The 57,671-nt window shown below is 58.6% G+C and carries 45 protein-coding genes, 6 pseudogenes and 1 riboswitch (2 of these 52 running past the window's edge); of the genes and pseudogenes, 20 read left to right on the top strand and 31 right to left on the bottom strand.

Features of this window, described 5'->3' with window-relative positions; translation table 11 throughout:
• The 10 genes from EN850_RS30460 to EN850_RS30415 form a co-directional block, all read right to left on the bottom strand.
• Positions 1-794, bottom strand: the 5' portion of a protein-coding gene (locus tag EN850_RS30460) for a LacI family DNA-binding transcriptional regulator (protein ID WP_024505889.1). It extends 268 nt beyond the left edge of the window; 794 of the gene's 1,062 nt are visible here — the first part of the coding sequence; its start codon is at positions 792-794; its stop codon lies off the left edge, out of view.
• A 272-nt stretch (positions 795-1,066) separates the two neighbouring features.
• The gene (locus tag EN850_RS30455; protein WP_126063813.1) at positions 1,067-2,353 is read right to left on the bottom strand and encodes a dicarboxylate/amino acid:cation symporter; all 1,287 of its coding nucleotides are present in this window, start codon (positions 2,351-2,353) and stop codon (positions 1,067-1,069) included.
• A gap of 377 nt (positions 2,354-2,730) precedes the next feature.
• A complete protein-coding gene (locus EN850_RS30450; protein WP_024505871.1) occupies positions 2,731-3,492 on the bottom strand; it encodes a sulfotransferase in 762 nt (253 codons plus the stop codon).
• Positions 3,493-3,781: 289 nt separating this feature from the next.
• Entirely contained in the window at positions 3,782-4,570 is a 789-nt protein-coding gene (locus EN850_RS30445) for an ABC transporter permease (protein ID WP_029356621.1), read from the bottom strand.
• 3 nt (positions 4,571-4,573) lie between these two features.
• Positions 4,574-5,488, bottom strand: coding sequence for a nodulation factor ABC transporter ATP-binding protein NodI (gene nodI / locus EN850_RS30440; protein WP_024505873.1), 915 nt, complete (start codon positions 5,486-5,488; stop codon positions 4,574-4,576).
• A 260-nt stretch (positions 5,489-5,748) separates the two neighbouring features.
• Entirely contained in the window at positions 5,749-7,074 is a 1,326-nt protein-coding gene (gene nodC, locus EN850_RS30435; RefSeq protein WP_032899868.1) for a chitooligosaccharide synthase NodC, read from the bottom strand.
• A 15-nt stretch (positions 7,075-7,089) separates the two neighbouring features.
• The gene (gene nodB / locus EN850_RS30430) at positions 7,090-7,749 is read right to left on the bottom strand and encodes a chitooligosaccharide deacetylase NodB (protein ID WP_126057632.1); all 660 of its coding nucleotides are present in this window, start codon (positions 7,747-7,749) and stop codon (positions 7,090-7,092) included.
• Positions 7,746-8,336, bottom strand: coding sequence for a NodA family N-acyltransferase (locus tag EN850_RS30425; protein ID WP_024505875.1), 591 nt, complete (start codon positions 8,334-8,336; stop codon positions 7,746-7,748). Before EN850_RS30425 ends, nodB begins: the two co-directional genes overlap by 4 nt.
• 853 nt (positions 8,337-9,189) lie before the next feature.
• A complete protein-coding gene (locus EN850_RS30420; protein ID WP_136092799.1) occupies positions 9,190-10,398 on the bottom strand; it encodes a beta-ketoacyl-[acyl-carrier-protein] synthase family protein in 1,209 nt (402 codons plus the stop codon).
• Positions 10,399-10,680: an acyl carrier protein gene (locus tag EN850_RS30415; protein WP_126057635.1), complete on the bottom strand. Its 282-nt coding sequence runs from the start codon at positions 10,678-10,680 to the stop codon at positions 10,399-10,401. It lies immediately after the preceding gene.
• Between the two features lie 426 nt (positions 10,681-11,106).
• On the opposite strand from EN850_RS30415, the pseudogene EN850_RS37410 reads away from it, so the two are divergent.
• Positions 11,107-11,232: pseudogene (locus tag EN850_RS37410) on the top strand (LysR family transcriptional regulator); the annotation flags it as partial.
• Positions 11,233-11,336: 104 nt separating this feature from the next.
• Here EN850_RS37410 and EN850_RS30410 read toward each other — a convergent pair.
• Positions 11,337-11,483: pseudogene (locus tag EN850_RS30410) on the bottom strand (multicopper oxidase domain-containing protein); the annotation flags it as partial.
• A gap of 993 nt (positions 11,484-12,476) precedes the next feature.
• On the opposite strand from EN850_RS30410, the gene EN850_RS36570 reads away from it, so the two are divergent.
• Positions 12,477-12,746 (top strand): hypothetical protein, encoded by a 270-nt coding sequence (locus EN850_RS36570; protein WP_024504272.1) that lies wholly within the window; start codon positions 12,477-12,479, stop codon positions 12,744-12,746.
• 594 nt (positions 12,747-13,340) lie between these two features.
• Here the strand turns inward: EN850_RS36570 and EN850_RS30400 are convergent.
• Complete coding sequence (locus EN850_RS30400; RefSeq protein WP_127322137.1) at positions 13,341-14,294, bottom strand: TauD/TfdA family dioxygenase; 954 nt, start codon at positions 14,292-14,294, stop codon at positions 13,341-13,343.
• On the opposite strand from EN850_RS30400, the pseudogene EN850_RS37405 reads away from it, so the two are divergent.
• The 3 genes and pseudogenes from EN850_RS37405 to EN850_RS30385 form a co-directional block, all read left to right on the top strand.
• Positions 14,209-14,394, top strand: a pseudogene (locus EN850_RS37405) (pyridoxal-phosphate dependent enzyme); the annotation flags it as partial. The gene EN850_RS30400 and the pseudogene EN850_RS37405 sit on opposite strands and share 86 nt — an antisense overlap.
• A 275-nt stretch (positions 14,395-14,669) precedes the next feature.
• Positions 14,670-14,832, top strand: a pseudogene (locus tag EN850_RS30390) (thioredoxin domain-containing protein); the annotation flags it as partial.
• Between the two features lie 41 nt (positions 14,833-14,873).
• Positions 14,874-16,328 (top strand): glutamate synthase subunit beta, encoded by a 1,455-nt coding sequence (locus EN850_RS30385; RefSeq protein WP_024504270.1) that lies wholly within the window; start codon positions 14,874-14,876, stop codon positions 16,326-16,328.
• 69 nt (positions 16,329-16,397) lie between these two features.
• On the opposite strand, the pseudogene EN850_RS37400 reads toward EN850_RS30385, so the two are convergent.
• Both EN850_RS37400 and EN850_RS37915 read right to left on the bottom strand, forming a co-directional pair.
• Positions 16,398-16,592 (bottom strand): annotated as a pseudogene (locus EN850_RS37400) (DUF459 domain-containing protein); the annotation flags it as partial.
• 1,201 nt (positions 16,593-17,793) lie between these two features.
• Positions 17,794-18,102 (bottom strand): helix-turn-helix domain-containing protein, encoded by a 309-nt coding sequence (locus tag EN850_RS37915; RefSeq protein ID WP_236473435.1) that lies wholly within the window; start codon positions 18,100-18,102, stop codon positions 17,794-17,796.
• Between the two features lie 364 nt (positions 18,103-18,466).
• Between EN850_RS37915 and EN850_RS37395 the strand changes: the two genes are divergently transcribed.
• Positions 18,467-18,709 (top strand): hypothetical protein, encoded by a 243-nt coding sequence (locus tag EN850_RS37395; RefSeq protein ID WP_224571023.1) that lies wholly within the window; start codon positions 18,467-18,469, stop codon positions 18,707-18,709.
• 82 nt (positions 18,710-18,791) lie between these two features.
• Here EN850_RS37395 and EN850_RS37390 read toward each other — a convergent pair whose 3' ends face one another.
• A complete protein-coding gene (locus EN850_RS37390; RefSeq protein ID WP_245511838.1) occupies positions 18,792-19,175 on the bottom strand; it encodes a hypothetical protein in 384 nt (127 codons plus the stop codon).
• Positions 19,176-19,761: 586 nt separating this feature from the next.
• On the opposite strand from EN850_RS37390, the pseudogene EN850_RS30365 reads away from it, so the two are divergent.
• Both EN850_RS30365 and EN850_RS30360 read left to right on the top strand, forming a co-directional pair.
• Positions 19,762-19,983, top strand: a pseudogene (locus EN850_RS30365) (insulinase family protein); the annotation flags it as partial.
• A 57-nt stretch (positions 19,984-20,040) separates the two neighbouring features.
• Positions 20,041-21,099, top strand: a complete 1,059-nt coding sequence (locus EN850_RS30360) for a class I SAM-dependent methyltransferase (RefSeq protein WP_127873394.1) — start codon at positions 20,041-20,043, stop codon at positions 21,097-21,099.
• A gap of 611 nt (positions 21,100-21,710) precedes the next feature.
• Here the strand turns inward: EN850_RS30360 and EN850_RS30355 are convergent.
• The 3 genes from EN850_RS30355 to EN850_RS30345 are packed head-to-tail and all read right to left on the bottom strand — an operon-like array spanning position 21,711 to position 26,169.
• Positions 21,711-22,766, bottom strand: coding sequence for a hypothetical protein (locus EN850_RS30355; protein ID WP_063169411.1), 1,056 nt, complete (start codon positions 22,764-22,766; stop codon positions 21,711-21,713).
• Positions 22,763-24,829, bottom strand: coding sequence for a hypothetical protein (locus tag EN850_RS30350; RefSeq protein WP_127873393.1), 2,067 nt, complete (start codon positions 24,827-24,829; stop codon positions 22,763-22,765). The genes EN850_RS30355 and EN850_RS30350 overlap by 4 nt, the downstream gene beginning before the upstream one ends.
• Positions 24,830-24,831: 2 nt before the next feature.
• Entirely contained in the window at positions 24,832-26,169 is a 1,338-nt protein-coding gene (locus tag EN850_RS30345; RefSeq protein ID WP_127873392.1) for a metallophosphoesterase, read from the bottom strand.
• Positions 26,170-26,660: 491 nt separating this feature from the next.
• Here EN850_RS30345 and EN850_RS30340 point away from each other — a divergent pair, with 491 nt between their 5' ends.
• The 7 genes from EN850_RS30340 (at position 26,661) to EN850_RS30305 (ending at position 32,644) form a co-directional block, all read left to right on the top strand.
• A complete protein-coding gene (locus EN850_RS30340; RefSeq protein ID WP_082826710.1) occupies positions 26,661-26,924 on the top strand; it encodes a hypothetical protein in 264 nt (87 codons plus the stop codon).
• Positions 26,925-27,241: 317 nt separating this feature from the next.
• A riboswitch (TPP riboswitch) is annotated at positions 27,242-27,358 on the top strand.
• Between the two features lie 103 nt (positions 27,359-27,461).
• The gene (gene thiC / locus EN850_RS30330) at positions 27,462-29,297 is read left to right on the top strand and encodes a phosphomethylpyrimidine synthase ThiC (protein WP_063169414.1); all 1,836 of its coding nucleotides are present in this window, start codon (positions 27,462-27,464) and stop codon (positions 29,295-29,297) included.
• Entirely contained in the window at positions 29,294-30,295 is a 1,002-nt protein-coding gene (gene thiO, locus EN850_RS30325; RefSeq protein WP_127873395.1) for a glycine oxidase ThiO, read from the top strand. The genes thiC and thiO overlap by 4 nt, the downstream gene beginning before the upstream one ends.
• A complete protein-coding gene (gene thiS / locus EN850_RS30320) occupies positions 30,264-30,461 on the top strand; it encodes a sulfur carrier protein ThiS (protein ID WP_024504260.1) in 198 nt (65 codons plus the stop codon). Before thiO ends, thiS begins: the two co-directional genes overlap by 32 nt.
• 1 nt (position 30,462) lies before the next feature.
• Positions 30,463-31,236: a thiazole synthase gene (locus tag EN850_RS30315; protein ID WP_024504259.1), complete on the top strand. Its 774-nt coding sequence runs from the start codon at positions 30,463-30,465 to the stop codon at positions 31,234-31,236.
• Positions 31,233-31,838 (top strand): thiamine phosphate synthase, encoded by a 606-nt coding sequence (locus tag EN850_RS30310; RefSeq protein ID WP_127873391.1) that lies wholly within the window; start codon positions 31,233-31,235, stop codon positions 31,836-31,838. The genes EN850_RS30315 and EN850_RS30310 overlap by 4 nt, the downstream gene beginning before the upstream one ends.
• A complete protein-coding gene (locus EN850_RS30305; protein WP_127808891.1) occupies positions 31,829-32,644 on the top strand; it encodes a hydroxymethylpyrimidine/phosphomethylpyrimidine kinase in 816 nt (271 codons plus the stop codon). The genes EN850_RS30310 and EN850_RS30305 overlap by 10 nt, the downstream gene beginning before the upstream one ends.
• Before the next feature lie 905 nt (positions 32,645-33,549).
• On the opposite strand, the gene EN850_RS30300 is transcribed toward EN850_RS30305, so the two are convergent.
• The 7 genes from EN850_RS30300 to EN850_RS30270 form a co-directional block, all read right to left on the bottom strand.
• Positions 33,550-34,116, bottom strand: a complete 567-nt coding sequence (locus EN850_RS30300; RefSeq protein ID WP_063169418.1) for a hypothetical protein — start codon at positions 34,114-34,116, stop codon at positions 33,550-33,552.
• A gap of 24 nt (positions 34,117-34,140) precedes the next feature.
• Positions 34,141-36,114 carry a DUF3732 domain-containing protein gene (locus tag EN850_RS30295; protein ID WP_127873390.1) on the bottom strand — a complete coding sequence of 658 codons (1,974 nt, stop codon included), beginning with the start codon at positions 36,112-36,114 and terminating at the stop codon, positions 34,141-34,143.
• A complete protein-coding gene (locus tag EN850_RS30290; RefSeq protein WP_063169420.1) occupies positions 36,115-36,627 on the bottom strand; it encodes a three component ABC system middle component in 513 nt (170 codons plus the stop codon).
• Positions 36,624-37,790 (bottom strand): ABC-three component system protein, encoded by a 1,167-nt coding sequence (locus tag EN850_RS30285; protein WP_063169421.1) that lies wholly within the window; start codon positions 37,788-37,790, stop codon positions 36,624-36,626. Before EN850_RS30285 ends, EN850_RS30290 begins: the two co-directional genes overlap by 4 nt.
• 323 nt (positions 37,791-38,113) lie before the next feature.
• A complete protein-coding gene (locus EN850_RS30280) occupies positions 38,114-41,587 on the bottom strand; it encodes an AAA family ATPase (protein ID WP_127873389.1) in 3,474 nt (1,157 codons plus the stop codon).
• Positions 41,584-42,843 (bottom strand): DNA repair exonuclease, encoded by a 1,260-nt coding sequence (locus tag EN850_RS30275; protein WP_063169423.1) that lies wholly within the window; start codon positions 42,841-42,843, stop codon positions 41,584-41,586. Before EN850_RS30275 ends, EN850_RS30280 begins: the two co-directional genes overlap by 4 nt.
• A gap of 71 nt (positions 42,844-42,914) precedes the next feature.
• Complete coding sequence (locus EN850_RS30270) at positions 42,915-48,500, bottom strand: DUF3320 domain-containing protein (protein ID WP_063169424.1); 5,586 nt, start codon at positions 48,498-48,500, stop codon at positions 42,915-42,917.
• Positions 48,501-49,133: 633 nt separating this feature from the next.
• Here EN850_RS30270 and EN850_RS30265 point away from each other — a divergent pair.
• Positions 49,134-49,547: a MucR family transcriptional regulator gene (locus tag EN850_RS30265; RefSeq protein ID WP_082826711.1), complete on the top strand. Its 414-nt coding sequence runs from the start codon at positions 49,134-49,136 to the stop codon at positions 49,545-49,547.
• Between the two features lie 34 nt (positions 49,548-49,581).
• On the top strand, positions 49,582-50,412 hold the full coding sequence (locus EN850_RS30260) for a thermonuclease family protein (RefSeq protein WP_127224212.1): 831 nt from the start codon (positions 49,582-49,584) through the stop codon (positions 50,410-50,412).
• Between the two features lie 13 nt (positions 50,413-50,425).
• Here the strand turns inward: EN850_RS30260 and EN850_RS30255 are convergent, their stop codons facing one another.
• The 6 genes from EN850_RS30255 to EN850_RS30230 all read right to left on the bottom strand — a co-directional run bounded on the left by EN850_RS30255 (position 50,426) and on the right by EN850_RS30230 (position 56,872).
• Entirely contained in the window at positions 50,426-51,571 is a 1,146-nt protein-coding gene (locus EN850_RS30255; protein WP_095770037.1) for a DUF4236 domain-containing protein, read from the bottom strand.
• Between the two features lie 50 nt (positions 51,572-51,621).
• Positions 51,622-52,671, bottom strand: coding sequence for a hypothetical protein (locus tag EN850_RS30250; RefSeq protein WP_127382439.1), 1,050 nt, complete (start codon positions 52,669-52,671; stop codon positions 51,622-51,624).
• Positions 52,668-53,984 carry a hypothetical protein gene (locus tag EN850_RS30245; protein WP_127382440.1) on the bottom strand — a complete coding sequence of 439 codons (1,317 nt, stop codon included), beginning with the start codon at positions 53,982-53,984 and terminating at the stop codon, positions 52,668-52,670. The genes EN850_RS30250 and EN850_RS30245 overlap by 4 nt, the downstream gene beginning before the upstream one ends.
• Positions 53,984-54,802 (bottom strand): hypothetical protein, encoded by an 819-nt coding sequence (locus tag EN850_RS30240; protein ID WP_063169429.1) that lies wholly within the window; start codon positions 54,800-54,802, stop codon positions 53,984-53,986. Before EN850_RS30240 ends, EN850_RS30245 begins: the two co-directional genes overlap by 1 nt.
• The gene (locus tag EN850_RS30235) at positions 54,795-56,234 is read right to left on the bottom strand and encodes a hypothetical protein (RefSeq protein WP_063169430.1); all 1,440 of its coding nucleotides are present in this window, start codon (positions 56,232-56,234) and stop codon (positions 54,795-54,797) included. Before EN850_RS30235 ends, EN850_RS30240 begins: the two co-directional genes overlap by 8 nt.
• Positions 56,235-56,431: 197 nt before the next feature.
• Entirely contained in the window at positions 56,432-56,872 is a 441-nt protein-coding gene (locus EN850_RS30230; RefSeq protein WP_126066778.1) for a hypothetical protein, read from the bottom strand.
• 129 nt (positions 56,873-57,001) lie between these two features.
• Between EN850_RS30230 and EN850_RS37910 the strand changes: the two genes are divergently transcribed.
• The 3 genes in view from EN850_RS37910 to EN850_RS30215 are tightly spaced (at most 52 nt apart) and all read left to right on the top strand, a layout consistent with a single transcriptional unit that may run on beyond the window.
• Positions 57,002-57,136: a YHYH domain-containing protein gene (locus EN850_RS37910; RefSeq protein WP_199489651.1), complete on the top strand. Its 135-nt coding sequence runs from the start codon at positions 57,002-57,004 to the stop codon at positions 57,134-57,136.
• 28 nt (positions 57,137-57,164) lie between these two features.
• Complete coding sequence (locus tag EN850_RS30220; RefSeq protein ID WP_082826591.1) at positions 57,165-57,404, top strand: hypothetical protein; 240 nt, start codon at positions 57,165-57,167, stop codon at positions 57,402-57,404.
• A gap of 52 nt (positions 57,405-57,456) precedes the next feature.
• Positions 57,457-57,671, top strand: the 5' portion of a protein-coding gene (locus tag EN850_RS30215; RefSeq protein WP_063169433.1) for a DUF6804 family protein. Its footprint extends 70 nt past the window's final position; the window shows 215 of its 285 coding nt (coding positions 1-215); it begins with the start codon at positions 57,457-57,459; its stop codon lies beyond the right edge, outside the window.

Raw genomic sequence — 57,671 nt, 5'->3', positions numbered from 1 at the left:
TAGAAGCCGACGAGCTCTGGTTCCCGCTGCATAAGATCCAGCAATTTTTCGTAAGTGAGCTGCCGTTCATCAAGGTTCACGAGCGGATCAAGCACCTCGAATTTGGGCGCGTTCTCACGAAAATAGGCACGAAAGGCCGTTTCCCGCGTCGCATGCGCCTGGAAGCGATGGCTTCCGACAAACACCGCCACCTTGCCGGGCCGTTTTGCGGCCTTGGAAAACACCCAAGCGGCAGTCCGTCCGACCTTGCTGTTGTTGAGGCCGATGTAGCCCTCGCGCACGCCATCGGCGAAGTCGGATAACAGCGAAAATACCGGGATACCTTTCGCCTTGAGCTCCTCGACTGATGCTGTGATTTTCGGGTGATCGGCCGCCACCATGGCGATCGCCTGGCAGCGGCTTCCAAGGTCCTTAAGAAGCGGGAGCAGGTCACGCGGCAAATGTGACTGCGCGAACTCGATGATCGGAAGGCCGTGGAAGGATTTAGCCATACTGACCGACTCTTCAATATTGCGAGCGAAATCTTGGTAAAAATCGTGGGCAGGTTTTCTCAAGATGAAGCCCAGCTTGTAGTGCGGCAGGTGCTGCTGCAAGCGCTGTTTGATGAGACCGGCAGCATGATAGCCGATCGCGTGCGCGGCCGCATGGACCCGCTGGGCGGTCTCCTCTCGCACCGGAAGGCGGACGTTCAGAACCCGATCGACTGTTGCTACGCTGACTCCGGCTTCGCGGGCGAGATCGGCAATTGTGACGCGCTTTCCCCTAGCGATTCTGATCGGCCGGTCCTCCGTCATCCGGTGCGATCCCGCGACGGCTTGGGGCGGCAAGCTGAAATAGTTACCACACCCCACGGTTGATAACGCATTCGACGAACAGCGCTCCATGCGGACCCAGATGAGTTTCCGTGAACCGTTCGTTTGCTTAGGGGCTTCATGGTGTTGTATTACTCTCCGCGTTAGTACACTATTTCCAGCGCTCTTTGGAGGCCGGCAATTCGACTGCTGTGAAGGCCGTGACTTACACGTCGCGCTATTGCTTGCTTGCGGGGAGCCCGTTTGATGTAACCCTAACCGCGGAAAGCGGCTTCCATCCGGGACTGGTCCAATTCGCCTTCCCAGCGAGCGACAACGAGCGATGCCACCGCATTACCGACTAAATTCGTCAGCGCGCGGCATTCCGACATGAAGCGGTCCACGCCAAGAATTAGAGCCATTCCGGCAACGGGAACACTCGGCACGACAGACAGAGTAGCGGCCAATGTGATGAAGCCGGCGCCGGTGACGCCTGCCGCACCCTTCGAGGAAAGCATCGCAATTAGCAGCAGGAGGATCTGATCGGCAATTGACAAATCTGTGTTCGTCGCCTGCGCGATGAAGAGGGCGGCGATCGTCATGTAGATATTGGTGCCGTCCAGATTGAATGAGTATCCAGTAGGGATGACGAGACTTACGACCGAACGCGCGGCGCCGGCCTTCTCCATCTTCTCCATGAGCGAGGGCAGCGCGGCCTCCGAGGAGGACGTTGCCAGGACAAGCAGCAGCTCGTCCTTGATGTAGCGGACAAGAGAAAAGATCGAGAAGCCGTTGCAGCGGCAGACCACGCCGAGAACCCCGAACACGAAGAGGAAGGCGGTCAGATAGAACGTCGCGACCAGTATCGCGAGGTTGGCCACCGAACCGATTCCGTATTTGCCGATCGTAAAGGCCATAGCGCCGAAGGCGCCGATGGGTGCAGCCTTCATGAGAATGCCGACGAGCTTAAAAATGGGGGCGGTGAGCGCCTGGAGAAAGGTAACGACCGGCCTGCTCGTCTCTCCGGTCATCGCCAGAGCAATGCCGAACAAGACCGAGAAGAACAAGACTTGCAGGATGTCGCCTTCCGCGAAGGCACTGGCAATCGTTGACGGGATGATGTTCATCAGGAAGCTGGTCACGGACTGCTCGTGAGCCGTGGCCACATAGCCCTTAACGGCTTCGACATCGAGCGAGGCCGGATCGATGTTGAGGCCGGCGCCAGGCTGAACGATATTCGCGACAATCAGCCCGACAACGAGTGCAAGCGTCGAGAAGGTAAGGAAATAAACCATCGCCTTGGCGGCAACTCGGCCGACCTTCTGCAGATCGCTCATGCCGGCAATGCCGGTCGCAATTGTCAGGAAGATGACAGGTGCGATAATCATCTTGATGACTTTGATGAAGGCATCGCCGAGCGGCTTCAGGCTTTGGCCGGTTTCCGGATAGAGGTAGCCAATTGCGGCTCCAAGGACCATGGCGGCAAGTACCTGCACGTAGGTCCGGGCAAAATGGCGCTTGCGGGGCGCTGCGATCGCGCGGGGGACTCTTGGAACCAACATCGTTTCTCTCTCCCTGACCGGATCGGGGTGGGGGCTCCTCCTTCTCCCATGCTGCGCTCCGGTCGAGCGCTGCTGTCATCTCGGAGCAAGCGCCGTGCCAACTGGACGCCTGTCCCGTCCAGCGAGATTGGTGCAGTTGCGCACTGGAACCCTCCACCTTGCCGGAATTCTGCACTCGAGGCTCGCCAAAGATCGCGTCTGAGGAAGTGCTTCATCAGAGAGGGAATTGACCAGGTCGCCTTGCGCCCGTGCCCTTTGATGTTCGCCGCAGATCGACTGCCGGTTGCCTTGGTGACTTTGGTTTGTCAGTTTTGGAACGGAATGCGCGCAAACTGCAGGATATCCTACACGCCCATCAGAGCACGCGGTACAAGCGATTAAGCGTAGGAGCGCATTGAATCTCCGAGGTCAAAAAATCTTGAATAAGGTCCGCGTGCGAAGTGAATCCGCAACTCGTCAAAGTTCTCCACCGTTTGATCAAGCGGTCGCGTTTCCTGGCGCTGCAAGATGGCGTTATCTGATGGCTCAAGCGCTGGAACGCCCAGGAAATCCCAAACCGCTCCCAAGCATTGGGCAGGTTCGTGAAGTAGGCTCTCGTATTCCATTACAAGCAGGTTGGTCGACGTGAAGGAGTCCATAACGCGAGCGTGAAAGTCGTCGGCGGCTTTGAAATAAGCCTCACAGTCGGCGATTGACAACCTGACGCTCGGTGGCCGAGCGGTATCGTTGTCCGAGCTGAACTTCAGCCACTGACCGCTTTCCCTGGCCTGCACAAAGGATCGGAGCGATTCCAATACGTTTCGGCGAACAACGAGGATGACCTTGAGTGCTGGCCAACGAGCTAATTCCGCAAAGAATGCTGGACGCTCGCGAAACTGAGGTTCATTGATCTTGCAGCCAAGATGCGTCACATTCTTGTAGTCGCGCATAGGGCAGCGCACATAGGCAAGCTCAAGAAGCTCGCGATCCGTGCCTAGCAGGCGATCCGTGCTGGGCCAATTGGGATCATATTCGTTTAGCAACTCACCGTTACTCAGAACGGTCGGATGCTCGTTTAGCAATTCTTCTAAATAGTGTGTTCCGGTCCTTGGCATAGCAAGGATCACAAAAGGCTCAGGAGTTGGTTCGTTGTGGGTCATTGCATGTGTATCCAACTAAATAATGGCCGCGACGGTCTGGGGACGCGCACAAGAAGCTTGGCTGCTATCGCTTGAACGCTCCGGGTGGGTCCGCGCGCCTCACCACCCAGCCTGTACTCCGAGGTGTGGTCGCGAAGATGGGCGCGTGCCTGCAGCGGCTGGGTGGCGCCCGGCTTCGGCGTTGTTGTACCACTCGCGATTCCTGGCACACGCATGCCTCCGGGCCGCTGGGGGCAGTTTGCAATCCGGCATTGCGGACCTCCTTCTCGTTGATGGGCGTAGGTAAGCGTCAACGCATTAGTCGTCGATGAAACAGTCCAGCCGACAGAAAAAAAGGCAATACAGCGAACATGCAAAGTGCGCCTATATGCAGCCCTACATTGTCGCCCAGGCGGCCGAGCATCACCGGACGGATTAGATCGATAGAATTCGCCAGCGGCGAGAAGGCCGCAATCTGCTGAAACACTCCTGGCAATTGGCCGACTGGAAAAACCGCGCCCGAAAGGAACAGCATGGGTGTGATGACAAGCGTCTGATAGAAAATAAAATAGTGATAACTGGGCGCGAGCGCGATGACGAGCATGGCCAGGCTCGCAAAGGCGAACCCGGTGAGAGCGATGACCGGCAGCACGTAGAGAACCGACGTCCACGCGGCATAACCTAGCGCGGCGGCAACAATCGCAATTGTCGTACCGGCCAGAAAGGCCTTTGTGGCTGCCCAGGTCAATTCACCGAGAACGATGTCGCCGAGGGTAAGTTGTGTGTGCAGGATTGCTTCCCAAGTGCCCTGATCGCGCATTCGACCGAAAACCGCGTAAATTGTTTCGAAGGTTGATGCTGTCATCGCGCTCGTCGCAACCATGCCGGCTGCCAGAAAGGCGATGTAGGATGCACCTTCGATGCGGCCTACCAACAGTCCAAGGCCAGTGCCGAGCCCGAAAAGGTAAATCATCGGATCAGCAAGGGTGCCGAGCATTGAAGCAAATGCCACCTTCTTCCATGCCAGATGATTGCGGCGCCACACCGCGATCCAGTTCCAGGCGTTGGCGGGTAGAGCGGCCGCAAAACGTTCACCCATTGCTCACTTCTCCATCTCACGTCCGGTTAACCTCAAGAAAACGTCCTCCAGACTGGGTGGACGCTCTAGAATACGCAGACCCGCTCGACCGCGAAGCTGGATGCGCACATCCTCCGGCTCAGGCGCATAGCAAAAGAGCGTCTCGCCGCTTACCTCGACACGCTGAACGTACGGTCTGATCAGCGAAATCAGCTCCTGTGGATTGCCGCCGAAGATCTCGATCACGTTGCACCCAATGTACTCGTCGATCAGCGCATGAGGACTGCCCTCGGCGATCTTGCGTCCCCGCTCGAGAACACACAGCCGATCACAAAGCCGCTCAGCCTCTTCCATGAAATGGGTGGTCAAAATGATCGTTTTTCCGCTCGCCAGCAGGAAACGAAGTCGCTCCCAGATCAGATGGCGGGCATGCGGGTCGAGGCCGGTCGTGGGCTCATCCATCACAAGCAACTGGGGGTCGTTGATCAGAGCACGTGCCAGCGTCAGGCGCCGCTTCATCCCGCCGGATAGCAGGCCGACACGTGAATCCGCCTTGCTCTCAAGGCGAGCGAACTCGAGGAGCCGTGGGATGACGGCGTTGATCTCTCTTGTACTCATGCCGAAGTAGCGCCCGAACACCAACAGGTTCTCGCGTACCGTAAATTCCAGGTCGAGATTGTCGAACTGCGGGACCACGCCTATGCCCTTGCGGGCCAAGCGGCTGCGTGCCGGCACTGGTAGACCGAGGACTGTTATATCACCCGCGTCAGGCCGGGTCATACCGAGGAGCATACGCGCAATCGTGCTCTTGCCTGCGCCGTTCGGCCCCAGCAGACCGAAGCACTCTCCCGATGCAACGGTGAAGGACAGCCCGTCCACAACGAGCTTGTTTCCGAATAATTTGGTTACGCCGGTAAGGTCGATTGCTACATTGGACATGCGTCTATCTCAAGCGGAATGAGTCCGATTGGCCACCGGCAGCTTACTTGCGAATTCTGGTTCAGAGCAGGCCACCGCCTTGAGATGGCACCTTTGGAAAGTCGCGGCCGGAGCGACGCGTGTATCGCTTCCGCCAAAGAATAACGTCAAGATGCCACGTGTCGCTTCCAGATAGTTCCCGTTCTGACCATAGGTAACTCGAAAGCTTCACCCCGTGTCGACTGACACAACTTACTCGGTCACTCGGCGCTGCAAGGCCGTCAGACTTCACCAGCTGTGAGCGAAAGATCTGCAGTATGAAGTGACTCCGCAATTCCAGAATTGCCCGCAGCATTTGCTCCGGCAAGCGGCATCGCGCTTGTGATTTCCTTTGTGCTCCTGTTGGGCAGGGGAACACTTTTACGCGACAGCCAATCGCTATTGCTCAATGTACACAGGGCGTAAGCCTTCAAGGGGATCAACAGGAATATCCTGATTAACGCGTGCATTGAATAGCCGATGAATCGAAGCTGCCGAGTGCGGAAAGATAACACCGTAGATCTGATTATGGTCATCGTGACAATAGCCAGCACCGTCCACCAATTTACTGTATGTGAAAATAGTAGCTCACCGAGCGCCGTTACTACCGCGATGCCGAGCAACAATGGGCCGAGATTCTCTCCCATCACATCCAAAGTTAGATAGCGATCCAGGCCACGCAGTAGACCTCGCGCAAGCATCGTGTCCCGGAAGGTGCTTCGTGCCCAGCGGAGTTGTTGGCGCAAATAAGGTCCCATCTTGTCCGGAACGACTGTCGCCGCGACGGCACCTGGAACGTACTCGGTTCGAAAGCCTGCTTTCAGCATGAGGATCGTAAGATGACGGTCTTCACCGAAGTCGCTTGGTTTCCCCCTGAACAGCTGCGTCTCGTATTGATCCAGCAGAGAAAGGAGACAAGACCGGCGGTACATTGCACATGGGCCGCAGCAGCACATGACCGCACCAAAGCGACCTTGCGCCGCGCGCTCCTCATTGCAAGCCAGCCAGTATTCCATATCGATCAATCGGGTCAACCAAGTGTCGCTGCGGTTGTATGCCGTCAGCTGGCCCATGGCCGCTCCGACCATGGAATCCCGCATTTTTACTGCAAGCTTTGTGATGACGTCGGACGCAAGTGTCGTGTCAGAGTCGACGCTGAGCACGAAATCTCCAGATGAGCGGCGGATGGCGGCGATCTGCGCCTTGCGTTTGCCAACATTCTCGCGGAGCAGAATGAAATTGAATCTCGGGTCGCCCTCGTAGGCGTGATGTACCGGGATGACGGCATTACGATTTCCAGAACCGTCGTCAACCAGATAGACCTGAAATGTTCCGGCGTAATCTTGATTTGCAATGGAAGCTAAACACGCCGCGAGTGTGCGCGGGTCCTCATTGTAGCAGGGGATAATGACATCCACGCTCGGCCAACGGTCGGATCCGAACAAGCTTTCCGACGGCGGCGTAACATTTTCCGGTTGGGAGTAGACCGCTTGCATGCCTCTGTAAACAGTCGAGAGCACCGCATAAGACGAAACGGCAACAGTACTGGCTGTGGTGAGAAGGTCCATAGGATCTCTGTTTGTTCAGGGGTGTTGAGGAAGTGATCGGATTACAAATCCGCGGCCGTGCAATTCTGGAATTAGGCGTGACAACGCTGTCACCGTCTGGTCGCGCAGACTGGCTTGATTGCCTGGTTGCAATTCGTCGGGAGCGCACCCGTCGTGCAACAGCACGATTGCGCCCGGCCGGATATCGGCGAGCACTCTGTCGACGATGGCGTCAACGCCGGGGCGAGACCAGTCGCGTGGATCAATGGACCAATGGACGGGCGCCAATGCCGCACCCGCTGATGCAGCGATTACTTCTTCGGTCCAGATGCCATACGGTGCACGAAAGTACCGAACCATGGCCTGCGGGCAAGCCATCCCTATGACTCTGTTTGCCTCAACTATCTGGCAGTCGACTTCGACGGACCCGCATTTGGCCAGGTCCGGATGAGTCATCGTGTGGTTGGCTATACCGTGCCCGTCTGTAATAATTCGGCGAACGAGTTCCGGCTCGTCGGCCGCGTAGGCCCCAACAACGAAGAAGGTCGCCGTCACCTGATGTTGCGCCAGCACATTGAGTATCTGCGGTGTGAAAAATGAATTGGGACCATCGTCAAACGTCAGATAGACGCTGCGCTCTGCAGTGCCATCGGCATTGTCACTCTGCCCTTCGCATATGTAGTCCAGAGGCTTCATAGTTCCGGACCGTTCCGGTCGATCAGGGTACCGGACGGCCACTCGTCCATCGAGCGTCCGATCGGCGAAACCAACACGAGTACGTCTTCCAGGCGCGTGGGCGGCAGGTCGGGATGCACATCTGGACGGGTCGATCGTACGCGAACGCCCGACACAATGTTCGCGAGGCCGGCTCTGCAGAATCTTTCGACATGGTTTCGCAGCGCGTGCCGAACCGTGCCGAAAGCGAATGGAACACCCAACTGATGGAGCACTGGGTACGCCACGCGCATCGAAAAACCGATTCCGAGCCCTTCAAGATCCGGACGAACCGCGTACAGGCCCAATTCAGCGACGATCAAGTCGACCTCGCCAACTTTGATGAAGCGCCGCAGCATGCCGATGTGAGCCGCTACCCCATGCGCGTCGTAGCCGATTGCGCGGAATTCCGGCCTCGCGCCGGCCCAACTGCGGCCGCCTTCGAATGGCTCCGCGTTGAAGGCGCCAGTCCGTCCATAGGTCTTTCGAAAAAAGTCGGAGAGTTCGACATGGTCGGCCAGTTGCAGCTCATTTTCCCAGCACAACTTCCAATCGACATTCGGGCGCATGGAAGACCTCACCTTGGAGCTGTCTGGTTGAGATAAATGTCCAAGCATTGGTTAAATAATTGGCATCGCACCAACGGGGCGTAACTTGTGGAGACCGCCGAAAGACCAAGCCGTAATGCAGATGCGACTGACTTTGTGCGCCCCGCACACCAGATGATGCTCCTCGGATCCAACGCAACCATGGGAACTACCTATCTTTCCAACTTGAAGCGCCTCTATGGGACCTGCAGCAAAAACGGTAAAATCCTTTGTTTAGATGAAAGGTATCCACGCTTTGGATAACTGGGCGAATGCGTTCCATATGGCTGGTCAATTATCGTCGTCACGCTCGAGGCACTTCTGACGAAGCGCAAAGCTCACGCCCGCGGCACGCGCGGCCGTTGCCGGGCCGCGCGATTATCTCCGTAAGAGCCGAGCGGAGCTCAGACACGACGATTGATCAGAATCTGATTCGCGGGTTCAGTATCTCTTTCGTGTATCCAGCTCTGGGCTGTCCTTTGGCGGGAGTTAGGTTCGCCCAGGTTCTGAGCCTGGGGCGTCGGCCCGTTCGCCGCACAGGCTCCTTCGCACACCGTCGAGGCCGAGAAAGAGGGGGCCACACAGCTCCCCCTGTACTTTCCACCACCCGACACCAGCGCTCACCCAGGGCGCCGGCCTTGCTCACCTCAACGGATAGCGCACTCGCGCCGCTTCACGATTAAAAGAATTCTACAAGCAGATGCCTGTTTGATCGTGAGACGTCCGCTGCCAATTCCCGCATCGCAGAGGCAGCCAATAGCGCTCGCTTCACATAGTGGTCCGGCAAGCAGCTAGATACGACAGGTGACCTCAAATGAGGCGTCTTGCATGGCTTCTACACCTGCCTGAATGCCAGAACTGCGTTCGTACCGCCCATGGCGAAGGCGTTGCTCATGGCGACGCGCACCTTGCGCTCGCGCGGCACATTGGGTGTGATGTCGAGGTCGCAAGCGGGATCTGGCTCGCGATAGTTGGCGGTCGGCGGCACGACGTCCTCTTGGATTGCCATCACGCAGGCGATCATTTCAAGCGCGCTCGCTGCGCCGAGGCAATGCGCGTGCGTGGACTTGGTGGAAGAGATGGACATCGAATAAGCGTGGTTTCCAAACACACGCTTGATCGCCGCCGTTTCAGTCTGATCATTGCTTTTGGTACCGGTGCCGTGCGCGTTGAGGTAGTCGACGTCCTCGGCATTCAGCCCGGCATCGGCAAGGCAGGCGCGCATCGCCGACGCTGGCCCCTCGACAGATGGCGCGGCAATGTGGAAGGCATCGGCGGAAAGGCCGACGCCGGCGATCTCGGCAAGAATTGTGGCACTACGCCTCGTGGCATGCTCGTAGCTTTCCAGCACGGCCATGCCCGCACCCTCGCCCAGCACCAGGCCCTTCCTATCGGCGGAGAAGGGCCGGCAGGTATCGGGTGAAAGCACGCGCATTGCTTCCCATGCTTTCAGCACGCCCCATGCGAAGGGTGCGTCGCTGCCTCCGGAAACCATTACGTCGGCCCGGCCCAGCTTGATCTGGTCCACCGCCGAGGCGATCGCATGGTTGGCCGAGGCACATGCGGAGGTCACCCCGAAGACCGGCCCGCGCAAGCCGAGGCTCAAGCTCACCTGGCCGGCGGCGGCGCTTGGCATCGTTTTGGGTACAGCGAGGATGCCAACTCGCCTCGCGCCGTCCAAAAGGAGGGCCCGGTAAGTTTCCTCCATCACATCCCAGCCCAAGCCGCCGACGCCCACTGTCGCGCCGAAGCGATGGGCATTCCTCTCGTCGCAGGAAAGTCCGGCCTGCCGCATGGCTTCGCGCGCTGCAAGCACGGCGAGCAAGCTGAAGCGGGCCATGGAGACGAACTGCTTGCGATTGATGTCGTGCTGGGGCAGCGCCTTGATCTCAGCGCCGGTCATGCCCTCCAGGTCATGAAGCTCGGAATTGGCGATCGGGCCGATGGCGGAGCGGCCTTCGCGCATCTCTTTCCACATAGAGGCGGCGTCGGTGCCCAGTCCGCACAGGCCGCCCACTCCGGTGATAACGACGCGCCTGTGCATTCAAGCCTCCTTCGCAAGCAAGCCGCGGACGGCTTCCACGACGTCGCCGACATTCTTGAGATTGGACCAGGCATCGGCCGTGTTCATGTCGATCTTGATGCCGTAGGCCTGCTCCACATCCCAGAGGACGTCCGCCAAACCCAGCGAATCAAACCCGAGCGCGTCCAGTTCCGTGGCGATTGTTATCTCGCCGACGAATGACGTAGGCATTCCCTCACCGCTCTCCGACTCGGCGCGTTTCTTGATCAGGGCAATGACGTCCGTTGCGAATTGATCGGCCATTCTGTTTCCTGTCTTTCTTTCCCGCGTTTCGACCTGGACGCGGCTCAGTTCCTGAGGCGCGCCGCGTCGCGAAAGCCATCACGCTTGGGCAACTGACAAAGCCCAATGCTCATAAAGCCGGATCAGGTCCGGCCGGTGTGTGGCGTAGGTGCAGTATGACGATGTGAGCCGCTACACCGTGCGCGTCTCCCAGTCTGTCCATAGGCTCGGAAGAAGTCGGACCCGGTCAGTTGCAACTCCCTTTCCCAGCACTCCACTGCCCGGTAGAGCGCATGAAAAATCTCCTTTCGGGCGGTTTCTTAAGACGCTCGCCACGCCATGAGGCAGTGGGGGCATCGGTGTGCGTCAGGTGCTTCTGCCCATGCAGGATTCCAGAACATTGATGAAATCGTTTGTTTCGATGAAAGGCATCCACACTTTGGATAGTTGACCACGCGTTTCAAAGATCGTGAACTACATCTCGTCGTTGTGCTCGACGCACTCCCGACAGAGCGCAACCTCATGGGCGCGGCATGCAGGATTAACCGAGCCCAGCCGGTCATGAGTGCGGCCGGCCGGGTCGGGCGATAGGCAGTCATGCCCTGCCCTTCCTGCGGGTCAAGCACTCCGAAAAAACATTTCCCCCATAAATGCTAGATCTTCCGTTGCCTTTTCGCGGGCTTCTGCGTGAGGTGAGGCACGCCATCCATGGCATGTGGCACACGCACGCGATGCCAGTGCACGGTCGTTTTCTCGGCAAGGCCGTTCTCTACCTCGACCCGCACGCGCTCGCCCTGACGGACCCGGATTTCCGGGCCTGGAACGGGCCTTCGGCGCGCAATCGAGCCCGGTTCACCCGGCCCAATGGCGTCCACTTTGGGGGCGCATGCACTGCAGACCCGCTGGACCTGATCCGGGAGAGGATGGGCGCGGCGATTGGAATAGCTATGAAAGCGCATCGGACCGTGGAACTGCGCGCGCAGACTTTCGGAGGAAGGCTCGCTTTTAAACGTTATCGTGCAACTCTGACCGTTCTTCGCCTTGGCGGGTGCCGCGGAAGAATCCCGGGTTCTGCGAGCGCTGCGAGAACACCTGCGGTCGATCCTGTACCACAATCTCGCGAAGCTCGATGCTCTCTACAAACGATGTCTTGGATTCTCACGCCCTTATTTCAGCACTTCGCTCGCTTGCCCGACTCGGCCGCGGTCAGCCTTCACCGCCAATTTTATTGGCGCAGCGACGTTCCTATCGGTTCAGGCGAAGCTTCTTGAACCTGCCGCTCTCTCGTTGCCCTGGCACGATTAATCGTCCTCTCAGTCTGTCATTGGCGGAGTCGCTCCTGAGGCGCGCGCCGGCGAGTTCGAGGAGCGCGTGGCTATCTCCTCGGTCCAGCCGGATTCCGCTGCGCGCTCAGCCAATTCCTGGAAGGCCGATTCCAAGGCGAGCTGGCATTGAAGGCCGCGGTCCGGATGGTCGACTAGCTTGGTTCCACGATCGCAATGCTTGATCGCTTCATTGCAGGCCATGGGCTCTCGCCCTCTCCTTTTGCCACACGAGGCGCCAGCTCACGTGTTGTGCGCCCCGGCAACCGCTTTCACCAGCCGCTCCAGCGATCCCGCGCGCTCCAGCTCCGCAAAGAATGATGCGGCGTGACGCTACCCAGCCGGTGCTTCTCGGCCATTTGCACACATAGGGATAGTCGACCATGAAATCGGACCGAGGCGAGGCGTTGGACGTTTCAGTCTTGGTCTGAATGCGCCGCCCACGAGCCGATCGGCCTTCTCGATGATTTGGCGCACCCTCGTTGTCGACAAGCCATGTTCCTGAGCCAGGTCGGCGAAACTCTTGCCCTTCAGAAAGCCGTCGACCAGGGCTATGTTCCTATCGACGGTCGGCTAAATCCCAGCAGGCGCGCGCAGTTTTCCGGCATCATTCCGTTTGTTCATCCGCTTGTCCGCGCCCCCTGCAAATCCTACCGGGCCAAATCGGTGCTTGGAAGACCCACTCATGTCATGGCCTCGGGAAAGTACAAGGCCGACGGTTATGTGAATACGAAAGATGCTGGCGATCACCATGATCGTTGGTGACCGCTGACCTCCCCAATGTCGGCTTCGACGGCACACCGGGAGCTCTCGGCAATGTTGAATAATTCCGTTTGAAGATGGTTGACTTCGTCGTCGAGGCTCGATCCATCAGGATCGGTATCGACGATTCTATATTTGAGAAACCCAAATTCGTTTGACTCGCGCAATTCGCTGTACGGCGTATCATCGCAAGCGCGGGATTCCGACATCCTGCGAAGTGCCCGCGTTGCTGGAATCGATTTTGCGGAAGTAAAAAGGCCCCGGCGCTGGGTCGGCGCGCAGGGCCTTCAGGCATGTACGAGCTACCAGCATGTCCAGTTATGATCGTGCGCTATCATAATGAACAAACGGTGAATGATCGCTATCCGAGGTGCAGGGCGGGCGAGATGGTGGGGCGGTGGGGGACCTGTACCGCTGCAGCGGGGCCACGAGCAGCGACTCGAGCCATGCGCCACGCTGCAGGACCTCGATTTCGGGCCAAGCCTCGAGCCCGCAACTCGCCTTGCTTCTCGGAAATCATAAGGCTTTGTGGGGCGGTTAAGCAGCGCGATATGGCCGCGGCGATACGAAGTTTTCATCTTTACCCTGTTCAGACGGTCAGGCTGCCTTCGCCGCCGGCTTGGCTGCCTTGACATGGGTTATACTGCGGCGACCGTCGACGCCGATCGGAACGTCACCGTCAACCGTAGCGCGACGCACAACCCGGTGCTGGTCGCCATAGTCGTTGACCGCATAATGCTGGTTAGCACGGTTGTCCCAGATAGCGACGTCGCCTACTTGCCAGCGCCACCGCACGGTATTTTCCGGGGCAGTGACGTAGGACTGGAACACCTCGTAGAGTTTGGCGGAATCGCTCTTGGAAAGGCCGACGAGGCGCTGCACGAAATTGCCGAGCAGCAGCGACTTCTCCCCGGTTTCCGGATGGACGCGCACGACCGGATGCTCGGTCTCGTAGATCGTCGATGTGAAAACTTCCTCGAAGTGCTTCTTCTCTTCGGCTGTGGCGCGCGGGCGCACGGCTGCGTAGTCGTAGGCATTGCTATGAATAGCCCACAGATTGTCCGCCAATATTTTGAGCGGCGCCGGCAGATTCTCGTACGCGGCGTGCGTGTTGGACCAGATCGTGTCGCCCCCCGCCGCCGGAATGACGACGCCACGTAGGACCGAGAATTTCGGATAGGCATCGACGAAAGTCACATCGGTATGCCACTGGTCTGGCCTGCCACCGCCACGGCCGGAATCGAGATTGAGGATTGAGGCCGTGCCGGCTGCCGGCCCCTGCGTGGGATGAGGTACAAGGTTACCCAGACGCCGCGCGAACAATTCCTGCTCCGCATCGTCGAGATGCTCCTGGCCGCGGAAGAAGATCACCTTGTGTTTTAGAAGAAGCTGGTTGATGGCTGCTATCGCTGCGTCCGAAAGGTCTCCACCAAGGCGAACGCCTCTGATTTCAGCTCCAACACGGCTGGTCAGCGGTACAACGTCGGAGTCAGGAATTCTCTTCGTCAAGCTCGAAAGCCAAAATCCCGGCGGATCGATCAAGGATCGCATTGCGTTGTCGATGATCGTTAATGCCGAACAGCGTGGCCAGCTCGCGCCGGGCGGTACAATCATCGAAGCGACCGCTGGCAACACAGGGCTCGGCCTGGCCTGGCGGCACGAAGCGCGTGATCGCGTGTCCAAAAGCTGACAGCGTCAGACAAATGTCAGGTTCATTACAACCAACATCTGGGCACTGACGAGGTTTTTCGAAGCAATGGGCGCTAACTGCGCGCTGAGCGCGTTGGCATGGCTTTTGAGACTGAGTGACTGTGACTGCACTTAATGGGGCAAGACGAGCGATGCGCTCCTCCCTGAACCCGTGTGCCGTCTCTGAGAGGAAACCAGCTCGTGCAGAAACCTTTGGAAATAGCTTTGGACCGCAACGTGGTATTGCAGATGGAGTCCCCGGCTCCTTCGATTAGAGTCGAGAACTGGCTGCATGGCGAGCCCCTCACGAGCTTTGAGCCCGGCAAGTGTACATAGTCGAATTTTGGGCAACTTGGTGCGGCCCATGTGGGACGGGATGCCCCATCTGATCCAGCTGCAGGGCGTCGCCAGGCGCGCCATCTGGACAGCAGGAGCTGGACTATGGGCAAGGTAACAGGCTTTCTCGAAATCGACCGGCAGGTGCACAAGTACCAGCCGGCCTCCGACCGCATCCGGCATTTCCGTGAATTCACGCTGCCGATGTCGGACAAGGAGGTCGAGAAACAGGCCGCGCGCTGCATGGATTGCGGCATTCCGTTCTGCCACGGGCCAACGGGCTGTCCCATCCACAACCAGATCCCGGACTGGAACGACCTCGTCTACAATGGCGACTGGGACAATGCGATCCGCAACCTGCATTCGACCAACAATTTCCCGGAATTCACCGGCCGCATCTGCCCCGCACCTTGCGAGGAAGCCTGCACGCTGAACCTCGAGGACATTCCCGTCGCCATCAAGACGGTCGAGCAGGCGATCGCCGACAAGGCTTACGAGACCGGCCATATCAGGCCCTATCCGCCGGAGAAGAAGACCGGCAAGCGCGTCGCCGTCATCGGCTCCGGCCCGGCCGGCATGTCGGCTGCCCAGCAGCTCGGCCGCGCCGGCCACGACGTCCATGTCTATGAGCGCGAGAGCCGGCCCGGCGGGCTGATGCGTTACGGTATTCCCGACTTCAAGATCGAGAAGCACTATATCGACCGGCGCATCGAGCAGATGCAGGGCGAGGGCGTCACCTTCCATTGCGGCGTCAATGTCGGCGTCGACAAGCCTGTTGCCGAGCTGCTCGCCGAACATGACGCCGTACTTTATTGCGGCGGTTCCGAAACGCCGCGCGCGGCCGGCATTCCCGGCGACGATCTCGGCGGCGTGCATGACGCGATGCCCTATCTGGTGCAGCAGAACAGGCGTGTCGGCGGCGAACCGATCCAGTCGGTGGCGTGGCCGTCGCATCCGATCCTCGCCGGCGGTCAGCATGTCGTCGTCGTCGGCGGCGGCGATACCGCGTCCGACTGCGTCGGCACCGCCTTCCGCCAGGGCGCGGTCCGCGTCACCCAGCTCGACATCCGTCCGCAGCCGCCGGAAAAGGAAGACAAGCTTTCGGTCTGGCCCTACTGGGCGACCAAGATGCGCACCTCGTCCTCGCAGGCCGAAGGCGCCGAGCGCGAGTTTCAGGTGGCGACGCTCGAGTTCATCGGCGAAGACGGCCAGCTGACCGGGGTCAAATGCTGCGAGGTCGACGAAAAGCGCAAGCCGATCGCCGGCAGCGAATTCGTCATTCGTGCCGATCTCGCGTTCATCGCCATCGGCTTTGCCGGGCCAGCCGCTCGCGGGCCGGTGTCGGAACTGGCCGGCCAGATGAAGATCGCCATTGACAGCCGCCGCTCGAAGAATGTCGAGGCCAATGACCGGGACTACAGGACCAGCGTCGAAAAGCTCTATGCGGCGGGCGACGTGCGGCGCGGCCAGTCGCTGGTCGTCTGGGCGATCCGCGAGGGCCGCCAGGCGGCGCGCGCCATCGATGAGGCGCTGATGGGATCGAGCGTGCTGCCGCGCTGAGTCCGTCTCGAGACCCTACTTGTGCGGCCACCTGAAGGCGCTTTCCGCCCTTCCGCTGCCCCGGGCAGCTTACGGACTGATCGCCGTGGTCGTTTCGGTTGTGGCCCCGGCCGCAGGCTGCCGCCTTGGCGGCCAAGAAAAATCGTCGGCGCGGCCGGGCGAAGCAGCGGGCGCCTTGCCCTCGACGACGAATTTTTCACCGGGCCCGTCCGGCTTGGCCGGCGCTGCGGCACCGAGAAGTTCCGAACCGCCGTCGAGTGCCGGTGATTGCGAGTCGGCGTCGGTAGCCGGGTCGGCGGCCTCAGTCTTTTCCTTCGAGGGTGGACTACGTTACTGGCCAGTACCGGCAACGCATCGAAGGAACTTTACAATCATAAAGGTACGTCACTGGTCTCGCGGCTCACCTATGACGATCTAGACGCGCATTCGAGTGAAGTCTTCTTCAACGCGATCCACAATCCGACTGGCATTTTCGTAAAGGCCTCCTCGGTGCGGGCGGCATCAGGGAGGATTTTCTCATGACGAGGACTTCTTACGGAAATGGGGGGCTACTCAAACACATTCAGTGATCAGCGCGGGGGCGGCGTCAGCTATTTCACCGCCGATCTTGGATATAATTTCTTGAACTCACCGCGCTACCGCATCGGTGCTTTTGTTGGCAACAATTTCTGGCACGAGAGCTACGATGCTTTCGGTTGCACGCAGCAGGCGACCAACTGGGGAACCTGTGTGCCAACCGTCCCACCTACGTCAACCTCTCAGCCAGGACAACGATTGGCATTCGCTGCGACTCGGCTTGGCCGGGCAGACGCAACTCACCGAGCGACTCAGCCTTTCTGGTGACGTGGCGTTCCTCTTCACGCGGCTCGACGGCAAAGATCAGCACCACATGCGCCCAAGATCAAGCTAATTCCCGAAGACGGCGATGGGCATGGCGTCCAGCTCGAGGCGGTGTTGCGGCCGTGGCGAATAACGGCACCGCTCATTTCGAAGAGGCAATGGGCGGTCGTGGTTCCCCGCAGGCCGACGATTGGAAGGCAAAGCGCTACGGCGTTTTCGTGCAGGCTAGCATCAAGTTCAACTGAGAGAGCAAGAACCGAGGAGAGCGGCGATGCCACTCCAGCTCATTACGATCATTGGATCAACAGAAGGAAGTTTTCCGAAGAGTTTTGCAAGCGTGCGCAAAGTCGCCAGACAAAGTTCTCTCGGTCCATAGTGTACGTGCCGTCACGCCCGTTCTCGACATGGTTGAATGATACGTCCCGCGCGATCGATCAAAGTCGTTTTTCATTGGTTTTCCGGAAATCGCGGGGAGCACAGCGTGCTGTGACCCTCGCCTGCTGGTTTTCTGTCAACGCGCAGATGAGGGAGAATGAGCGTACAGCAAAAATCATCAGTGCTGTCGCTTTCGCCAAAGCCCGCCGCAGCTAAACGGGGTCCCACGCCCGGTAGCGCCCCCTGCCGGTCACCTCACGGATGCCGAGTTCGGCACCAGCCCGAGCGCAGCGCGCTGGCTAATTTTCAGCTCGGCCGCGACCAGACCTGCCGACACCAGCGGCCGCGCCAGCACCAGCTCGATCAGCGCCGGCAGGCTCGAGTTTTTGCGCCGGTTCCTGAGCCGGCGCTCCATCTGGCTTTTGGCCAGCGCCTGGATGATTGCAAGGCTGAAACAGTCGATGGAACGCCCCTCCAGCGAAGCCGAACCGGACGAGGCGCGCGCGCCAGGTCCTTCGGCTGCCATCGGCACGCTGGGTTTAAGTGCTTGGGGTGACACGGCGTGATCTCCGCCGTTGGCGGGAACAGGGCAGTGCAATAGTACTGCCCTGTTCCTTTTGATCAGAGGCCAGTGCGGATTTCTTCGGCAAGCGCCCTCAACGTCGTCTCGACGTCATCGCCGTTTACCATCTTCTGCATCGCCACGGCCCATGCGTTCATGGCTTCGCCGAAGCCGACACGCGGTGTGAAAGCCAGCGCGGCTTGGTCCTGTATCTTTTTGAAGCTGTCAACGAAGTTGTTGAACTCGGGCTGCGAAGCGTACTTAGTCCAGGTGTCGTCTGCCAGGTCGACGTGCGCGGCGGATTGACGAGCTGGCCAGCAAGGGCACCCTTGAGCGCCACCTGCTTGGAGGTGCCCACGGGATGAACAGCCAGGCCGTGCCCTTCTTTTCGGAAGCCGCGTTCATGGCGAGAGCCCAGATCCAGATGTCAGACTCCAAGCTCGTGGCGCTCGGTGCGTGCAGCGGCGGAGCGAAGGCGATCTTGCCGGATGCCGGCTTCCCCGCAACATCGTTCCAGAAGCCGAACATATTTGAGTCGATCGTCATCGCGCTGCGGCCGGACGCGAAGGAAGGAGCCGCGCACTTCTTGATCATGTCCACGTAATGTAGTCGTATCCAGCATCGGTAAGCTTCCAATCGCTCAGGTATTTGTCCAGCGGCTCCAGGGCGCCACTCGGAGCGAGGTCCTACGCGGGCTGAATGCCAGTGCCGAACACATCCCATGCTGGCGACTTCGTCGCAGTTGGATCGTCATCTTGTTCCAGTAAGAATCGTCTGGGTAGAGTTCCGGCGTGACCTTGATGCCGGGTCAGCTTCTCGAACTCCGGAAATTGCGCAGCGAGAGCATCCGCATAGGGGTGGATGTCGTAGGCCCAAGTTATGCTGGTCCCTTCGAATTGACGCCAGTTCACGGTGTCGGCAGCGGCCGAATTAGTGAGCGATGCCGAGACGGCAAAAAACGCCAAGTCAAAAGCAAGCTGTTTGCGAAGCGACGCGCACCTGTAACGAGTACGGGGAATGAGCGACCCATGTAATCCTCCCTGGGGCATTTTGCCAATTTTTGGGTCCACTCCTCCATCCCGAGTTCGCTCATAGCCACAATAAGCGGTTTCCAACGAGCTCGCTCTGAATGCACCAGGCCAACTGGGTAAAAACGGGTAACCGGCACTAAAAGGCGTTGTAGTATCGCCACCAGAAATACTGCTCCGTGGTGCTGGCCTTTGCCTGGGGGCGCAACACGGCAACTACCCGCTCAAAACGGTTGGTCCTCTACCTCTTATTCACCGTCGCTTTCCTCGCGGCCTAACCCGGCCGGAATATCCGTTGCCAGAAAAAGGCCTCGCGGCCGGTTCGAGGCTCATCCCTCCTCCGAAGCAGCACGCTCAAGTATCGTCACAAGCCCCGAGCGCTTCGCGTTCGGCGATGTCCAAATTCCGACAATGTCGGATACAGTCAGATCTACTGGATTGCGTTTGAATGGTTTTCTCATTTGGCACAGTACATGCGGGTCATCCGCAAAACACGTGACCGACCAACAAGAGTTCGCATGATCACCTTACCACAACATACAGCCGCCGCGGAACAATCACTTGGCCCCTGATCGCCCACCCCGGCACCACAACCGGAGTCATCGATGTTCTGACAGGCTGCCCAAGGATACCTGCTGCAACAGGGCTTGCCCTGGTGACGACCACTCCGGCTCCGCCGGTTACCGACGAGGGCAAAGTGACGGATTTCCTGCTTTTCAACGGCATGGAGGTGGCTGTCATTCCCGACCACCGCGCCGGTCGTCACCCATATGGTCTGGTGCAGGATCGGCAGCGCGGAATGAGCCGCCGGGGATATCTGCATGTCTTCGAGCATCTGATGCTCAAGGCGCCTCATGACGAGCACGGCTCCGTCGCTGGGAGAGATTGAACCCAAAGGGAGATTCAGATGTCTGAAGCGAATCAGGAAAAGTTGGACGCATTCTTGGGGAAAATGGTCGGCGATCTCGGTGCGATCGCAACGGGCGCGGGAGTCCTGCTGGGGGACAGACTCGGCCTGTTCAAGGCATTGCGCGAAGGCGGCAAGATGACGGCCGCCGAACTTTCGACACGCACCGGCACCCAGGAACGCCTCGTAAGGGAATGGCTTTCCGGGCAGGCGGCGGCGGGTTACGTCGACTACGATGAAGCGAGCGACAAATTCTATCTCAACGCCGAGCAAGAGCTGGTGTTCGCTGATGAAGACAGCCCGGCCTTCATGGCAGGCGCATTCGAGTTCCTGTCCGCGCTGTGGCTCGATGAAGAAAAGGTGAGGCAGGCATTCCAGTCCGGCAAGGGCGTCGGGTGGCACGATCATAGCGCGTGTCTGTTTCGCGGTACGGAACGGTTCTTCCGTCCAGGCTACAATGCCAATCTGATCGACTCCTGGCTGCCGGCCTTGGAGGGCGTCGTCGAGAAGCTCGAACGCGGCGTGGACGTCGCGGATGTTGGATGCGGTCATGGTGCATCGACCGTGCTCATGGCACAGGCCTTCCCCAATTCGCGCTTCGTCGGCTTCGACTATCATGCCCCTTCGATTGAGCGCGCCCGCAAGGCGGCCGAGGTAGCCGGCGTCCGCGTTAACACGCGGTTCGACGTGGCGGCCGCCAAGAGCTATCCCGGAACCTATGACCTCGTCACATTCTTCGATTGCCTTCACGACATGGGCGACCCGACGGGCGCCGCCACCCATGTCCACGGATCGCTCAAGCCGGACGGCACGTGGATGATCGTCGAGCCGTTCGCGCATGATCATCTGGCGGCGAACCTCAATCCCGTCGGCCGCGTTTACTATGCCGCTTCCACTTTCGTGTGCACGCCCGCATCCGTGTCGCAGGAAGTCGGGCTCGCGCTTGGAGCCCAGGCCGGTGAGGCGAGGCTGCGCAAGGTTGTGACCGGCGGCGGCTTCAAGCGATTGCGTCGCGCCGCGGAGACACCGTTCAACATGGTGCTGGAGGCCCGCCCTTAGCGTGGCCGTCGCCAGAAATTGCAGCTCATCGCATTTGATGAAGATCACCGCCAAAAATCCGGACGCATCGGGCACATTTTCAAGGCGTCTGGGTTCACGCAGAGGTCGCTGCCGAGTTGTGTGCCAAGAGTCCCATACGTTGCGGCTCAGAAAGGACCCCACGCACGGCGACGAACATGCCCATAGCGATGGCCGCTATAATCACATATGTCCACCATGGCGCGTTCACAAAGCTGGTAAGCCACGTCGCACCGAACGCGCTTACGACAAAAACGAGAGCCTCGATAAAAAGACTGAGCCTGTACACATTCAGTCGTCTCATCCTCATACCACCCATCCAAAGACTGAGCTTGTTGCGCTACTGCGACAGAGCCTAACATATTGGAGAGTGCTCACTATTTCTATGCTGAACAGTCTCGCCTGAGTATATGTTTTAGCTAGTCGCTAATTAGACGGAATTCTGCCAGTCTGCATTCCCCCCTGATCTGATGTAGAGCAGCTTCCAAGTGGGAATTAGCCCCCCATCGACCGGATCGGGCGACACGAACATGCGCTGAAGGCTTGGCGGAACGGCTACTGGGACCATGATGCTACTCGAATGCAAGATAGTGTCAGAACGTCCCGGGAAGGCTGCAGGCAGGGGATGTCAGGTCAATCAGCCTATAGATATGATACCGCCCATTCGCTGAGACTTCACGATGGGCATAGGAGGTGGGAATTCGTGCCTTGAGATGGACGCGGCTGTCGGAGCAGGCGAGCACGGCAGCAGCGATGGCCTGAACCTTCGGGCCGCTGACAAAAACGTTCACCACCGCACGCGAGCCGAACCCGTCGAGATACGTCTCGAAAGCATCGAGGTGGGCCATCAGCCCGAAAGCCTGGATGTCGCGAACTTCGCCATCTTCGAGCCGGTGGGTTTCACGTACCTTGGCCACCTGTTGATCGAGCAAAGCATCGATATGCGCATTCTTGTCGCTTCTTGGGACGAGGAGCGAGATCCGTTCCGGACTGACGATATCGATCAATCCGTAGAATACGTCGGCATCTCCTCCGATCCCCACGAGCAGGACTTTCTCTTCGCCCATTCCTCCGCTGCCTTGAAGATGAGGGACGGTGACGTATCGGTCCAAGCCGCTGGAAAAATCCTCTTTGCCGATCGCGTTCCCGTAGATACCTTCGGCGTACCCGAATTCGAGAGACTGAATCGACATTTTCTTGAATGCCACCGCAATCAGCCATTGGATGTAGATTCGCGGCATCGTCGAGCACTCGACGAAAACCTTCCGCAGGCTTCCTTCGTATGAGCCACATGAAGCGGCCATCTGAGTGAGCAGGTGATCGAGGAGATTGATGTTCTTCTGATACTCGATGGAAGGCTCGAGGGTGATCACAGTCACTTCGACGCCCCATCGGGTACCCATAGCGATGAGCTTTCGCCGGTTTTCTTCGACGGCTGGGACGTTCGCTTCCTTCAGAGCAAAGTCCAGAACCACGATCTTGCCGACCTTCAGGTCAAGATGGTTTTCGAACGCGGCGAAACGCGTTTCCCATCCAAGCGCGACGATCGCGATATCTGCCTCCATCGTTTCGCAGGTACCTGCATCTCTCGCCTTCTCGGTGACGGCCAGATGGCCGAAGACTCGATACTCGACAGTTGAAGCGGTCATTCGAGATCGCTCTCGAAAAGCGAGTGCTGGAATTCGGTCTTGAGTGCGGGCCGCGCGACGAGCTCCTTAAACACCGAGTCGGCCCAGTCTTCTGGGAGCCGATGCCTGGTAAAAAGCAGGTCGACCATCCGCGCCGCAGGGATTGTGTTGATTTCGTACGGGCCGCGATAGGAGAACCCGAAGTAAGGTGCAAATCGCCGATGCAATCTGATCATCATCTCCTTCGATGCGGGGTCGGCGCGGTCCACCTCAAAGTTGCCGGCGGCGGAGACCTCCCGGATAAACCCATCCCTTTCCGCCCGACGCAGGACCTCGTCCAGTTTTCCGCTGGGTTGCTCCAGTCGGTTCACCAGCGAGCGCATTTCCTTTAGATCAACCCTGAAAATGCCTCTCTCTGTCGTTCCTAGAGCATTTTCTTCGGCAAACTCTGTCTGGAGGCGAGCGGTCAGGTAACCCAACGCCCGCACCATGCGCACGCTCTCTTCTTCGTACGGATGTGAAAGCGCCTGAAGTCCATCAAGCTTCCGTTGAGAGGCGGCGTTCACAGCCTGTCTCTGCTGTTCGAGATGAATCTGTAAATCCGAGTTGATGAATTCCACCAGTTTTCGTGGATCACTGGAACTCGGAACACTGCGGCGGAAGATCTCTCCCATTATATCAAGGAAATCGCGTATACAGACGTCGCTCAATGATGTGATGATCTGGTGCCCTACGTACGGGTAGTCATGCAGACGCAGCATCTGGCACGCTTTCAGAAAAGCCCATCCCTGTTTCCGGGCGATCGACCTCTTCAGATTTGAAGCATCCGCCTTGCTCATGGGCCGGCGCTTAATTTCCGGGTTCATGAGCGCGAGCGCCAGCCCTTCGGCATAAGGGCGCGCTTTTCGATCAAGAAGGAATTGCTGCTGATCCGCCGTCCTCAAATTCACGGAGAGGAATTCACGTGCTGCATCAGCAAGTGCCACAAGCTCTTCTCTGCCCTCGGAATGACCCGATATGATAACCCGCTCGATGATGTCATTGACGGAAAGCCGCCCCAGCCGGTTTTTGAGCGAAAACGCGCTGAGCGCATCGTTGCGCTCGAGATCACTCCGCAGATGGTCAGGAAGCGCATAGTACAGCCGAAGCGACGACACGTTCTCGCACAGCGTGGCGAACTCCCTCGGATCGACTGAATCAAGATTCTCGACGTCCCGGTCAGCATTCGAGAGCGACTGGCCGGGTATGATCGTCCGGATCGTGTCGTAGAGGCCGCCGATGTAGGCGAGGACCCATTTCACGTTGCCGCGCGTCTTTCTCACCAAGGTGTTCAGGAACTGCTGTTGGAGCGGTGTCAGTGCTTCACAGTCGTCAATCAGTATCTTGAAGAAGGGCGCCCTGTCACCGGCGAAAGATGGGCCATTTAAAAGTGGAGTGATCGCGGTCGCGACCTTGTTAATGATCGCGCCAGGGTCTGTTGCTCTGAAGCCGGTCGCTCCGGCATCGGCGGCAAAGAAGAACGCGTTGAAGCATTCGTCGACGTACCGGGTTATCCCACCCCGCAGCTCATCGATGCTGAAGAAGTCGAGACGGGCAGGTTGGGGTATGAAGTGCAGCACTTCGCGATGCAGTGCCAGGGCGACGTCCCTATCTTCGGAGGCCCGGTATTTCAAGTGGCCGTCGCGTCTGAGCTGGCCGATGCTCTCGAGCAGGCGTTCGACTATCTTCAGCTCCAGATAGTGAGAGAAGATTACGAATTGCCGCGGGATCACGGCGGCCGTGTCGAAGCGTATCCGCTCCGGAATGAGGTTCAGAACGGCGTTGTCGATTAGGGGCGAGAATGTCTCATTGAGCTGGAAGAAGACGCCATACCAAGCGAGCTTGCCGACTTGGTCCGCGAGACTTTTGTCTTCAAGAATATGGACTGTGGAAAGCGAGCGAAGAATGCTGGTCTTGCCGCTGCCTCTCGTCCCTGCGACGAAGACCGGCTTGGCGGCGGCAGAAATCAACGCCGACTTCTGACTGAACCACAGTATCGGGCGGCTTTCGTACTCGATCCTGTTGGGGCCGAACGGATTCTCCATCGCTATTCGTCCCTTACCTTAATGCGCCAAGCCGAGTTTGCCTTGGTGAGGCCGTCTATCTCGATGAAGCGCGCCGCTTGGAGCATCAGAAGAGAGTCTTCCAGATCTAGCCCGAGCTCGGCGGAGGCAGCAATCTCAGTGATCTCGTCCCAGAAGAGTAACCCATTCCCGCGCCTGGTGGCATGGTCGCGCAGTCGGCGCAGCAGGTCAAACGTGTCGTTGTTCAGAAAGGCCTTGCCGTTGGACATGGTCGAAATAAAGCAATGTTCGCCTTCCATGACCGTCCCGTCGGCGACATTGGTGCGGTAGGGTATAAGTCGGATGCCGACGAGCTCTCCCTGATCGGTCGTGAAGAAGACGAGCTCATTGAAACCTGACTGTATCTCTGGTGCTGAGATGCAGATCAATTTGCCGTCCGGAAACCTTGGATCGTTGACGATCTCGACCGGATCAGCATGTATGTGTCCATGCAGGTAGACGATAGGCTTGTTGCCCTGCAGCAGCTGAGTTCTGACAAATCCGCTGTTGAGCATCTCCGCGTATGGCGTAATGCGCGGAGTCTTTTGTGGCAGCAGATTGTGATGGCCGATCATGATGCCGTAACGCATGTCGGGCTGCTGGAGCAATTCCTGTAGGCCTGCAAGCATCTCACGCGAGATGTATGGCGTGTCCATCTGACCGTAATACTCGTCGTCGGACGCCTCCTTGTCTGGATCGCTGGGAGGTGTCGCGGGCGAATGTCCCGAGATGTCCGGCGAGCCGAGATCTACAGGCTCTGTAGAAGGACTGAGTGCCTCGAGACGATCACGAAGGAACGCGGGAAGGTTTTGAAGCTCCCAACTGCCTATCGCTGTGTTGACGAGGATGAAGTTTGCGCCTGCGGATCCTGTCGGAAGTCTGAAGTGCACGGGTTGGTCCACGGGAACGGTCTGCCAACCCAAGCGGGCGGCTAAACTCGCCATTTCGCTGAATTTCTCAGTCGGTCCAAGTTCGCGCGCGTCATCACGGTTCACATCGTGATTTCCCGGTACGAATATCAACGGAAGCGCCTTTGAACTGCGTCCCTGTGCGCGGCAGAGCAACGTGAAATGCTGGAATGCCGAAGCAATGAAGGTCTTGTCGCCACGGCTCGTGAAATCCCCCATGAAGGCGATCGTATCCAAGGGCTTCGAAGTCGTCAGCCGCCGAAGTTTCGTCAAGACGGCACGCAGCGAAGACGCGCGTAGCTTCTGCGTTATTTTCGGAGCGAACTTGCTATCCTTGGCATCGATGTTGCTAGAGGAAGGATGCCAGTCCGGATAGTGAATATCGCCTACTTGAAGGATTCGCACCCGCCGCATAACTCGCCCCCCTGCCGAGAGCCATAGACTAATCCGTTCGCTTTTGCCAAGCGCGAACGATCATCCGCAGTGTCCTTAACGAGGTAGCCTGCACTTTTCGAGAATTGCCACGGCGGCTATTTTTCGGCTGTGAAGCACACGAGACCCGTGACGTGAGACCCAGTTGCTCAATGCCCAGTTGCTCAATGAGCTTTCTTACGAATAAGGGAGAATTTCCGCGGCCGGACTATCTCTGAGCGAGCGTGCATGACTGCCAACGGAAGGTCTTGCACGCACCCTTGCGATCTTGAGCAATGGTCGCCATGACTTTCTTCTTGCAGGCTTTTGAGTGGCCCAGCCTGCGATCACCAGACCCCACCGATTCTAAAGAGCGTGGCAGATGGGATAGTCGAGGTTGCCCGTGCACAGTCACGCTCAGGGCTTGCGCCGCCCAGAGGACACGCTGAAAAGGCAGATTGGGGCGCAAGCACGCCATTCACGAGAGGTTCGACATGAAGACCATGCAAGAAAAAGACATTCCGGCATTCGTACAAGCAGTTGTGGACGCCGGCTGCAAAATTTGCGCGATTGGCAACTTGGGATACGTCTTTGGCGATGCTGATTTCACGCCAGCGCAACGGAGGGCCGTCGAGCCACAGCTGCGTAGGATTGCTGAAATCTACGGCGAACGCGATCATCTCATGAACGAGATAGCTGTATATCTGCGGTCGATCGGACGCCATGTCGAGGTTGAGCCGAAGACAGGTATTTCCTGATGGCCGTGATCGCGAGAAGCCGTCTTCCAACCTCTGAATCCTAAAGGAGGTGACCCCCAAGGCCGTTCGTCACCTTCGACCAGAATAACCACATCCGTGACCGCCTGAGCTACTTGGTCGATACGCGCACATGGCCAATACAGTTTCTCCATCCTTCACGAAGCGAATGAGGCTTTGGCCATTCAGCCCCGGTCTACGGGGCGTGACTTGTCCCCGATGCATGCGCGAGCTCTCCGCCCGGCTGGCCGCCGGTCGTCGCCACCGGCCGAAGGCGCCCGAATGCGCTTGACAAGATAGCGTCAGCCCGTTCAACCTAAGGCATTCACCAGGGGAGTCCCGGCAAGGGGCTGAGATACTGCTGGCTTTCGCGGCGCAGTGACCCGTTGAACCTGATCCAGTTCATACTGGCGTAGGGACGGTGCAAGCGCTTTGCGGGAGTTTACGCCCGAGGTCCTGTTGCAGCAGGTCTACAGAAGCGTCTTTTCATCCTTCCGGCACAGAACTGGGTCTCCAATGCATGAGCAAAGGAGCCTCACGATGAATGCCCTCACCCCCGCCGTATCGACGGGACCACTGCCCGCCTCGCGGAAAATCCACAAGCCCGGCGTCCTCTACCCGCAGATCAGGGTGCCGATGCGCGAGATTTCCGTCCATCCGACGGCCGGCGAACCGCCCGTCACCGTCTACGATCCGTCCGGCCCCTACACCGATCCATCAGTCGAAACCAGCATCGAAAAAGGCCTTGCCCGGCTTCGCCACGAATGGGTCACGGCGCGTGGCGATGTCGAAGCCTATGACGGCCGCCACGTCCGGCCGGAAGACAATGGATTCGCCACCGGCGAGCGCCTGACACCGGAATTTCCGATACGCAATCGGCCGCTCAAGGCCAAGCAGGGCAAGGCGGTGACCCAACTTGCCTATGCGCGCGCCGGCATCATCACGCCAGAAATGGAGTTCGTAGCCATCCGCGAGAATCTCGGCCGCGAGGTGATGCGCGGCAAGCTGCAACGCGACGGCGAAGCCTTCGGCGCGGCGATCCCAGATTTCGTCACACCCGAATTCGTGCGCGACGAGGTGGCGCGCGGGCGCGCAATCATTCCCGCCAACATCAATCATCCCGAGAGCGAGCCGATGATCATCGGTCGCAATTTTCTGGTCAAGATCAACGCCAACATCGGTAACTCGGCTGTCACATCGTCGATGGCCGAAGAGGTCGAAAAAATGGTCTGGGCTATCCGCTGGGGCGCGGACACGGTGATGGACCTGTCGACCGGCCGCAACATCCACAACATCCGCGACTGGATCGTGCGCAATGCGCCGGTGCCGATCGGTACGGTGCCGCTCTATCAGGCGCTGGAAAAGGTCAACGGCATCGCCGAGGATCTGAACTGGGAGGTCTACCGCGACACGCTGATCGAGCAGGCCGAGCAAGGCGTCGACTATTTCACCATCCACGCCGGCGTGCGGCTGCACTACATCCCGCTGACCGTCGACCGGGTCACGGGCATCGTCTCGCGCGGCGGCTCGATCATGGCCAAATGGTGCCTGCACCATCACCGGGAGAGCTTCCTCTACGAGCATTTCGAGGAGATCTGCGACATCGCCAGAGCCTATGACGTCTCCTTCTCGCTCGGCGACGGCCTTCGTCCCGGTTCAATCGCCGATGCGAACGACGCGGCGCAATTCGCCGAACTGGAAACACTTGGAGAACTCACCAAGATTGCCTGGGCAAAGGACTGCCAGGTGATGATCGAAGGCCCGGGCCATGTCCCCATGCACAAGATCAAGCAGAACATGGACAAGCAGCTCGCAGTGTGCGGTGAGGCGCCGTTCTACACGTTGGGGCCGCTGACGACCGACATCGCGCCGGGCTATGACCACATCACCTCAGGGATAGGTGCCGCCATGATAGGCTGGTTCGGCACCGCAATGCTTTGCTACGTCACGCCGAAAGAGCATCTCGGCCTTCCCGACCGCAACGACGTCAAGATTGGCGTGATCACCTACAAGATAGCCGCCCATGCAGCCGATCTGGCGAAGGGCCATCCGGCAGCGAAAACCAGGGATGATGCCCTTTCGCGCGCGCGCTTCGAGTTCCGCTGGGAGGACCAGTTCAACCTGTCGCTCGACCCCGAAACCGCACGGTCCTTCCACGACCAGACCTTGCCCAAGGAGGCGCACAAGCTGGCACATTTTTGTTCGATGTGCGGGCCGAAATTCTGCTCCATGCGCATTTCCCACGACATCCGTGCCGAGGCCCAGAAGGAAGGCATGGCGGCAATGGCGGCAAAATACCGGGAGGGCGGCGATCTCTACATGCAGGCGGACGAGACTGGCGTACCGGTCGTGCCAGAGGCTCCCAAACCATCATGAGGGTGCTCGTCAAAGGGGCCGGCGTTGCCGGCCTCACCGTCGCTTTCGAACTCGCCGCCCGCGGCGCGACGGTCACCGTCGCCGAGATGCGGCATGGCCTTGGTGGCAACGCGTCGTGGTTCGCCGGCGGCATGCTGGCGCCATGGTGCGAGCGCGAAAGCGCGGAGCAGCCGGTGCTGGATCTCGGACGCGATGCTGCCGACTGGTGGGATGCGGTGCTGTCGGGTCAGGTGACACGGGCCGGGACATTGGTCGTGGCCGCGCCGCGTGATGCCGGTGAGCTTGACCGGTTCGCCAGTCGCACGTCAGGGCATCGGCGCGTCGATGAAAACGAAATTGCGCTCCTGGAACCCGACCTCGCCGGCCGCTTCCGGCGTGGATTGCTCTTCCCCGACGAGGCTCACCTCGACCCACGCCCGGCGATGGCGGCACTTCATGACAAGCTTGCGACCATGGGTGTCAAATTCCACTTCGGCTGCGACGCCCGGCCTGTTTCGGGATTCGCCCGTCAGATAGACTGCATGGGAATGGCAGCGGCCGATGACAGGCTGCGCGGTGTTCGCGGCGAAATGCTGATCCTTCGCACGCCTGATGTCTCGCTGTCGCGGCCGGTCCGTTTGCTTCATCCACGCTTTCCGCTTTATGCCGTGCCGCGCACCGATCACTGTTTCATGATCGGAGCGACGATGATTGAAAGCCAGAGCGCCGGACCGGTGACGGCGCGTTCCATGATGGAGCTGCTGGGCGCCGCCCATGCCCTCCATCCGGCCTTTGGTGAGGCCGAGATCGTTGAAACCGGTGTGGGTGTCCGTCCGGCATTTCCCGACAATTTGCCACGCGTCGAAACAGACGGTGAGATCATCGCGATCAACGGTCTTTATCGTCACGGTTTTCTCCTCGCCCCCGCCATGGCGCGCCAGGCTGCCGACCTGGTTTTCAGTCAAGACAGAACCAAGGAGCATGCTCATGAAACTGATGGTCAACGGCGAGGCGCGTGAGATTGCCGCCACCACGCTGGCCGAGTTGCTTGCCGCGCTCGACTATGAGGGCGATTGGCTCGCCACCGCCGTCAACAGCGACCTCGTGCACAAAGCCAACCGCGCGGAGTTCCAGTTGAGCGACGGCGACCGGATCGAAATCCTCTCGCCCATGCAGGGCGGCTAGCATGTTGGAGCTTTATGGAACCGAGCTTTCGTCGCGCCTGCTTCTCGGCACGGCTCAGTATCCTTCGCCGGCCATCCTTGCCGATGCAGTCAAGGCATCGGGCACGTCGGTGGTGACCGTCTCGTTGCGGCGTGAGATGGCGGGCGGTAGGGCCGGCGAACAATTCTGGTCGTTGATCCGCTCGCTGGGCGCCAGAACCCTGCCCAATACCGCCGGCTGCCTCTCCGTCAAGGAAGCCGTCACCACCGCGAAAATGGCGCGCGAGGTCTTCGGCACCAACTGGATCAAGCTCGAAGTGATCGGCAATCACGACACGCTACAGCCGGATGTGTTCGGTCTGGTTGAAGCCGCCCGCATCCTGTGCGAGGACGGCTTTGCGGTATTCCCCTATACCACCGACGATCTCGTTGTCGCCGAGCGGCTGCTGGAAGCGGGCTGCAAGGTCCTGATGCCGTGGTGCGCACCGATCGGTTCCGCCTTGGGACCGGTCAACATGACGGCGCTGCGCTCGATGCGCGGATATTTCCCTGGCGTCCCGCTGATTGTGGATGCGGGGCTCGGACGGCCGTCGCACGCGGCCACCGTCATGGAACTCGGCTTTGACGCCGTGCTCCTGAACACAGCGGTCGCCAAGGCGGCAGATCCGGTCGGCATGGCGCGTGCTTTCGGTAAGGCGGTCGACGCCGGTCGTGAGGCGTTCAGTTCGGGAATGCTCGAACCGCGCGACGTCGCCGTGCCATCGACACCGATGGTCGGCAGGGCCGTTTTTTCATGAAGCTCGATCCCTTCTACCTGATCGTCGACAGCGCCGCCTGGATCGAAAGGTTGGCGCCGCTCGGCGTCAAGCTGATTCAGCTTCGCATCAAAACCATGGATGAAACCGGGCTGCGCGCGGAGATCCGCAAGTCGAAGGCCTGGTGTGTCCAACAAAAAAGCCAGCTCATCATCAATGATTATTGGCGCCTGGCAATCGAGGAAGGCTGCGATTTCGTGCATCTGGGCCAGGAGGATTTGCAAACGGCCGACCTCTCGAGGATACGGGCAGCGGGCGTCAGGCTCGGATTGAGCACGCATGATCATGTCGAGCTGGAAACGGCCATGTTTGCCGAGCCCGACTATGTCGCGCTCGGTCCGATCTATCCCACCACTTTGAAGAAAATGAAGTGGGCACCGCAAGGGCTAGAGCGGATCAGCGAGTGGAAGCGGCGGGTGGCGCCGATCCCATTGGTCGCCATCGGCGGCCTCAACCCCGACCGCCTCGACGGCGTCTTTGAGGCCGGCGCCAACAGCGCCGCAGTGGTCACGGACATCACGTTGAGCTTCGACGCCGAAGCGCGCACGCGAGAATGGATCGAAAAGACGGACCGATGGCGATGAGACGAGAACCGCATGTGCTTGTCGTTGGCGGATCAGATTCCAGCGGGGGTGCTGGAATAGCACGCGACATCGAGACGATCTCTGCCGTTGGCGTGCGCACCTGTCTCGCCGTCACAGCGCTAACGGTGCAAACGCACGACGCCGTGATCGAAATCCATCATTCGCCACCCAGCATGGTGGCCAATCAGATGTGTGCCGCGCTACAGGCCAACGACGTAGCCACAATCAAGATCGGCATGCTGGCGACTGCCAAGATCATTGTTGCCGTTGCCGCAGTGCTGCGCAAATTTCCGCAAGTGCCGGCAGTACTCGACCCTGTGCTGGCCTCCACCTCAGGCCGCGCACTTCTGGAAGCAGGCGCTATCGCTGCCATGAAGCGCGATTTGATGCCGCTTTGCTGCATTGTCACGCCCAACCTTCCTGAACTGGCGCTCCTTACTGGTTCCGAACCGGCTTCGGATGAGGACGGTGCGCTCCAACAAGGACAAAGACTGCAGGCCGTCGGCCCTCAGGCCCTGCTGATCAAGGGTGGGCACGCGTCGGGTCCCCGATCGGCCGATATTCTGTTACGCTCCGATCATGAACCCATCCACTTCGACACGCCGCGCCTTGCTATATCGATGCGCGGAACAGGTTGCATGCTGGCCAGCGCGATTGCGGCGCATCTGGCGAAGGCGAAGTCGCTCGAAGATAGCGTGCGCGAAGGCAAGCTGTTTGTGTTCGAGAAGCTTCAGAAATGCCGGCTGAATAATCACAACGTTCTGCGTCCAGCCAAGCAGACCCATTTTCCAGAATTTTTCCCGTAGCGAGACTGGAGGGCTACTGCTTCTCTATGCCATCCTTACAACGCGTTGAGTTCCACTGTGCCGTCCAGAATTATCTGTCGTTGTCCAGAATTAAGCCGGGCTTAGAACTGAAACGAACCCGCCGAAAGGTACGAGCGGCCCTCACTCGATAAGGGTTACCAAACCTATTCCTGTGGGCTACCAATCCGCGTGGTGGGTGGCCTTAGGTTACCAATCAGTGTGGCGTCCGGAATTATCTGCCTCTCTCCGGAATTAAGCCGAGATTAGAAGATCGGTGCGGTATTGCGCCCGGTCAAACCGTCTCGATTTGCGGCGTAGCCGACGTGTCTCACGCTTGGCGGCGTCGCACGCTGGTCCCGATTGTCGCCCGAATATCTGCCTACCGGCGACAGTGAATGCGCCAAGCTAGACCTTCGTCGATAGGGCGGCTCCGGTTTACCAATCCTGTCGTCCTAGGTTGACCAATCCGTTGTCGACCGTGAGCGGGTTTACCAATAAGGGCGGCTATATTCTGCGCAAACCCAATCACCTGATGCCAATCCAGAATTAATCGTCATTAAGGGCATTGGTAAACTCAGTCTGAAACCCCACCCTTAGCCAGAAAACTCTCCTGTTTTCAATCGCATAGCCCGCCCGCCAGCAACCGATAATTCGGGACCGGTAAACCCGTGAAAGGCCCAATAATTCCGGACGTCACACCAGTCTGCCCTTTTATGCGACTTTTCGAGCACAGACCGGGAACATCTGACCGTTTCCATTCATCGCCCAAGGCCGGTTTAGCGCTGGAAAAGCCAAAGTGCGGGAGTAAGAATGGCCGCAACGGGGCCGGAAGCCGTCGGTCAGCTTTCGGGGAGTGATCCCGGTAAGTTCGCAACTCATTCGCTTCTTTTCTGCAGTCCCCGCCATTACGAGTTGGCGGTGTCGGTCGCCGAGGGGATCAACGCCATTACTGCGGCTAGTTCGGCCCTCCGGACGAGGAATGGCATGCGCGTCGTCCCATAGTGCTTGGCAAGATGGAAGCGGTGCATGCCTCCTACGATGTGAACTTGGCCTTGGTACTCGCCGAGCAAAGGCGGTGTGACACCGCGGCCATGCAGCCATCGGTAGGCGATCCCACAGCTCTTGCTCTTGTAACGTTGATGCCAAGGACCCTTGTCCCTGCTGGCGGCGTAGGTAAGCCTACCGCCAACGTCAGTGACATCAGCGTCGATAAGAATGAAATCCGTCGAAGCGTGGTCGCTGGGATCATCGCCGTCGAACGCGAGATAGAAGTTTGCAGGATCGCAGTCCCATATCGCAGTCAGTGCAACCGGAATGTTCTTTCTTCCTTTGCACCAGATGTCGACCTTGCGTTTCTCCTGAGCGCGGGCGACCTCGAAGGCTTCGTCTAGTTTTCCTTCCGCGACATCCATGGCTGTGATGACGTTCAAGCCAAGGGCCGTCAGACGGTTGATCTCGTCCACGTTCGCCATGCCTTCTCCTCTGGCAGCAGATTATTATCCACCGTTGGAAGATGCGGCGGCAATCCAAGCCTGAGGCACGAGGGCCTGTCCACGCCATTCCTCAATCAACTTGACTCCGGGAAGCTTGCCCCAGACGTCCTCATCTGCATGATCCAGCACGATGATCTGGAGGCGACCTTTCGCGGCCATGACCTCAGCGCCTAGGAGCGCAAAGACCTTCCTGACGGCGACCACGTCCTGATCCCTCCACGCGATGAGGTCGGGGCCCTCGTCGCCCGCCGCCCGCTTAGGAAAATAGACTTGGCTAGGTTGGTCGAAGATCAGCTGACCAGGGACTGGGTGATGAGGTTCGGCCAGGAAGTAGTGCTGCAGCGCAAGCATTAGTGCGACGTGATACGCGAGCCAATTGGCGCCGCTGCCAATCTCCCACAGGTAGTCCTCACGCGTTCCCCTAGTCACCTTGACGGTCAGGTCTTCAATCAACAGCCTAATCGGGGCCTCGGGCCACTCCGCGTCAAGCTGCGGAATCAGCCGATTGGCATGATGGGAGACTTGGTTCAACGCGTTGAATAGCTTGCGCTGGATGTCGGCCTCGGAGATCGTCTTTTGCAGCGTTGCAATATCGGCCTGCAGCGAGGTGAGTTCCTGCCGCAAATCCGACGACTGGTCGGCGCGGTCGTAGACGTGCAACGCCTGCTCCAATCGACCGAGGAAGCGCTCAAGCCTATCGAAGCGATTGGCCTCGTCTCGGGCGACGTCAGAGTCCCGTTCCAGCACCGCTATCTCGCTACGGACATCGTTCAACTCAGATAGGACCGCTTCAGCGGCGCCGCGCTGGCGCAGGATTTCCTTGTCAAGCGTGTTAGACATCGCAGGGTGGGTCCGCAGTCGGATCTCCAGACCGCCGAGGTTGTCGCAAAGGGCCAAGACCTTCTCGCGGCCGCCGTCCCCGAGTGCGACCAACGGATCGGCGAACTCGTCGGCCAAGTCCCTCAGCCACGTGGAAAGGTCCAAGCGGTCACGTTGGATGCGCATGGCGTCGCCGTACGCCTCGCTGCTCTCCACCAGACGGCGCAGTTCGTTCAGGCGCTGACGATGCTCGGTAAGTCGCGCGGCGATTTCAGTTTCCGACGCACGAAGGGTTTCCAGACGCGTCAGCACCACATCGATGCCGGCCAGGCTTGGTCGAGCAAGACTTGAGTTGCTGTTCGACACGCGCCGAAGCAGGTCAACAACGTCACTCCAGTCCTTCGGCACTTCAGTGGAGGAATCGACTAGGCCAAGTTCGACTGCCTGACGCAGCCACGCCTCCGCCTCCGCCCGCCAAGCGCCAGTTGCCGACACGATCGCGCGTAGCTCAGCCTCCTTCCGGCGGAGGTTGCGCTGGAGCCGATCGATCTCAAACCGCGCCTGGAGAATCTTTGCCGTGACCGCGCCCAGAACGTACGGGAAGATGGTCTTTAGCTTCTCCCGGTGTTCCGTCGTATCGGCCTTGAAAAACATCACGTCGGGATTGGCGATCACGTTCTGAGGTTGGAACGTGAAGGCCATGAGGTCGCGGAAGCTTGGCCTTTGCTTGAATCCATTCTCTGTACCTGGTTCGAAGTCGAGGTCAGTCAGTCCTGCCAGGCGGTTCATCGCGCGCTTGACCGTGTCGACATTGGTGGTCTTGTCGGTGATCGTCTCCGGAATTTCGACCTGTGCGCCCTCCAGCAGCACCATGTCGCCTGTGCTCTGTTGGTCCCCCGGTTCGCGTCGCGCCAAGAGCTTTTCGCCCTCCAGCGTCTCGATCAGAATGCCGAACCAGCTGCAGTTCTCGCGGATTACGCCCACCGGAATCGCGCATTTCTCCGAGCCCAGACAGTAATCAACAATAGGGATAACGGCGGACTTCCCGGTCTTCGACGCGCCGCTGATGACGTTGACGACACCGGGCTCGAACTTGACGACCCGCGGCGCTGCACCATTGCGGGGCCAAAGGATCAGTTTTCGAAGCTGGAAATACATCTAGAACTCCACCCGTAACAGGTTGGCCACCTGCGCGGTCCCCAGGTTCGAAAACCAGAAACCCAATTTCTCCGAGGCAGGTCCGAGGTGCTTGACGCGCTCTGGAAGGACGAGCCTCCTCGGTTTCGGTTCTGGTACGTTTGCTCTTAAAGTAGCATCCTTGTAATCCACGGACAGCAGCCGCCCGCTCACACCGACAGCGGCCGATTGCAATGTCAGAGTACGCAGCAGCAGCGCTCGCTCGTGGACGGCGAGGAGTTGTTCCCGTTCCTTCCCGAGCTTGGCCGCGAAGAGCGCCAGTCCAGAGGGTCGGTTTGTCGAAGTCACGATTTCGAGCGTTGCGCGATGCAGGACGATTGGCAGCACGAGAAACGCCAAGGCGAACGGCGCTGGACGTTCGTCCTCAGCCTGGAAACCTTGGCCAAATTGCCACAATGCGAAAGCCCCAAGTCCTGGATTCTGGACAAGGGCGAGGTCGCTGAGCGGTAGGTGCGATCGGCCAGCCTCAATCAAGTCGCTGGCTCCAAAAGAGTCTGGTAGTCGGGATGCCAGCCGAGGCGCAGGCCGTGGGCAAGGGCGTTGAACGATCCGTGGACGAAATGACCGGGGACGACTCGACCATCGAGTGGAGGCTGCAACTGCGCGCAGCGCCTGTAAACTATTCTACCACGAACCGTTGCGGGGTGTCCGGCCTGTATGTCGTGCACCTCTGCACTGACGTGCTCATAGCGACCGACAAGATCATCGTCCCAGTCACTTAGGTTCTTCTCAAAGATTAGCCCGCTTTCGCCCCAGATCGAGATGTCGGCGAGCGTCCTAAGGTAATCGCTAACAGCCCGGACGCACGCTTCGTCTCCCACCTCGATCAGCTCGAGTTGGCGGACGAAGGCGGGACGGTCGGCGATCAATTGTTCGATGGCCTCGACAGGCGGTTGCTTGGTGAAAGACGACAGCAGCCCTGGAAGGTTGTTCTTCTGAACAAATGCTCTTTGCTCGGCCTGAAACGCGTCCACGTCCAAGATGGCGGGCTTGCCAGCTCTAATCAGCCTGTCCGCCGCCTCCTTCGCAGCGCCGATCGCGCGTTCGCACACTAGGTCGATGATGAGCGGAGAGACCGTCGGCTTGAAGATCGCGCGTATCGGATCGACGGGATCTGCATCGACGCTGATAACGGCGAGATTCTTGACCAAGGCGGCGCAATGAGCCGCATCAGCGTTCAGGAAAGCTTGGACGTCGGCGTCGCATGCCGGTGCAGCTTTCAGCTTGCTGTGGGCTTTGGCGAGGTTAGCGACCAGCGCCTCGACGTCGGCATCTGTTTTCGCGTCGTTCAGCGCGATCGCGAAGGCACCCGCCTTCACCGGTGTGACATATAGCCGGAAATGGCTGGTCGCCGGGTCGATCTCTCCCGCCGCCATGAAGCTGAGCCAGTTGGCCAGAGACTTCCACAGGTCCGCAGCCCAGTCGGATATCGGATTTTGCTTCAGTGCGCTCTTGCTTTGCTCAAGAACGACTTCGCCGCCGACCAGGTGAACCGCCACATCGTCTAAATGTTCAAGAGAGACCAAGGCGCCGCTAGGCGCGTTGAGCAGGTGAAAGCAAAGGCGTACAGGTTGAAGCGCATAGCCGAGGTATTGGCCAGCGGCGCTGTGTTTTCCCGTTTGCGTCTTCGCGTTCATTGCCCATCCCGTTCTCCCGAGTCGCACCGGAAGAAGCCAGTAACGATATTGGTATAGTTCGCCGTTGTTTACAATTGGCGCCCCGGCGATAGGACGGCTAGGCGCGATACAATTGCTGTTTAGGGCCAGCTCTCGAAGTCCAGATTCGGCAGGACAATGAATTTGCAGGACGTCCATTATGGGCACATCGGGGCCGTCTATGGCTCGGGCGATATGTCCGCTTTTGGACGAACGCGAAGTTTGCCGGAACGTCTGACTTTGGGCGCATACTTGCCGTCAAATTCGGCGTCCTTCACTGGTTCGTTCACGTATTCCGGAGAAAATTACTGTGCGAGTTGATGGATCCTCGTTCCCGGTACGACAGCCTCAGCTATTTCACATAGATGCTTATGGTGCGTCAGGTAGATGACCTGACCTGTGTTTGCCATCGCTCCGAACAGCCTGAAAACCTCCTCCGAGCGAATATGGTCGAACGTCTCCATGATGTCGTCGGCGACGAATGGGACCGAGGGCCGAAATTGCGCGAACTCGTAATAACCGGCGAGTCTTAGGGCAAGGTACAGCTGAAATCGTGCACCCTTTGAAAGCGCTTCGGTGACCTTGGATTGCCCGTCACCCTGCACAGCAATGAGAACCTCACCACCTCTTACAGGCTGGGTTGTCAGCCCCGAATACTGGCCACGCGTCATTAGCTTGAACGCGTCTGATGCGCGCGCCATCATGCCGGAGCGATGGCTCTCACGGTAGATCCGCAAAGCATTGCCAGCCGACATGATGCCAAGCTTCAGCTCTATGTAGCGAACGGCCTTCTCCTCGATTTCCAGCAGGGTTGTGCGCCGTTCAGCATCCAGGCGTGCAACCGCACTATCACCGCCGATGGCGTCCAGCTTGTCGGCCGCGCGCGTCTGCCGGATCAGCTGTTGCTGGATGGTTTCATCGAACAGGCGAAGCCGCTGCTCACCCTCAGCCTTCTCGACCGCGAGGCCGTCGAAATCGATCGCGTCCAGGATCGAGCGGGCCTGCTCGAATCCGTCGACCGCGAGCTCCGCCACTATCCGTTCCTCAAGTTCGGCGACGGTGGTGCGCAAGCCATCGCGCTCACGCAACAGCTCATCGCGTTCGACTACCTCGGGCAGAGTGGCGACACCAAAGACGCCCAGCACCTCGTTCTTGCGGCGTTCGTGTGCCAAAATCTCAGTGTCGAGGATGTCGCGCGCCTCCTTGAGGCGCTTCAGGTCGTTGCCGAGGCTTGCCTTCGTTTCACGTGTCCGCTCGGCACGCTCTAGGCGCTCGGCAAGGCGGATGGCCAACTGCTCCGGGTCGGTATCCTTCGTCGGCTCGTCGGCTTCAACCGCAACGGCGATGACCTCGACCAGAAAATTGGCCCTGTCGGCCTCCATCTTGTCGATACGCAGCTGCAGGTCGTCCCGTTCCTGCAGGCTTCTTGAAAGTTCGGCCAATTGATCGAGCACAGTGCCGACGCCGGATGCGGAGAGCCCGCTTTCGAGCCAAGTTCCCTTGAGTGCTTCGGTAATGCCGGCCAGCCATTCCTCCTCGCGACGCTCCGCCACACCTACTGCAACCCGTCGTGCCGCTAGATCCTCTTCTTTGGAGCTCACCATTCTGAGCGCCTCGGCATACTCGGCGTCCACCTTGCGCTGCCGATCCAGAAACGGCTCCGCGATGGCCATGATTGCTTCGAGGGTGTCGTTGGACTCTGATACAATGCCGACGCTTCCCAGCACTGCTCTCATTTCCAAGCGTATCTGCTCGCCGGCGTCAGCGGCTCGCTCGGCCTTCAAGCGAGCAAGTTCGATCTGCTCCCAGGCAGCGAGCGCATCGCTGCGCGCCTCGATCTGATCCTCGATCCTTTCGATCAGGCGCTCAGACGAAGGTTCCACGGCGTCTCCGAGCAGGTCCCTGGCGGCCGCGCGGATTTCCAACAATTGGGTATCCACATCCTTGCCGAGCTGTGTGCGTTGGATGCCGTTGCGTGACAGGTTGGCCGCGGCCTCGGCCAGCTCGCGCGTAGTTGCCCGGATCTCAGCCAGATCCGCCGCGCCGGCCAGCCGGCCTGCGCTGGCAATGTCATCGCGCGCCAATGCCACGGCGAAGTCGTCAGCGGTGTCACCGGTCAGCGCTGCGCGGTGCGTTGCCCACGCATCATCGCGAACTCGGCGGATGGCGGTAGCCGCTTCATCGTCGACAATGTCGCCCGAGGCACGAAGGGCATCCAATCGTGCGGCGAGCATGGCATGGTTGCCCTCGTATTCAGCAAGGCGTTCGGCAAGTACGGCGGTGTTCCTTGCCAGTTCTGACGCTACTGTCTTCCAGGCGGCAATCTGCCCGGCGCTCGGAACCGCGACGTTGGCGAGAGCGAGGGCATCTCCGTTCCATGGACGCAAGCGCGCGAGCGCCGCCTTCCATCGGATTGTTCCCGCATCTTCCGCCTCGCGAGCCGTCCTAATCTCTGCCTGGTGTCCGCTTGCTCGCGCTTTCGACAAAGCCGAGCCCAGCCTTGCCCTGGCAGGTTCGGGCACCGCCCTTTCCTCGCCGACCCGCTGCCTTGCCACCTGCAGCGCATCGAGTGCCGCCGCGGCTTCGTCGCGAGCGGCACGCATCCCGGTAGCAATCCCGGACCTCTGCTCGACCATGGCGCGAACGACGCCAACGGTGACGGCAGGCAGAAGCATCGCGCCAGGATCCGCCTCGGAAGATCGGCCCAAGGCGGCAAGGCAGCTCGCCACGCTGTTGTTGAGGATTTGCAGCTCCATCCTGCGAGTGGGCAAGTCAAAGCCAGCCGCGGTATGGCGCACCTTGCTCTCCGCCAGCCCGCGAATGCGTTCGGAAATCGACAGGATCGGTTCGTCCTCGTCGACCGCAGTGACTTTTTCCGCCAGGCGCTCGGTCTCGTCGATGTTTGCGGACAGCCGCGTTCTGAGGCTGGCATCGTCATCGATCAGTTCGGTGACACTTCCCGTCGATGTCCGGGCTGGGGAGGCGATGTCCGGCAGCTGATCCAGCCGGGCAATCTTGCGCCGGATATCCGCCAGCATCGGCGCAGCACGCACGTAACGAGCAAAGGTATCCAGCCTGGCCACCAGCACCGCCCGATCGCTGATGGTTCGGCCGTACTGCTGCGCTGCATCGAGACGTTCGGCCTCCAGGCCCTCGTAGGTTGATGCAAGGGTGTCGATCGCATCCCTGCGCGACTTTACGTCAACAAGGCGCTTCTTCAACAGCGCCAGTTCGGTTCCATGCGCCTGCTTCCGATACAGAGCGTCTGCTTCGGCATCGAGGGCGTTCAACGTATCACTTGCGTTCCCAAGACCGGCGCTGGCCGTGAACAGAAGCTTGCCGAGGTCGCCCCGCGACTCCAGGATAGATTTTCCGCCGGCTTCCAACGTCTCGTCATCGAGTGAGAACATCGTCGTGTAGGCGTCGCGCGACAGACCGGCGAGATGCGCCGTGATCGCCACCTCGCTTACCGGTTGGCCCGTCGCATTCAATAGCGAATTACTGCGCTGTTTCGTACGCGTGAACGTGTGTTCGGAGCCGGCCAGTTCCAGCACCCCGCCGATGCGCATGGCACTGTACTCGTGCAGGAAGTTGTAGCGGCTCCGTTCCTCGATGCCGAACAGCAAGTCTAGATAGGCCGAAAGCGCAGTCGATTTGCCGGCCTCATTCAGGCCAAACACGATATGCAGATCAGGTCCGGATTCCGGTTTGGGTCCGAAGTCGATCGAACGATCGGTGAACTTTCCATAACGAATGAGGTCAAGGCGCCGCAACCTCATGACGATCCACCGGCCTTAAGGCGGGCAGTCACCAAGTCCGCGCCCTTGGAAAGCACCTGATCGAGGAACTGTTCCAGCCCGGCTTCGTCCGTCCCAGCAAAATCCCGCCCGTCGGCCGGAAGGTCGGCGACCATCTTTTGGACGAACGCCCTCGCCTCAGCGCGGAAGGCCTCCGAGGTGGCATCGGCACGCATTGATTGCTCGAGTTCGAAAATCGGATCAGCAATATCCTCGGCGGTCTCCGTCCGAGGCGGCGCGAGGTCAAGCTCGAGCTTCTCCACCCACGTATGGCCTAGCTGTTCCGCAGCCTGTTCGGCTTCGGCAAGAAGGAGGTCCCTGTCGCGGATCAGCGCCCACATCAGTGGTGACGTTCCTGTCAGGCCAATGCGAGCCACAGCATGACGCGATCGGACGGTTGCCCGCATCTCTTCGAGTGCGAAGCGAACACGCGCGACGGCCTCGGGCCACTCCACCGCTCCGGTAAGGTCGACGCTCACCCGTTCGAACTGCGCAACGCTGGTCAGCCGTTCCTCGATCTCCACCGAACGGTCGTGGCGCACCGTCACCAGGGTGACTGATTTCTCACCGGCCTCGTTGATATCCCTCCCCTGCGGTATTCCCGGCATCACCACGGCACTGGCGCCAGGATGGACTTGGCGAGCATGGATGTGGCCGAGGGCCCAATAGTCGAAACCGTGGGCGTGCAAGTCAGCGATGCTGCAGGGCGCGTAAACGTCGTGACCTGGCGATCCAGCCAGACTGGTATGCATGATGCCTATGTTGACGGCCCCTTCACGAGCCGCCGGATATTTGGTTAACAGGCTGTCCGGCGCCTTAGGGTTCGCAAAGCTCAAACCATGGAATACGACGTCCAGACCGCCGGCTGTCTGCAATACCGACTGAGCACGACCACCAAAGATGGTAACGGTGTCGGGAAATACCAGCTGTTTGGAAATCCGCGACAGGGCGTCATGATTACCGCGGATCTTGAAAACCATGATGCCGGCCTGGTGCAGGCGTGTCATCTGCGCGCCCAAGAACCGCGCTGTCTTCATTGAAGTCTGGTCGCCATCGTATAGGTCGCCAGCAATGACCAACGCGGCCACACGTTCCTCAAGGCAGAGATCCACTATCGAAACGAATGCCTGGCGGCTGGCGTCGCCCACCAGCCCGGCAAGATCGGGATTTCGCATCGCCAGCGAACGAAGCGGCGAGTCGAGATGAATATCGGCCGTGTGTACGAATCGAAATGCCATTCGGCCTCCGCCAGCAAAAGAGGTGTTCCGAGCTTCGACAGAAATTGCAACGAGGGCGCTGCAGCGCCCCGTTACACTTCAGCTAATTTCTCGCTCGCGGATTCGCCGGCCACCAACAAGCCGTCTTGGGACCGTAACACTCCTTTGGCAACCAAATCGGCGACCCCAGCTGAAATCAGCTGCCTTAATTGTGCGCTTGTGGCTTTGAAGCCCAGCATCCTGGCAACGCCTGTGGCGATTTCTTCCTCTGTCGCACCGAGGTTGGATTTCACGACTTCCATAGCGCCTTGGGCGACCTCGTCCTGCGCAATCATTTCGGGCTTGCGCAATCCAGCGGACACGACCCCACTGCGATCCCTGAGACGAACAGGAACACCTGGCTTGAAGCAGAAGTTGCCTCGACGGGCTACTGAACCACCTCTCTGTGCTATGCTTACCCCCCGCTCGATTGCATCCTGAATCCTGCCACCGGCCCGCTGCAGACCCCAGGCGTCCCGAATACGCGAAACTATTTCGTCGACATGGATTGGCGTTTCTGTAGCCACGACCTGCTCGACCAGTCCGGCCATGATTCCGCTGGGCGTCTCGTGGAGTTCGAACGATCCCGGTCGCTTTAGTTCGGCCTCTTCGTAGGCTCGATTGGGTGTCTCGGATCCGTTTGTGCTTTCGAGACCGATTTCCGTCACGTTGCCTCGGTCGACCGTAACAACCTGCACGGCTACAGCTCGATTTCTCTGGACCCCCAATTCGGCCCGCTCATCGAGTTCTTTTCTGGCGGCCTCAATCGCTAGTATGGTTCGCTCCAGCTGCTCACGAGGCCGTTGGAACCAGTCAGCGCTCCAGATGCGATGGATGATCCAACCATGGTCTTCCAGAACCGACTGCCGAAGCCGGTCTCGATCTCTGGCCGAGCGAGATGAGTGATATTCTGCGCCATCGCATTCGATGCCAAGAATATAGCGGCCTGGCCTCTCTGGATCCGCAACTGCGAGGTCGATGAAGAAGCCGGCAATGCCCACTTGAGCATGAACCTGATAACCCATTTCGATCAGCGCGTTGGCTACCTGTTCTACAAAGATTGAATCCATTTCGCGAACCGTGACTTGGGCAAGCGAAATTCGCCCTGTTCTCGCGTAGTGCAAGAAGAGCTTGAAGGCGAAGATGCCTTTCCCTTTGCCACGCTCCAGGTCGATGTCCTCGTCTGTGATGGACGCGAATACTTCGCAGCTGCGCTTGGCGCGGCTTATGAGGACGTTGAGCCGACGCTCGCCGCCTTCCGCGCCAAGAGGGCCGAAACGCATGGCCATGTATCCCTGGGCATTCTTGGCATACCCCACCGAGATCATGATCACGTCGCGCTCATCGCCTTGAACATTTTCGAGGTTCTTGACGAAGAATGGCTCGCTTGGATGAGCGTGAAAGAATTCCTCGGTGTCGGGATTTAGTCGCCGCAGCGCTTCGAGTTCATCCTGGATCGCGCGGCGTTGGCTAACCGAAAATGTTGCAACGCCTAGAGTCTCTTGCGGGTTCACCTTCGCATGACGGATGATCGCCTCCGCTACTGCTCTCGCCTCTACCGGATTGGTTCCTGTGCCGCCGGAATCGAAGACCCCCTCCGGCACATGATGAAACCGCAACCCCATACCTGCCTCTTGGGTATAAGGGCTTGGCACGATGAAAAGCCGGTTCTCGTAGAACTGGCTGTTCGATACTGCGATTAGAGATTGGTGACGGCTACGGTAGTGCCAGCGCAGCATACGCTGCGGCAAGCCGCGGGCCGTGAACAGGCCGAGGATGCTTTCAATGTCGGCGACCTGCGCGCCCTCACCCTCGTCATCTTCAGACTGCGAGCCTGTCATCTTCGCGAAGAATGTCGTGGGTGGCAGTTGGCGTTCGTCGCCAACGACGACCACCTGACTGGCCCTGGCGACCGAGCCAAGTGCGTCCACGGGCTGGATCTGAGACGCCTCGTCCATCACGAGCAGATCGAACGACATCCGGCCGGGCGACAGGAATTGCGCCACCGAAAGCGGGCTCATCATGAACACTGGCTTCAGCGCCTGGATGGCAGGGCCTGCCTTCTGCATCAATTGCCGGATGGGCATGTGGCCTCGTCTGCGCGCCATCTCAGAACGAAGCAGTCCGACAGGTCCAGCTCCGCCGTCTCTTGAAGGAATTTTCCGGTGATGAGCCGTTACAACTTCGATGGCGCCGGCCTTGATGCGCTGGCGGTCCAGATCTGCGAAGTCACGTACAGCCCTGGAATGCAGTTCCCCGTCGAACCTTGCCAGCTCCGGCTCATCGGTCGCCATCGCCAGAAACATTCGTTCGTAGTAGGCCATATCAAAAACTGATCGAGCCGATCCTGTTGTAATCTGGCCGTTGGCTAGGCCGTCTATCAACTGTCCCAGTCCAGCCTTTCGGGCCGTTTCGGATCGCTCTTCATAGGCAACCCATTTCGAGAGCTGCTCCTGATGATCGAGCCAACCCTGCAGCCGAGAAACGACCTCGCCTATCGCGACGTCCGGAAAATCGACTACTCCAAACAAGGAGGGAGCATCGGCTTTCAAATCCCCTGTAAGCGCCTTCAATTCCCGCGCTGCCGCTTGGGCCGCTTCACGTGCTGAACGTGCCGAGTTTGCGATCTCGATTCTTTCAGGCAACCGCGCAGCCAGATGTCGGATCGAGCCATTTTCTTTCAGCCAAAGCTCGGCTTGCGTGAGAGCGGCCCAATCGGATCCTCGACCGTGCCACGACGAGCCGAATACGAACTTGCCAAGGCTCTCTCCCGCATCGATCCCTTGAGCAAGTGCTTGTAGTCTGCCTAGTCGGCGCAGTAGCTCCACCCGCTCAGTGATCAGATCCGGAACGTCAGTCAGAACCTGTCGTGACGCATCATCGGCTTGAGCTACAGTGCTCGCCTTCGCTTCCATCAGTTGCAGCGAGGCCCGCTCGGCGGAAGCCACGTCGCCTAGCATGGATGACGCGAGGTGCCCGAGATCGTTCCAGAAACCTTCGATAATTGGCCGACCGATTTCGATAACCTTGCGAACGCGCGCTGCACGCGCACCGGCCTCGGAGCGTTCCGCCATCCGGCCGGCGATAATCCGAGGTTCGGGGCCTAGCCCTCGTAGAGTCCGCATCCACTCCACTAGCGCGAGCAGTGGCGCGGAAGCCGATCGCTCCCCACGCCAATCTGCCCCGAAGGCGGAACGGCCAAAAGCGTCGCCTTCGCGGACTCTTGCTGCGGCAGCCTGACCCTTCATCAAAAGGTCGAGGAGACCAACTATCTGCGTCGCAGGCGCGCTAGGGTCGACCACAATAGTCCGCGCAAGTGCTGTGGCGCGACGGTAGTCGCCGTTCAATGCTTTCAATATTCCCGTGTGTGTGGCGAGCGCCTGCCGCGCCGCGGCCACCTCGGTGCTCCACGCCGCGTCAACAACCTTGCCCTGAAGGTCGGCTCTGGCAGCCTCAAGCGTCGCTACGCTGTCGGCAAGGTCGCCTGCCTGCTCAAGTCCGGAGTCCCAAACGGTGGCTGCGAAGGCCTCCGGACTTGCGTCAGGTGCTGCCGCTACTCGCTCGCCGGTCACGGCCAGCCTGAGCAAGCCTGCCAACGTGTCTGGCAATATCGCCGATCCGAGTTCCTGATTCAGGCGCTCAGCTTCTTCCCTCAAGCGTGGGAGCAGAATGGTGAGCTGTCGCGCACGATGGAAACCATCTTTCGGAAATTCCGAGGGAAGCTTTGCAAGCTCTGTCTCGAGACCTTCAATTGGCGTGTCGATAGCCGTTGCCGCCAACTGCTCCGAAAGTTCCTCGGACTTGCGGGCGAAATCCGTTCCTGACCAGAGAAGCGATGAAATGTCTTTCGGACGCTCATCCCATACCGGCGAGACGAGCGCCTCGGCAGGAAGTCCAGGCGCGGACGCGAGAAGCTCAGCGCGATCTTCTATCTCGCCGCTGTCGCTGAGAATTTTCGGAGGCTCGGCCTTGATCCGCTCAGCGATACCGACCAGTTTGGCGTGCAGTGCCTTGGCTTGGTCCAGCAACGCCGCGATGCGTGGGACGAGCCTCTCAATGGTCGTTGGAAGAACGACATCCAGGCCAACTCCCCGCCACGGGTGGTGGATCGGCAAGCCGATCTCGTTGATCCGCTGAGAGACCTCATCGAGCAATTTGCGACGTTGCGAAACGCCGTCAGTTGTCCAGCTTGTGGCATCCGTAAGTTCGATGTCCACTGGTTTCTGACCGACCTGCCTTAGTCGGGTTAGCTGGCCGAGAACCTGATAAGGAGTGAGTTCGGACGCTCCGAACGCAACGTGCATTCGTGCAGCATGTGCGTTGAGTTTATCGCGAGCCTCCAGCAAGCGATCAGTTAGGGAAGAAGGAAGCTGGCCCCTGGGCGATCCGAGTTGCCAGGTTCGCCGCAGCTCCTCTAGCATCATGCGCTTGTTCGCCTTGTTACTATGCAGCTCAAGGCAGGCGTCCCCCACCCCAGCAGTGTCAAGCCGTCGCTTGACGACCTCCAGCGCTGCCATCTTTTCGGCCACGAACAGCACGGTCTTTCCGTCGGCAACGGCCGACCCAATAATGTTTGCGATCGTCTGCGATTTTCCTGTCCCAGGCGGACCTTGGATAACGAGGTCGCGACCTTTTCTGACGTCATGGATCGCCAGTGTCTGAGAACTGTCACTGTCGACGATATGCAACATTTCGGCGGGCGCAATGTGCGGATCAATCGCTATGTCGTCCGACATAAGCGGCTCGCGTGTTTCGAAACCATCTGAAAGAAGCGAGCGGATCTTCGGTTGTTCGATAATCTTTGCGCCATCGGGCCAGAGATCCGGATCCAGATCACGGTACATCAAGAACTTCGCAAACGAGAAGAAGCCGAGCACCATATCGTCGCGAAGCACCTCCCAACCCTCTTTGGTCGAAATTGCTTCGGCAACGGCATCGAGATAGGCCGAGACGTCGAAGTCATCTCCCACCTCAAAACGCGGCAGAGCGAGCTTGTGAATGCGGTCGAGATAGAGTTCCAAGGAGAGGTTTGCGGTAAGATCTTCCGGCCGGGCTCGTAGGCGGAATTTTTCTCCAGCGGCCCCTCGCTCAAGCCGAACCGGCACCAAAATGAGGGGGGCCTGACGGATGTTCTCTTTGTTGTTCGGGTCAATCCACTTCAGCATTCCAAGGGCCAGAAAGAGGATATTGACGCCCTGCTCTTCCTCGAGTGTGCGGGCATCATGGTAGAGATCAAGGAGCCGCCGCTGCAGCCCAGTTGGGGTCATACGCGTCTGCAGCTTGGTGTCCGAGTGCCGCGCGGATATCCCTCTGTTATCGACTCCATCGTCCTCTGGTTGGGCGAGAGCGACGGGGGAATAGTCGATCTCTTCGTCTGGAGGGCTGCTTTCATCCTGGCCCGCTTTCGGCCTATCGGGCTTGCCGGCCAGGAAGGTAAAAGCCTTTCCTTCGGTCACCAGCAATCGATAAATTTCGGACGACTTCTCATCGACGATATCGATCGTCTTCGCGCTCTTGGAAAACCGCGGCACATTCAAAAGTCGATTGCGGGCGGAAAGATCGAGCAACTCCATCCTGGCGCGCTCGAGTTTCTCCTTTAGAGGGAGATCGCTTTGGAAGACTGACTGTTTTACGTCCAAGACTTACATCCCCTTTGAAAGGAGAACCAGCTAGAGCCCGCGTAGAGCGTTCGCGCAAGAAAAAACAGCCGTGTTCAATTAGAAACGACTGCGATCACTTCTGGACACCGTCCAATATTGCGACGTGTGATATGGGTCAGAGCCTGCATTCTTGGCCCCCTTTGCCTAGTCGCTATCCGACGAGGATTCTCGCTCCCTGCCCCCGTATTTAGCCGCCTCCACAATGTCTTTTTCTGACACAGAGAGTCCGTTGCGGACCCGAATGGCTCCCGCACTTGGAACGCGGTCCAATTCAGATCCAGTCTTTGCCTTATCCTTCTGGGGCTTAACCTCCGGCGGCGGGTCTTTCGAAAATGTCATGCGTAGGTCCTACTCGTCCAAATCTAAATGCATCCGCCTGTGAGCCTCAAGCCGCTTTCCTGGTCATACAAAGAAAACGCCGCGCCCAATCAATCCACCGTCTCTCGTGGTTCCGCATTCTGATTGGCGCTTTAACATCCATCACTATTAGCGCCTGGCATTTAGTATCCTCCCTCTACTGGTTTTTTTAGCCGATAAGTAATAGATCGGGATTTCACTGCAGAAGTCCGGAGCCATGAAGTGACTGAAATCCAAAATACGGCCACCGCGCTGATGGAGCTTACCGCCGATATCGTTGCGGCTTATGTGAGCAAGAATTCAGTGCCGGTCTCCTCATTGCCGGACCTTATTGCCAGCATCAATTCGTCATTAGCGCGTATCGGCCAGCCGTCCGAACCGGAAAAACCCGACCAAGTTCCCGCGGTCAACCCCAAGCGCTCAGTCACTCCAGACTACATCGTCTGCCTCGAAGACGGCAAAAAGTTCAAGTCCCTCAAGAGACACTTGAACACGCATTTTGGACTGACGCCCGACGCCTATCGCCAAAAATGGGGCCTCTCCAACGATTACCCCATGGTCGCGCCTAACTATTCAGCCAATCGCTCCAGATTGGCAAAATCGATTGGCCTCGGTCGCACAGCAGCCGCGCCCAAGAAAGCAGCAGCCAAGAAGTCAAAGACGCGCTAGCAAAACATTTGGCAGCTTCGCAAAGGATCGAAAATTGAATCGCGATCGCTATTCCCATCGCCGCAGCTCGCGGCCAAGACGCGGCCGGGTTTCAATTATGCGCAAGCGTTTCTTTTCACATAAATCATTAGCCGCGATCCTGGTGATCACGCTAGCAGTGGGCGCTTATGTCACCTCCTACTTTACAGGGTGGGGCAACCAGATCGCGGGACCCAATACAGCAAGCGCACTCGGGTCAAAACCGAAGCCTATCGTCGGCGTAGCGTCCATCGTTGACGGGGACACGATCGAGATCCACGGACAGCGTATTCGTTTCAATGGCATCGACGCACCTGAAAGCAGCCAAAACTGCAGCGACGCAAGCGGGCAAGAATACCCATGCGGCCGCAAATCCGCAGAAGCACTGGACATCTTCCTCAGTCAATCCCGACCCATCCAGTGCAACTTTGTTTCGTGGGATCGTTACAACCGCTTCGTTGGTGATTGTCAGCGGGCGGACGGTGCTAGCATTGCGTCTTGGATGGTCGAACAGGGTTATGCCCTGGATTGGCCTCGATACAGCCATGGTAGTTACGCGTCACAACAGGCAGATGCCCAAAGGGCCAAGATTGGCATCTGGGTTGGCACTTTCACAGCCCCTTGGGATTGGCGAGCAACACATGCAGCCAACAATAAACCCGGTAATGACACATCCTACGGCCTTACAGGCCGTCGCCAAATAGCTCAGAGCTATTCGTGTCAACCGCGTCGCTATTGTAAGCAAATCTCCTCATGCGATGAGGCGCGCTGGTATCTCAATAACTGTAGCTGGGGACCCAAATTGGACCGGGACGGCGACGGAATTCCGTGCGAAGGCATTTGCTGACCAAGCCAATTCCTTAGCGCGCTTTCAGCAAGCCGGACTGGCCACCAGCGTTTCGGTGCATTTGCGCGAGTGCCAATAGAGCCTGGCAAAAGGGCTGGCTGACGTTTGTCTTGGAAAATTCCACCAGCTCGTTGAGCCCGGATGGGCTAGAAAACCGCAAGGCTTCGTAGCGACAGACAGGGATCTGCCGATTATCTCTGAAGCGTTTGTCGGGTCCGCCATTCTTATTGGGATGAGCCCAGGTATAGCTCACGATCTCAGCATCAGATGGAACTTTGCCGGTCTCAATAAAATTGCTGGGGGCAAATTGCGTCCTGAGGTCTCCATACCCAACGGCACCGTACTGGTTTCCGTCCTTCACCAAAATCATGTCTGGCATGAAATAAAGGATTTGCCGGCCGACGTGTATCGACGGTGGTGTGACATTGCTGCGAACAACCGTCGGCAAGGAAGCTTGGAGCGTCGTCGACTTTTTATCGACCAACATCGTGGCTCCCGCATTGCGCTTCCAAGTCGTCAGATCCTCTATCTTGCCACCAGCCGCGACATGCCAACTCGCCGCGCAGCGTGTGAGCGTGTCAAAGGCGGCGACAAGTCGCCCGTAGGCCGCCTCCGCGTCCTGCTCCAAATCATAGTAGAGCACGCTCACCCGGCGGTAGCTGTCCAACCAGTTGCCAATAAGCATGCCCGGCAAAAAGGCAGCAATACCGATCAGCGCCACCCCACCTCCCAGCATTGCGCCTGCGATCAATCCGGCGATCCCAAACAGCACGGCCAGGATGAGCGACATTCGCGTCTGCGATTGCCTCGCATTGATTTCATCAAGCACATTGGCAAATGTCTCATCACGCATCTCGATCACATCGGCGGACTCGATTTCTCTCATCACGACGCCACCGCTGACATATTCCACGGGTGAGGATGTTGGATGGGGCTTTGGCCCAGATGGGAATTCAGACAGTTGCAGCGTCTGCTTGGCGCTGCGCTTTCCCAAAGTGCCTCGGTAGTAGAGACCGCCGACGCCTGCATGAATATAATGCCCTCGTGGGCCAGTCCCGATACGAAGACCTTGCACGCCAACGGACGCGCCAACCCCGCCAGACGAGAAGTTAAAGCGGAAAGGTCCCGCACTAATCGATTTTCGAACGTAAAACCCCATCCCCGCAATCCCCCCCAAGCCCTGTGAGCGAAACCCAAGGGCAGTTCGCCTCACAACTTTGGTACCGGAACCAGTCCAATATCTGTCTCTCGCGAACGTTGCCTGACCCTGATCTCAATTCGCCTCCTCGCCTTGACGTCGCCGGCCTGTGCGCCGTCGGTGAGCCGGTCGCCAGGCAATATCAACTGGCCGCCGGACATTGGCAGGATGGTGAAGCCTTTCAGTTCCGGCATATCGCGCAGGATGCCTGTGACGGAGATCGCTCGCGCTAATCCAAGCCCGGCATTGTCGGCAGGATGGAGTGTGCCAATGTCCATCTTGCGCGCCAGTACGGGCTGAAGGCCTCTGTCCATATTCGATGAGTCACCGGACATCGCCTGCTCGTCCGTGTGGCCAATCACCTCAATGACGTCCACACCATAGGAAGTTGCAATTCCAGCAATGGTCTTCGACATCTGCCGCAACTTCGTTTTGAAGCCACCGGAAAGCTCCGCAATTCCAGTATCGAAATTATAGCCATCGAGCTCGCTAAGACTGATGATCGGTGGCCAATCGTGTGGCTTGTCAGCAGAGGCCTCGTTCCTTGCCTTCTTCAGTGCGTCAGCAAGATCCTTGGACGTCTTGCCCGTGCCAACGTAGCCGAGCTCGCGCAGAACCTTCATCTTCTCGATCATGGCTTTGGCCTGATCAACGTCGACGTCGTTGTCAGAGAGGACTTTGGCGGCCGGCGCGCTTTTCACCGCTTCCTCAAGGGTCAGTCCCACTTTTTTGATTGCCTCTGCGGCCTCTTTGGCCCGGACCAATTCACGCCATTCTTGATCTGGTACATTGCGTCGACTTGCAGGCTTGACCATGGCATTCAGCTGAGCCAGCAACCGCTTGTTTTCCTCGTCAAGCTTGCGAGCGTTCTCATTGAGGGACTGCGCAATCTTCTGCGCTGCCGCAGCCTCTTTCTTTGTCTTGGCGATGAGCGCGCCTGCAGCAAGCAAAAGGCAGAAAACGAGAAGCAGCATCGTCTCAGCCATCGTCAGGCCGAGTATCAGGCCGCGGCCATAGCCCTTGCGCTCAAACGTAATGGCTGTTCCGCTAACCTCACTCACCTGCCCCACCAACTTGCTCTCTTTGGCGGTTCACCCTTCTCCACCTCCGCCGGACTGCTTAACGATCGGAAGGTGTCGCCCTCCGTGTCATCCGAAACCTTGATTGGCGTCTCCACAGGGGAGGCAACAGTGGAAGGTGCCGCCACTCGCTCGACATCGTTCGCTATCGCATTGCTCAGAGGCTGGGGCGTGCGCACGGCCGGGAGGCTATGTTGTGTAAGGGTTGCGACGAGGCCGCGTGTTTCATTGCTGTGTTTCTGCATCACAGCCATGAACTCCTCAGTCAAACGCTGCTGCGCTTGGACAGTTTCTGCGGTCTTTTCTGCGGCCGCTGCCGCTCTCTCCACTCCAGTCGCCACCTTGATCACTGCGTCGGCAAGACCGGTCATCCGCGTTTGCTGCTCTTGCGAGGCTGTTTCGGTTTTTATCGCATATTGTGCGACAGCATTACCCAGGAGCTTGACCATCGGCGCCAGATCGTTCTTCAGCACCTCATCAGGAACAACCACCTTTTCCAGCTTGGCAGCCATATTGTCGGCTTGATCACCGAGCTTTCCAACAGAGTCGGACATCGAGCTGTTGGCTTTATCCAGCAAATCCGCTGCAGCTCCAACGCGGTTCGCTATCGAAGCAAACTGGGTTTCGACTTGCCCGAAATTGTGCTGCAACGCGTCACTGAGCTTGGCAGACGCCTCTTGGACAGGCTTGATCGATTCCATGGCAATATTGTCCAGGGCAGATCGAATGTGCTCCCCATTGCGTGCCGCTTGCTCGGCAATCTCTGCAAAGCCCTCTTCGAGCATTTGATGGCTGACACGACGAAAGTCGGCGAACTCCCTGGTTACGCTTTCCATCTCGGCTCTTACACGCCGTGTCATGTCGGCAAGTTCGTGCCTCGCCGTTCGCTCAATGTCCGCGGGATCGCGCCGCATCTGATTGTAGAAAACCCTCAGAGCAATACCGGTGATCGTCGACGTGATCGCGATGCCAAAATTTTGGACGATCGTGTCGGTTGAGCCTTCCGTTCCAAACTGAAACAGCGAGACCCCAAGGCTCGTCAGGGTGAACAGGAAGCCCATATAGTAGAGGTTATCGCCGGTCTGCTCGTCGTGCAGTTGTAGCTTTCCAGCAAAGATCGAAACCCCGAGATAGAAAAACATCAGGCAGGCCGGTGCTACCGCCGCGACGATCGGATTTACGCCTGAGAGTTTTGCAATGGCGATGAATACACACCCGCCGAGTGTCAATGCCGCGAAAACCACGACCGGCAGACGTGGATGATCCAGCAAAGGTTTGTCGTGCGCTCTCGCCATCAGTTTAACCCATCCAAGCCAACCAGCTTTTCGAACTCGCCGTGATGGTTCTGGACCCAATGTGTCCAGAACTCCGCGTGATCCAGGGTCTGAAATGGCTTCTTTGCCCGATCGATATAAAGAATTGTGATGCCCACCCCATCCAGCGACGTCCCATATGTGCGGTCGGCGGCGCTGTTGAGGTATTTTTGGTAATCCAGTCCCGATCGGTACTGCGAGTAAATCGTCGTATGCTCGATCATGTCAGAGGCGACCACCAATCGCTTGGGACTGCCCTGTTTGGCCAAGCTGCTATCGAAGAGCGACAGCTTGATTTTCTGAATTCCAGCCATGATCGGAGATTGGCTCGCGGAAGCCGCATTCGGGATTTCATCGGGAAGTTTGTTCAAAGGATCGCCGAAGGCGTTTTCCCACTTCTTTTGACGCCGCGCAGGATTGTTGGTCCAACTATCGACGGTCGACCCATCACCGGGATTGCATCCATCGAACATCACCGTCAGCTCACCAGGCGCCGAGCTCAGGGTATAAATCCTCACATACCCACCCGGCTCGACCTGCCCAATGGTCTTTCGGAACTCGTTCTTGAGATCAGCCATCGTCGTTGCCGAAATTGGATCAGTGGCGTCGATGAGGACGGCGGTCAGGCTGGAGGGTCCGTCCAATGGGCAATTCGTGTTGGCGTCGATATGGCCATTGCCAGACCTGGTCCACATCCAGCCGAAGCCGGCCAACATCGCAACGGATAGCACACCAAGGGCAATGGCCGCGGCAATGGTACCCGCATTGCCTTTCTTGCGTCTGCGGGTTCGCCTAGACATTCACGCTGTCCGGGTGAAGCTTATCAAGATCTCGGTACTGCTCAATTCCCCGTTCGCATTCCTGACCAATCAGACGAACCTGCTCGTTGAGTTCCTCCTGCGCCTGGCGAATTGATGCGCCAACATCTCCCTCATTCCACTCCCGCTCGCCGGTGACGTATGGCTTGATGCGATCAAGTTTGTAGGGCGTTCCGAAATGCTTGGGCGCCGGCTCGGTCCTCGCCTGGATGTTGGCTTCCCGATACATCGACAAAAGCTGATTGCAGGCTCGCTCCAATTGGTCTTGATGCTGCGCAAAAAGAGCCAGAAGCCTCGATCGATGATCGACAATCGCGCGGTGCTCGCGCCGGCGACTACCAAGCTGCTTGACGATTTCCTCCACTTTTTCGTTGTGGTCGTCGCGGACATCCTGCAGCTCTTCGATCAGTTCCTTCTTTCGATCGATGTAGTCATCGCGCCGTCGAACGAGCCGATTTTCAACGCCAGTGTAGCCTGGGTAAGGGTCGAGCACGAACCAGCCGTCGATAAAAGCGAAAAGCGAAAACATCAGGCCGATCGCAAACAGCAACCAGGACTTGATGTCCGTGAGACCCGCTGGATTGGCGAGCATATTACGGATGACCTCAGCGCCGGCGCCGTCAGCGAGCGAGCCGCTGACCTCACGGTAGTGCGCTAGCGCCAAGTTTATCGAAATCGCCAAGCCGATATAGAAAAGGATTGAAATGATCCCAACGAATTTTACGAAAAACGACCGATGGGTGACGAGACGAGCGCAGAAAACCGCCAGGAGCAAAGCCGCCCCGATGTTGATGAAAGAGAATGCCGCAGCCTCAAGGATGCCACCAAAAAATCCCTGCTCATTGCCCTTGGCCAGGAAGTTGCCGTTCATCGCTGTCTCGACCAGAAACAGAAATAGCAGAAGCGATAGCCGGAAAATGTGAGCGGCACCGTGCTGCACACGCGCGGCACGAACGAGACCGTGCTTCTCCTTAAACCATGCATGCTCTTTTTCGGCGTCGTTCAGGGCCCTTCTCAGGCCGTGAAGTTCATCGAGGCCCACGGCGACCGAGGCTTTGAAGTCCGAAACGCTAGCGGCATTCGTCTGACGGATTAGACCGAATTGTTCCTCGAAATCGAGGCCGGCAAGACGACCTCCAAGGAGTTGCAGGTTGTCCTCAAGAGTGTGATGCGCAGCCTTCTTCTCATCCTCAACGCGTTCCACGATGGCATGTTCGACATCGTCGAGATTCTTTGCCGTTTTCGGGGGTTGGTTCACCTCGCCGCGCTGCTTTCCGCGGTTAATGACATCCAGGTCGCCGTCGATCTTGGCAGGGTCCAGGCTGTTGAATAGCTGAGTGCTCGCCCGAAAATCGTGGTTGGATTCTCGCAGTGAGTCACGCAACTTATTTAGTTTTTCGAATTTAGAGCCCACGCACTCACAACCCCAACTTTACGCCCCCCGGCAGAGTGGTTTCTATGCATAGTAGAGCTAAAGGGCAACCGCACATTCACTTCTATCCACTTGCTAGTGCGGATCAGGCTCAATTGAGTTCCAACAAATGATCATGGCTGCTGATCAACTGGTTGATCGGCCGCGACTAGTCATGTCATGAGCCGTGCTGCGATGCTCTAAGGACAGAGTGCTACGAGCGGGTTCGCGACTGGGAAATTATCCACAGTCGTATACGTGTACTGGATCTCACCGCCCAGGCGAACGAAGGCAGATAGTTCCTCCGCACGACAGACATAGTTTTTGGTCATTTCATCGATCTTCTGGACATAGACCGGCCGCGAGACGCCAGCAGCCAACAATTTGGCGTCTACTTCCGCATCGGTCTGAGCCCAGGTGGCGTTGAAAACGATCCTTGGCCCGATTGCGATGATGCTCCGAACGGAGATGTTCGAACTGATCAGCATGGGCAATGCTGGAGCCATTTCGGTTTGCATTTTTTTTGCGTAGGCGCAGACGTCGGTCTTGGTGTACTTCGAGAGGCATTCATTTGCCGTCGCCACCCTTGGCCATGTCAGCAGGATCGCCAACGGGACGTGCATCAATCGCAATCCATCCAAAGTATTCTCCTCGCCCGATCTTGGCCTGCACAGAGGAGCATCTATCCTATTTGTGTTCACAGTGCCACGAGCAGCTTGTGCCCGACCGGCAATAGTGCTCTGTCTGAAATACTTTGGGAGGGCAATAAAATGAAAACAACATTTCTCGCGGCTATGGCCGCTGCAATAATCGCTTGCGCGACCGGCGCGTTTGCACACAGTGGCGGCACTGATGCCAACGGTTGCCATACCAACCATAAGACCGGCGCGTATCACTGTCACTGAAGGTCACGCCTTTCTGAGGGACACAAACATGCTGAAGAACATCATGTCAGCTCCGCTGGGCCTCCTCTTCATGCTGGGCGGGCCGATCACCTACGTGATGAATGTCGTCGACACATGGCAGGGCCATGCATCAGTGGTCGTAAAAATCCTGATTAACTTGAGCCTGGATGCGATGTTGGCGTTCATTTGGCCGATCACTTGGGCAATCTGGCTTTTCAAATATATGGCGGGCGCCGAAACTCCACTAACAACCGTGCTGGGCGTTTGAGGATCAAGTTTGCTGAAAATAATGCTTTTCGACGCCGGCCGGAACGGTCCGGTTGGTCTGCATCTGTGTAGCTATTGCCTCGCTGCTGGCGGTAGCGCCATGGCCGTACGGCTATTACCAATTCCTCCGCGTGGTGGTCTTTTTCGCCGGGATCTACTGCGGAGCCATGGTGTGGCGATCAGGCCCTGAAAATCGCACCCTGGCTTGGGCGCTGTTTGGAGCGGCAGCGATCTTCAACCCGTTCATGCCGGTTCATTTGCCGCGCGA

The organism is Mesorhizobium sp. M8A.F.Ca.ET.207.01.1.1, from assembly GCF_004794715.1.
Taxonomy (GTDB): domain Bacteria; phylum Pseudomonadota; class Alphaproteobacteria; order Rhizobiales; family Rhizobiaceae; genus Mesorhizobium.
Note: the sequence above shows the minus strand (reverse complement) of the source record. Positions and strands in the feature narration are given on the sequence as shown.

What these genes read in the sequence shown, in the direction of transcription:
- EN850_RS30455 (WP_126063813.1), bottom strand. Translation starts at nt 2,353, where the DNA reads ATGTTGGTTCCAAGAGTCCCCCGCGCGATCGCAGCGCCCCGCAAGCGC.
- EN850_RS30450 (WP_024505871.1), bottom strand. Translation starts at nt 3,492, where the DNA reads ATGACCCACAACGAACCAACTCCTGAGCCTTTTGTGATCCTTGCTATG.
- EN850_RS30445 (WP_029356621.1), bottom strand. Translation starts at nt 4,570, where the DNA reads ATGGGTGAACGTTTTGCGGCCGCTCTACCCGCCAACGCCTGGAACTGG.
- nodI (WP_024505873.1), bottom strand. Translation starts at nt 5,488, where the DNA reads ATGTCCAATGTAGCAATCGACCTTACCGGCGTAACCAAATTATTCGGA.
- nodC (WP_032899868.1), bottom strand. Translation starts at nt 7,074, where the DNA reads ATGGACCTTCTCACCACAGCCAGTACTGTTGCCGTTTCGTCTTATGCG.
- nodB (WP_126057632.1), bottom strand. Translation starts at nt 7,749, where the DNA reads ATGAAGCCTCTGGACTACATATGCGAAGGGCAGAGTGACAATGCCGAT.
- EN850_RS30425 (WP_024505875.1), bottom strand. Translation starts at nt 8,336, where the DNA reads ATGCGCCCGAATGTCGATTGGAAGTTGTGCTGGGAAAATGAGCTGCAA.
- EN850_RS30420 (WP_136092799.1), bottom strand. Translation starts at nt 10,398, where the DNA reads ATGCACAGGCGCGTCGTTATCACCGGAGTGGGCGGCCTGTGCGGACTG.
- EN850_RS30415 (WP_126057635.1), bottom strand. Translation starts at nt 10,680, where the DNA reads ATGGCCGATCAATTCGCAACGGACGTCATTGCCCTGATCAAGAAACGC.
- EN850_RS36570 (WP_024504272.1), top strand. Translation starts at nt 12,477, where the DNA reads ATGTTCCTGAGCCAGGTCGGCGAAACTCTTGCCCTTCAGAAAGCCGTC.
- EN850_RS30400 (WP_127322137.1), bottom strand. Translation starts at nt 14,294, where the DNA reads ATGCGATCCTTGATCGATCCGCCGGGATTTTGGCTTTCGAGCTTGACG.
- EN850_RS30385 (WP_024504270.1), top strand. Translation starts at nt 14,874, where the DNA reads ATGGGCAAGGTAACAGGCTTTCTCGAAATCGACCGGCAGGTGCACAAG.
- EN850_RS37395 (WP_224571023.1), top strand. Translation starts at nt 18,467, where the DNA reads ATGAACAGCCAGGCCGTGCCCTTCTTTTCGGAAGCCGCGTTCATGGCG.
- EN850_RS30360 (WP_127873394.1), top strand. Translation starts at nt 20,041, where the DNA reads ATGTCTGAAGCGAATCAGGAAAAGTTGGACGCATTCTTGGGGAAAATG.
- EN850_RS30355 (WP_063169411.1), bottom strand. Translation starts at nt 22,766, where the DNA reads ATGACCGCTTCAACTGTCGAGTATCGAGTCTTCGGCCATCTGGCCGTC.
- EN850_RS30350 (WP_127873393.1), bottom strand. Translation starts at nt 24,829, where the DNA reads ATGGAGAATCCGTTCGGCCCCAACAGGATCGAGTACGAAAGCCGCCCG.
- EN850_RS30345 (WP_127873392.1), bottom strand. Translation starts at nt 26,169, where the DNA reads ATGCGGCGGGTGCGAATCCTTCAAGTAGGCGATATTCACTATCCGGAC.
- EN850_RS30340 (WP_082826710.1), top strand. Translation starts at nt 26,661, where the DNA reads ATGAAGACCATGCAAGAAAAAGACATTCCGGCATTCGTACAAGCAGTT.
- thiC (WP_063169414.1), top strand. Translation starts at nt 27,462, where the DNA reads ATGAATGCCCTCACCCCCGCCGTATCGACGGGACCACTGCCCGCCTCG.
- thiO (WP_127873395.1), top strand. Translation starts at nt 29,294, where the DNA reads ATGAGGGTGCTCGTCAAAGGGGCCGGCGTTGCCGGCCTCACCGTCGCT.
- thiS (WP_024504260.1), top strand. Translation starts at nt 30,264, where the DNA reads ATGAAACTGATGGTCAACGGCGAGGCGCGTGAGATTGCCGCCACCACG.
- EN850_RS30315 (WP_024504259.1), top strand. Translation starts at nt 30,463, where the DNA reads ATGTTGGAGCTTTATGGAACCGAGCTTTCGTCGCGCCTGCTTCTCGGC.
- EN850_RS30310 (WP_127873391.1), top strand. Translation starts at nt 31,233, where the DNA reads ATGAAGCTCGATCCCTTCTACCTGATCGTCGACAGCGCCGCCTGGATC.
- EN850_RS30305 (WP_127808891.1), top strand. Translation starts at nt 31,829, where the DNA reads ATGGCGATGAGACGAGAACCGCATGTGCTTGTCGTTGGCGGATCAGAT.
- EN850_RS30300 (WP_063169418.1), bottom strand. Translation starts at nt 34,116, where the DNA reads ATGGCGAACGTGGACGAGATCAACCGTCTGACGGCCCTTGGCTTGAAC.
- EN850_RS30295 (WP_127873390.1), bottom strand. Translation starts at nt 36,114, where the DNA reads ATGTATTTCCAGCTTCGAAAACTGATCCTTTGGCCCCGCAATGGTGCA.
- EN850_RS30285 (WP_063169421.1), bottom strand. Translation starts at nt 37,790, where the DNA reads ATGAACGCGAAGACGCAAACGGGAAAACACAGCGCCGCTGGCCAATAC.
- EN850_RS30280 (WP_127873389.1), bottom strand. Translation starts at nt 41,587, where the DNA reads ATGAGGTTGCGGCGCCTTGACCTCATTCGTTATGGAAAGTTCACCGAT.
- EN850_RS30275 (WP_063169423.1), bottom strand. Translation starts at nt 42,843, where the DNA reads ATGGCATTTCGATTCGTACACACGGCCGATATTCATCTCGACTCGCCG.
- EN850_RS30265 (WP_082826711.1), top strand. Translation starts at nt 49,134, where the DNA reads ATGGAGCTTACCGCCGATATCGTTGCGGCTTATGTGAGCAAGAATTCA.
- EN850_RS30255 (WP_095770037.1), bottom strand. Translation starts at nt 51,571, where the DNA reads ATGGGGTTTTACGTTCGAAAATCGATTAGTGCGGGACCTTTCCGCTTT.
- EN850_RS30245 (WP_127382440.1), bottom strand. Translation starts at nt 53,984, where the DNA reads ATGGCGAGAGCGCACGACAAACCTTTGCTGGATCATCCACGTCTGCCG.
- EN850_RS30240 (WP_063169429.1), bottom strand. Translation starts at nt 54,802, where the DNA reads ATGTCTAGGCGAACCCGCAGACGCAAGAAAGGCAATGCGGGTACCATT.
- EN850_RS37910 (WP_199489651.1), top strand. Translation starts at nt 57,002, where the DNA reads ATGAAAACAACATTTCTCGCGGCTATGGCCGCTGCAATAATCGCTTGC.
- EN850_RS30220 (WP_082826591.1), top strand. Translation starts at nt 57,165, where the DNA reads ATGCTGAAGAACATCATGTCAGCTCCGCTGGGCCTCCTCTTCATGCTG.